This is a genomic window from Chryseobacterium proteolyticum, assembly GCF_046591535.1.
GTDB classification, from domain to species: Bacteria; Bacteroidota; Bacteroidia; order Flavobacteriales; family Weeksellaceae; genus Chryseobacterium; species Chryseobacterium proteolyticum.
In genome coordinates this window covers 1-57,671 of sequence record NZ_JBJLWK010000007.1, presented here as the reverse complement: position 1 = coordinate 57,671, position 57,671 = coordinate 1, and the positions used below count along the sequence as shown (strand labels likewise).

The window sequence follows — 57,671 nt, the reverse complement described above, 5'->3', positions numbered from 1 at the left end:
CAGAAGATAATCTGGTGGTTGAGCGTAGATTTTTATAAAATATTAATGGACTATAGAATAAGAAAGCAAAGTATATTTACAAGGCTTTTCTATAGACAAGCTGACAAAGAATATCATTTTGAGAAGCTACCTAATGTTTTCCAGTGGGCTCAATCTTACCGTTCATCGGCTTATATTAAAGAACATGGAATTCCCGATAATCAGATTGATTTTGTATGTGACTATATCAATCCCAGCTTCTTAAAAAACAAGAAGCCTATTATAAAAGATCTTAACAATAAAAAAATCCTATACAATCCACGTAAAGGAAAAAAAGAAATCGCACAATTAATTAAAAGTTCACCAGATCTGATTTGGGTTCCAGTTCAAAATATGAATGCAAGCCAGATTAAAGATCTTATGGAAAAATCTTTACTGTATGTTGATTTTGGGGAAAATCCGGGAAGAGACAAAATGTTAAGAGAATCTGTTTCGCAGGATTGCTGTATTATTTCAGGAAAGAATGGTTCATCTGCTTATTATGAAGATCTTATGATTCCGGATGAATATAAATTCACTTTCAATGAAAACAAAATTCCAGATATTATTGCAAAAATAAAAGATGTTCTGGAAAACTATCCTAAACATATTCCTCATTTCGAACCCTACAAAAAAATGGTTCTTAATGAAGAAATTTCATTTGAAGAGAAGCTAAAAGAAATATTTACGAAATGACTTCAAAGAAAAAAATTACTTTAATCTATCCCTTTGCATATGGTTATATTGATTTTGTTGTTGAAGAGCTTCAGTCGGATGCATCCATAATAGTTACAGATATTAAAACCGATACGATAAAGTATTCTTATCCTAATTTTTTTGTGAAAATATGGAATGGTATTACAAAATTGTTTGGGACTAATATCAAAAAAAAATACTTTAACCGACAAGTAATAAATCAAATCACCGAAGTTCAGGATATTATTTTTGTGATCCGACCTGACATGCTAGAAGATTCTCTATTAAAAGAATTAAAAAAGAAGACAAAAAGCTTCATTGCTTATTATTATGATAGTTGTAAAAAATACCCCCGACAATTACAAATATCACACTTTTTCGACGAGATTTATTCCTATGACAGAGAAGATATTGATCGACACCAATTTATAGAAACCTCAAATTTCATTTACGATGAAGTAATTGAAAATCAACTAACTAAATACGACATTTTTAATATATCGTCTTATGATTCAAGAATAGGGGAAATTGACAAAGTATCAAAAACATTATTTGATGCAGGGTTTTCTATTAATTTTGTTTTATTTTGGTATGAAAAATTAACGTATCCGCATTTAAACTCTATAACAGAATACTTGACACTTAGTGAAACTAAGAAACTTATCTCCCAATCCAAGGCAATGATAGATATACAAAGACATGACCAGAAGGGACTTTCTTTCAGAACCTTTGAAAGTTTAGGATACCGTAAAAAACTGATTACGACAAATTCAGAAGTAAAAAATTACGATTTTTATCATCCTAATAATATGTTAATAATCGATAGTAGTAATTTAGATACAGAAGTAATCAAGGATTTTCTAAAGCTTGATTATGTTGAAATTCCACAGGATATTCTCAATAAATATACCGTTAAGAGTTTTACACAAAAGATATTCAAATTATAAAGCAATGGGCATTAAAAGAAAAATAAAAAATTATATCTATCTCAAGAACCATTATCCTTTATCCGAAAAGAACATTATTCCTGATGAGAATAAAAAAAAATGTCCTTATTGTAGATAGTCAGATTCCTACTTTTGATAAAGATTCCGCTTCGAATCGAATCACCGAGATTGCCAAATTTTTAGCCAAACATTATAATGTCTATTTAATGGATTGGAGAAAAGCAATTCCAAAGGTAGAATCAAAAAAATACATTAAAAACCTGAATGATCATAATGTAATTGTCTATACTCCGTTTATAGGAAAATACGGAATCATGAAAGGAAAAAAGCATTTCATCAACAATCTTCTTCCTAAACTTGATTTTGTGTGGTGTCATAGACCTGAACTTTTTGAATATTATCTGGATTTTTTCAGAAAGGAAGCGCCAAAAGCCAAGATAATTTATGATATGGTAGACATTCATTATCTAAGAATGGAAAGAGGCCTTGAAATTAAATATGATAAAAACAGAGCTAAGGAACTTGTTCACTATAAATATATTGAAACTGAACTGTGTAAAAAAGCAGACAAGATTGCGGTAATAAGTGATAAGGAAAAGGAGTTTATGACTGCTTTTGTAGATGAATCCAAATTATTTACTGTCAGTAATGTTCATAATCTCAAAGTTAAACCGGAAGATATGCCACCTTTTGAAAAACGAAATGGTATATTCTTCATCGGTACATTTTTACACGATCCAAATGTAGATGCCGTAGAGATTCTCTATCACAAGATCATGCCATTGGTTTGGAAAGCTTTACCTGATCTGAAAATTACGATAATCGGATCTGAGGCGCCACAATCCATTATAGATATGAATTCTGATAAATTTGAAGTAGCCGGTTTTGTGGAAAATATCATCCCATACTATGAAAATTGTTTTGCATCGGTATCTCCTTTAAGATTCGGAGCCGGTGTAAAAGGAAAAATAGGACAGGCCCTCGAGTATACTTTACCTGTACTCACGACAGAAATAGGTGCTGAGGGAATGTTTTTGAAAGATGGAGTAACGGCAATGATTGCAGGAAATGAGGATTATCAGAAGTTTGCGGATAATATCATTAAGATATGCAGTGATAAAAATACCTGGGATACTTTACATAATAATTCAGAAAAAGCAATCTATCCATTTTCGATCGAGGCTCAGAAAGATGAAATTTTTGAGCTTCTTAAATAGACCACTTGACAAATGTTTCCTTTTTGAGGAAACATTTGTTTTGATTTCCTTTTCAGATTAAAGCTGGTATTCTATCATGAAGTCACAATCAAAGGTTAATGATCTGTTGATAAATAGCAACAAGTTCATCTGAACTTTTTTTCCATGAAAACAGTTTAGAACGCTCCAGTCCCTTTTTAGCATATTCTTCTCTTACATTTTCATTTACATATAAATCCAGCATAGTTTGATATAGTAATTCATCATCGTCTGGGCTCAGCATAACTCCAGCATCTCCCACAACCTCCGGTAAAGATGAAGTATTAGATGTCACCGTTGCCACACCACATTGCATAGCTTCTAAAGGAGGCAAACCAAAACCTTCATAAAAAGACATATAATAAAAAGAATGTGCATGGCTGTATAAGCTGGCCAGATCTTCATCAGGAACTCTTCCTGTGATTATAATTTTATCTTTTAGTTCCTTTGCATTATTGTACTCATCGAAAATTTTATCATAATCCCATCCTTTTGCACCTACCAGTACTAATCCTAAATCGTCAATATCATTTTCTTTAATAACCCTGATAAAATTACGGATTACAAAATCAACATTTTTACGAGGTTCCAAAGTTCCTACACTTAAAAAATATTTTTCAGGAAGATTATACTTTTCCTTTATTGAATTAAATTTATCAACATCTTTACACACATAAAAAAGAGATTCAGAGGCTGCTAATAAATTAACAAAGACATGGTCAGGATTGATATGAGGAGCATAGTTGAGTAAATCTTTTTTCGTATTTTCAGAGACACAAATAGCATATCCATCTTCTCCTATACTTTCTATAATTTTTTCTATAAGAGTTGCATTAAAGTGCAGTTCCGGAAATAAAATAGGTATTAAATCATGAACGGTAACAATCTTTTTTAAATTTCCATACTTCCTTATTTCATTATTGATCGGGTAATAGAAAGAGTGAAAAATTTCAGCTTTTCTAAAAATCTCTTCAAGATGCACATTCTTATAATTGTAAATACCTCTCCTATTATAAAAATGACGCAAAAGCTTTTCTTTCCTGAATGGTAAAAATACCCTCCTATATCTTTGATTGGCTTCTTTTATTGATATGGAATGGTCAGAAAAAAAAATCATTTATTTCTTTTGTACTTGTTTCATTGTTCAACACACTTAAATGAGAGTAAAATGTTTCTATTGTACTATTCTTACTTAATTCCCGAAAAAAAGCCAAAGTGACCCTAAAGATTCCGGTCCTGTTATCTTTATAAAAATCTGCTATAACATCAGCATCTAAAATTACTTTTATACTCATAAGAATATCTATACAATGGTATCGTAAAAAGAGTTTTGCTGTTCCTGTCGTTTAATCTCTTTAATATGCAGCAAACACATTGAATAATCAGAAGCTGGAAGACCTGCTATTTTTTTATAATTGCATAGTTTTTCGTGCACCTTATTTTCCCATTTGATTCCTCTGTTAAGTTTAAAAATACGATGCTGATAATCCGGAAAATTAATATACCCCTTGTCATTAACCAGCCAATTCCAGCGTTCTATGTGCTCATCGGTAATTCCATGAACAATATTTATTCTAGGAACCATGAAAACGTCTTTTTTCCTCTTTTTAAAAAGATATGGCTTTATTTTTATCATAAGAGAAGGTTCAGGAATCTCATCCGCATCTATTTGAAATAAATAGTCTTTCCTGGCAACTTTTATCAGATTATTTTTAAAGGTTGCAAAATCACCGTCAAGACGTGCTTCGATCCGGATAATTTTATTCCCATACGTATCAAGAATGTCACTAACTTTTTGATTTTTATTGGTTATATCCTGCAATACAATAACTTCATCATTTTTATTTATTGCTGGAAGTAAGGCATTTAAAAGTTTGACAATTTCATCAGCTTCATTGTTCACTGTTATCCCGTAAGAAATACTTACGATTTTTTGTAAAATTTGGTTAATAACTCTCATATCATTAATTATAAATTATCGGATAATTACCTGCAAAGTGAACAAAATAATTTTCAGCAATAACTTTTCTTACAAATTTTTTATATTTTTTTGTAGGGAAGATACAGTATCCATTTTTTTTACAAAAGTACTTTTTTATGAACTTTGGAACATTTTTTTTCAAACGCTTCAATTTGATTTCCTTCCTTAGTTCCTTTTATTTTGTATAAGACCTGAACATTAAATTCAGCTGGTAATGCTTCAAACCACCCATTGACCTGGGATATATATGCGAAGGGAGTTTCCTCAAAGCTATTTAATTCTCCCTGATTATGCTCTGAAAAGTAATAGTCTTTAAATATATCTGCCACTTTTTTTGGACGGAAAATAAATACTCCTCCGTTAATACTTCCCTTTAATAAAGGATGAGTATCAAAATGCCTATCTGTAAAATATATTTCAGTGGTTTCCTCCAATATTCTTGGAATATGTCCCCAGGTTTTATTAAACTCCTCTGTTCCCCGTGGATCAAGGACTGCTCCAAAATATTTATTCTCAGGAAGATATTCAAATACAGATGGAGCTTTTTCAGATATCGCAATATCAAGATCCAGAAACAAAACGATATCATATTGCATTATTTTGGAAGGTATAAGTAATTTTTGTGATAATAATGGGCGATAAAAGTCTTCATCCAGAGGTTTGTCAAGAATAATTAAATCTGCACCGCATTTTTGTGCGTACTTCTTAAACTGAGTTTTACTTTTATTAAATATTTTCTGATATTTTTCTCCTACTATAAAAAGACAGATCGCTTTTTTCATTTAATTTTATGTTTCTACAATACAAAAATACGCTTTAAAAACATAAAAATATCTGTCCAACAAATTGGCCAATATATTTTGTAAAAAATTAAATATATATTTCTGAACAAATTTCCTGCTGATTAAATTTAATCCAAAAACAAAACACTTCATCCTCCACATAATTTTAAGTAAATTTGCACAAAATTAAAATTGATAATGGAGAAAGTAAGAGTACGTTTTGCTCCAAGTCCTACAGGACCTTTGCATTTGGGAGGTGTAAGAACCGCATTATATGATTATCTTTTCGCTAAAAATCAAGGTGGCGAGTTTGTATTGAGAATTGAAGATACAGATACAGCAAGATATGTAGAAGGTGCTGAAGAATATATTGAAGAAGCTTTAGAATGGTGTGGAATCATTCCAGATGAAAGTCCTAAAAAAGGAGGAAAATACGCTCCTTATCGTCAATCTGAAAGAAGAGAAATTTACGACAGGTATACCGAGCAGATCTTAAAAACGGATTATGCATATATGGCTTTTGACACTCCTGAAGAACTGGATGCTATCCGTGCAGAATACGAAACTAAAGGAGATGTTTTTTCTTATGATAACAAAACAAGGAATCGCCTGAGAAACAGCCTTGCATTATCCGAAGAAGAAGTACAAAAACTTTTGGATGAAAAAACACCTTACGTGGTGAGATTCAAAATGCCTGTCGACAGAATTTTAAATCTTGAGGATATTATCCGTGGTAAATCATCTGTAAATACCAATACTTTAGATGATAAAGTTTTGGTTAAAAATGATGGAATGCCCACTTATCACTTTGCCAATGTAATCGACGACCATGAGATGAAAATAACTCATGTTATTCGTGGAGAAGAATGGTTACCTTCTTTGGGCTTACATACTTTATTATATGAAGCAATGCAATGGGAAGCTCCACAATTTGCTCATCTTTCACTTATTTTAAAACCAGAAGGAAAAGGCAAACTTAGCAAAAGAGATGGTGATAAATTCGGATTTCCTGTATTTCCGTTAGATTTCAAAGATCCCGAAACCGGAAATATCTCCAAAGGTTACAGAGAAAACGGATATCTTCCGGATGCATTTATTAATATGATCGCTCTCTTAGGATGGTCCCCTGCTGATGATAAGGAAATTCTTCCATTGAAAGAAATGATAAAAGAATTTGATCTTCATAAAGTTCATAAAGCAGGTGCGAGATTCAGTAAAGAGAAAGCGGAGTGGTTCAACCATCAATATATTCAGTTAAAGTCTGATAAAGAACTTCTTGACATTTTAAAAAGTACAGATCTTGATTTATCCCACATTTCTGATGATAAACTAATCAGAATTATCCATCTTATGAAGGAAAGGGCAACATTTCCAAAAGACATTTATGAAAATGGAAAATTCTTCTTTGAAGCTCCTACTTCCTATGATGAAAAAGCATCAAAGAAAGCGTGGAATGAAGACACTGCAACCATTTTAAGTGAACTCTCTGTTGTTTTAGAAAAAACAGAAACATTCAATGCAGAAACATTGAAGCAGGTGGTACATGATTTTGCAGATAACAAGGGCCTTGGCATGGGCAAAGTAATGATGCCTTTACGTCTCGCTCTTGTAGGAGAATTGAAAGGGCCAGATGTCCCGGACATCATGGAACTGCTTGGAAAAGAAGAAACTATAGTAAGAATAGACAATGCTATTAATAATTTTAAATAGAGTTTCATAATTTTTCATAAATTTGAACGATATAATTTACTTCAAGAATGGAATATTTAAGTTTCGAACTTCCTATAAAAGAATTAATGGACCAATACCAAACATGTTCTTTAGTAGGAGAAGAAAGTGGTGTTGATGTAAAATTAGCATGTAGTCAAATTGAGGATAAGATCATAGAGAAGAAAAAAGAGATCTATGGAAACCTTACTCCTTGGCAAAGAGTACAACTATCCCGTCACCCTGATCGTCCTTATGCATTGGATCATATCAATGGTATTGCAGACAAGGGTAGTTTTCTGGAACTTCACGGAGACAGAAATTTTGCAGATGATCCGGCATTGGTTGGAGGCTTAGCTACTCTGGATGGTCACAAAGTAATGATCATCGGAACCCAAAAAGGGAGAACAACCAAAGAAAGACAACACAGAAGATTTGGGATGCCAAATCCTGAAGGATATAGAAAAGCTCTTAGACTAATGAAATTAGCTGAAAAATTCCGCATCCCGGTTGTAACTTTAGTGGACACACCTGGAGCATATCCTGGATTAGAAGCAGAAGAACGTGGACAAGGTGAAGCTATTGCCCGAAACATTTTTGAAATGGTTCAGCTTAAAACTCCGATATTCACTTACATTATTGGTGAAGGAGCTAGCGGTGGAGCATTAGGAATAGGTGTTGGAAATAAAGTATATATGCTGGAAAACACATGGTATACTGTAATTGCACCTGAAAGCTGTTCTTCTATATTGTGGAGAAACTGGGATCACAAGGAAGATGCAGCGAATGCATTAAATCTTACCCCACAAGATGCCTTAAGAGAAAAATTCATTGATGGGATTATCGAAGAACCTCTGGGAGGAGCACACTACGATCCTGAAACAGCATATTTGAATTTGAAAAGTTCAATTTTGCAAAACATAAAAGCTTTCTCTAAGTTTACAGGACAGGAACTTGAAACTCAACGTCAAGAAAAATTCATTGCCATGGGGCAATTTAAAGGATAAAAATAAAAACGGTTAAGAAATTCTTAACCGTTTTTTTATTCTATATTGATCATTCAATTTTTTATTCAGAAACATTCAGCTCAATCTCAATATCTTTGCTGATCTTTTTTATGGAGGAATATTTTGCATCACAAACCATTGTTGTCAAAACATATTCTCCCTTATCTATTAAAATAAAATTCTGCCCTTTTGCAGGAACACTTAGATTGTAATATTTTTTCCCACTGATCTTTACAATCAAATTACAGTTCGATCTATTTTTAATATTGATGTATGCCTCTTTTAAATTAGTATCATTGCTAAAAAGATGAGTAAGCATAGCAGCTGTCCTTTTATTCTCTTCACTTGGTTCCGATTTTTTGCTTCCGCTAACGCTGGCATAATTTACTTTTGTTTCAGAAGGTGCAGATGCTGAATTTACGGCTAGTGTTTTGCCACTGTTCAATTCATTATTTTTAACAATTTTTTCTATTTTTTCTTTACTAATAGGCTTAATAGTTGGTTTTGCCTCCGGAGAATTATCAGCCATAATTATTTCTATCAGCTTCCTTTTAAAGTAATCTGTTTTTGCATGATTCGGGTTTTGTTTTAAAAATCCGGCTATTACTCTTGCCTCCTTTGAACTTTCAGCATCCTGTTCAGTATATATTATCAAAGTCTCTTTTTCCACAACAGCTTTAGATTTGGCCCTTTTCTTCTTCTGAGAAAAGCCAAGTGTAAAAATGCATAAAAATATAAGGAGAAATATTTTTTTCATTAACTAAGCATTTTAAAATTATTAACAAATAAATAACGTGAAAAGTCAATTTTTAGTTTGTCATTAAAATCATTATCTTTGCACTGCTCAAAAATAAACTAAAAAATCAAAACTAATTCTTAATAAAAAAAATAATAGATATTATGTCTTATACACCAGCTGCTGCAGACGTAGCAAAATTGAGAAACCAAACAGGTGCAGGTATGATGGACTGCAAAAAAGCTTTAGTTGAAGCTGAAGGAGATTTCGAAAAAGCAGTAGATATCCTTAGAAAAAAAGGACAAAAAGTTGCGGCTAACAGAGCTGACAGAGAATCTACTGAAGGAGTTGTTATTGCAAGAGTAAATGAAGATAACACTTTAGGTGCTGTTATTTCTTTAAATTGTGAGACTGACTTTGTTGCTAAAAACGAAGCGTTCATCGAGTTAGCTTATGAGTTAGCTGAAATGGCAATTTTTGCTGCAACTAAAGAAGAACTTCTAGCTACAGACTTCCACGGAATTACTGTTGCTGAAAAACTTATCGAGCAAACAGGAGTTATTGGTGAAAAAATTGAGATCGGTGCTTTTGAAAGGCTAGAAGGTCCTTTCTTAGGAGCTTATATCCACGCTGGAAACAAAATCGCTGCAATTACATCTCTTTCTTCTAAAGTAGAAGGAGCTGATGAAGCTGCTAAAGCTGTTTCTATGCAGGTTGCTGCAATGAACCCTATCGCTCTTGACGAAACAAGAGTTTCTCAAGAAACTATTGACAAGGAATTAGAAATTGAAAGAGAACTTCTTACTAAAGAAGGTAAGCCTGAAAACATTATCGACAATATCCTTAAAGGTAAAATGCAGAAATTCTACAAAGAAAACACTTTGGTTCACCAAGCATTTATTAAAGATGGAAGCCAATCTGTAGCAGACTATGTAAAATCTGTTAATGGAGATTTAAAAGTTACAGGATTTGTAAGAGTAAGTCTTAACTAATCTTGTCTTCTTAAGATAAATAAAATCCCGATGAAAATTCATCGGGATTTTTTTATGCTCTTACTATTATTTTTGAACTTAAAATCGCCATGATAAAAATTATTCTTTTTACGATTATAATTTTCATACACTCAAAAGATTTTGACATATAATTATGAATTATTTTTTATTTTAGCCCGTAATTTATTAATGATATATCAAATATTATTTTAAATTTGTAGAAATCCTAATTCCCAAGTTTATGAAAAGATTTCTACTCAGTTTATTACTGTTCTTTTTTACAATTAACCTATTTTTCGCACAAAGAGATACTGAGCACTGGATAGCCCCTTATTATGATACCGTTGGAGGATATACCAACGCATTATATTTATCTACAGATTCGATCACTCCCTTTGATGTACAAATTTATAATAATAATGCCGTGGTTACCACTGTTACAATCAGTAAAGGGAGCCCACAGGTCTATACCATCACGGACAATGCCCTTATAATGGCCAACACTACAGCAAATGCTTTTACTGCAACAAGTAAGGGACTATACCTTAAAGGGGACAAGCCTTTTTATTGTAGTTTAAGATTAGCACAAAGCGTACATGGTGAAATCATCACCAGTAAAGGAAAAGCGGGTATTGGTAAAGAATTTTTCGTAGCATCCAGCCCTAACACTTCAACAAGTTCACTATACAATTTTACCGCAGGAATTCTTGCTACAGAAGATAACACAACTGTAACTGTCTCATGGAATGGCACAGGCGTTACTTTTTATGGAGGAACACCTACAGGAAATTCACATACTTTCACATTAAACAAAGGACAATCATTTATATTTGCAGGTTCCGGGAATTCCAGCCCAAATCTTACCGGATTTATCGGTGCTAAAGTTGTCTCCGACAAACCCGTTACATTAACCAATGGTAGCTGCAATGGAAATTTCGGGATATTAGGATCCGGAGGTTCTGACCCTGTTCTCGACCAGTCTGTTCCTGTAGAAAGACTGGGTAATACTTTTGCCATGGTCAAAACTAGGTCCACAGCCCCATCTCAAAATATGGAAGGCGGAATCATCATAGCCACAGAAGATAATACTGATATATTTTTAAATGGCTCTCCTACTGCTGTAGCAACAATCAATGCAGGACAATGGTATAGAATCAACGAAACAAGTTATGTAACACAAACCGGAGCGGGAACACATTCCAATATGTTTATTTCCACATCCAAAAAAGTATATTTATATCAATTTGTAGCTGTAGGAGATAGTAATGCTACCTGTGGATTTAATTACATCCCACCTCTAAACTGTTTCCTGCCCAGAAAGATTGATGAAATTGGAAACATTAATCAGATGCCGGGTATTTCAAGTGGGATTACATTAAAGCTAAACATTTTAACAGAAACAGGAGCAGCTGTTTTAGTGAACGGAGTCGCTCCAACGGCCGCACAAGGACCTTACCCCTTGACGGGCAATACCCAATGGCAAACCTATGCCATTGAAGGGATTACAGGAAATGTATCCATCACATCTACAAAAGCGGTAACTGCAGGAATTAACGGCGGATATAGCTCCGCAGGATATGGAGGTTACTTTGCAGGATTTTCATCAGTACCAGTAATCAGTAAAAAGACAGGGGAGTGTGTCCCAGGTATTGTTTTGGAAGTTGACGATGGATATGAAACCTATCAATGGTACTTAAACGGAGTTGCCATTCCTGGCGCTACTACCAATACTTACACTCCTACCCAGGCAGGAAATTATACCGTGAAAGTTGGTATGGGAACATGCCCTCCTGTAACAACGCCTATTTATAAGGTTTTCAATTGTATGAAAAATACAACAACCAGTATAAATGCTTGTGCTACTAAAATTATAACCCCGACCTTTTCAAGCTCTACACAGACACCTGTACCGAGTACTGTATCAATTTTAACAGCACCTACTCACGGAACGGCAGTTCTAAACCCTTCGACAGGAATAATAACTTATAATCCTACACCGGGATATTTAGGACCAGATGTAATCGTTTATACTTTCTGTGGAAATGCTCCGGAATTCATCGACTGCGAAACAGTAACTGTAAATCTGACAGTTGTCCCTTTTATCGTAAAGGATGCTACCTTGGAAGCATGTCAATATGAAGACAAAGCCTATTTTGATTTAACAACAGCAAACGTTATTGATTTTAATTTAGTAACAAAAAAATACTATCCTACTTTAGCTGACCTGAACGCTAATACCAATCAGATCACAGAACCTCAACACTATGGTTCTGCGGGAGGAGTTGTTTATGTTAAAATTACAAGTAATGAAGGATGTACAGGAATTGCAAAAATTACACTAATTGCAAAACCTATTAAGAAATCTCCTACTCTGCTTGATAAATATATTTGTATTGATTCAAGAACCAATCTTGATGCAGGCCCTGGTTACGATTCATATCAATGGAGCACGGGTGCCACTACACAATCTATAGAGGGAGTAGGAGTTGGTGAATACACCGTTATTCTTGGAAAAGACGGATGCTTTGTTACACAGATTGTAAAGGTTATCAAAACTCAGGATCCTGTAATTACTCAGATTGAAATCTCTAACAATACGGCAACTGTTATTGTAAATGGTGGTACACCACCTTACAAATATTCCGTAGACGGAACATCAAACTGGCAGGATTCAAATGTATTTACCAACCTTTCCAGAGGTCAACATACATTCTACGTAAAAGATGCCAATAATTGCACACCTATTTCTGTTGAAATTACGGTTCCTAACTTAATCAACGCAATAACTCCAAACGGCGACAATATCAATGATTATATTGATTACAGTGAACTGGGTTATAAAGAGAATCTTAGCTTTGTTATCTATGACAGGTACGGAAATAAAATATTCACTGGCGACAAATTCAACAATTACAAATGGGATGGAAGACATTTCGATAAGAAGATAGTGACCGGAACTTATTGGTACCACATCAACTGGAATGAATCCAACAAAGAAAAAACACCTATAAAATACACGGGTTGGATTTTAGTAAAAAATAGAAATTAACATTAAATAATTATTAAATAATTAGACCACGATTAATTAATCGTGGTTTTTTATTGTTGTAATAGATTATTGTTAAAACATATCAAATAATCTACTATTTTGTATAAAATTATAATTCCCAATACCATGAAAAAATATTTCTTTAGTCTAGTTCTGGTTCTTTTTATAATTAATACACTCTTTGCCCAGAGGGACACAGACCACTGGATAGCTCCTTATTATGATTCTATAGGTGGTTACACCAATGCATTATATTTATCTACAGATTCAGTAACCCCATTCGAAGTAAAAATTTACAACAATAACACTGCTATTGGAGCAGTTATTATCAGTAAAGGAAACCCTCAGGTTTATACGGTTAATAATAATTTTATATCAGCTTCAGTTGCCAGTAATGGCTTCACAGTTACTAATAAAGGATTATATCTCAAAGCAGACAAACCTTTCTATTGCAGTTTGAGAATGGCAAGAGATGTTCACGCTGAAATTATTACAAGCAAAGGGAAAGCTGGTATTGGTAAAGAATTTTTTGTAGCATCCAGTCCTAATACGTTAACGAGTTCACTATACAATTTTACGGCAGGAATATTAGCAACCGAAGATAACACAACTGTTACTGTTTCGTGGAACGGAGCTGGTCTAATTTTTTATGGAGGAACACCTAGCGGAAACTCCCATACTTTCACTTTAAATAAAGGACAATCATTTATATTTGCTGGTTCAGGAAATCATACTGCAAATCTTACCGGATTTATAGGAGCTAAAGTTAGCTCTAATAAGCCTGTATCACTTACCAATGGTAGCTGTAATGGAAATTTTGGGATATTGACTATGGGAGGATCTGATCCAGTTCTTGACCAAGCCGTTCCAGTCGACAGGCTAGGTAATACTTTTGCCATTGTTAAAACTCGCTCTACTGCTCCAAATGAAAATATGGAGGGAGGAATCATCATAGGCACAGAAGACAACACAGATATATTTTTAAATGGCTCATCCACTGCTGTAGCAACAATAAATGCAGGACAGTGGTATAGAATTAATGAAAGCAGTTATGTCACACAAACTGGAGCAGCAACACACTCCAATATGTTTATTTCTACTTCTAAAAATGTTTATTTATATCAATTCGTAGCTGTAGGCCCTACAACTGCAACTTGTGGTTTTAACTACATCCCTCCTCTCAACTGTTTTTTACCCAGAAAAATTGATGAAATAGGAAATATTGATCAAATGCCTAATATAAATGCCAATATAACCCTGAAGCTAAATATTTTGACAGAAACAGGGGCATCAGTTTTAGTGAACGGAGTCGCTCCGACGGCCGCACAAGGACCTTACCCATTGACCGGAAATACCCAATGGCAAACCTATGCCATTGAAGGGATTACAGGAAATATATCAATAACCTCTACAAAAGCTGTAACTGCAGGTGTCAATGGAGGATATAATTCGGCAGGATATGGCGGATACTTTGCAGGATTCTCATCCATTCCAGTTATTACAAAAAAAGCAGGAGATTGTGTGCCTGGTATTATTTTAGAAGTTGATGATGGATATGAAACTTACCAATGGTATTTAAATGGAATAGCAATTCCTAATGCTACAAATAATACATATGCGCCAACTCAGGCCGGTAATTATACAGTAAGGGTTACTATGGGCACATGTTCACCTGTAACAACTCCCATTTATAAAGTATTCAATTGTATAAAAAACACAACAACAAGTATAAATGCTTGCGCCACTAAAATTATAACACCCACGTTTTCAAGCTCTACACAGACACCTGTTCCGAGTACTGTATTAATTTTAACAGCACCTACTCACGGAACGGCAGTCCTAAATAACTCTACAGGGATAATTACTTATACCCCTACTTCTGGATATTTAGGGCCAGATGTACTTGTTTATACATTTTGTGGAAATGCCCCAGAGTTTATTGATTGTGAAAAAGTAACTTTACATTTAGCCGTGGTGCCTTTCATTGTAAAGGATACCACCTTAGAAGCATGCCAGTACGACGGAAAGGCTTACTTTGATTTAAGCACAGCTAATGTCATCGACCTTCCTCAGGTCATAAAAAAATACTACCCTACATTAGCGGACTTAAATGCTCACACTAATGAAATTACAAATCCTCAAAGCTATGGTTCTACGGGAGGTGTTGTTTATGTTAAAATAACAAGCCCTGAGGGCTGTACCGGAGTTGCTAAAATTACATTAATTACAAAACCAACCATAAAATCCCCTTATTTAAAAGATAAATATATTTGTATTGATTCTAGAACCAATTTGGATGCAGGCCCAGGTTACTTATCATATCAATGGAGTACAGGCGCCACTACGCAATCCATAGAAGGGGTAGGAGTTGGGGAATACAGTGTTATTCTACAAAAAGACGGATGTTCTTTTACACAATTTGTGAAAGTATTAAAAGCGCCAGATCCTGTAATTACTCAAATTGAAATCTCTAACAATACGGCAACTGTTATTGTAACAGGTGGTACACCACCTTACAAATATTCCGTAGATGGAACATCAAACTGGCAGGATTCAAATGTATTCACCAACCTTCCCAGAGGTCAACATACATTCTACGTAAAAGATGCCAATAATTGTAAACCTATTTCTGTAGAGATTACAGTTGTCAATCTTATTAATGCCATAACTCCTAATGATGATGGACATAATGATTATATTGACTACAGTGCTTTGTCATACAAAGAGAATCTTATTTTAGTTATCTATGACAGGTACGGAAATAAAATATTCACCGGCGATAAATTCAATAATTACAAATGGGATGGAAAACATTTAGGCAAAAAGATTTCCACAGGAACTTACTGGTATCACATTAACTGGAATGAATCCAATAAAGAAAAAACACCTGTAAAATATACGGGTTGGATTTTAGTAAAAAACAGAAATTAAATTTGACAATATTTCCAAACCACAATCTTAGAATTGTGGTTTCTTTTTATTATTTTATTGCATTTTTTTTTAAATTACTTGATGATATATCAAATAATCTCCTATTTTTGCAACAATCCTAAATTCCCATATCTATGAAAAGATTTTTACTCAGTTTATTACTATTTTTATTATCCTATAATTGCCTTTTTGCACAAAGAGATACAGACCACTGGTTTGCTCCTTATTTTGATAGCTCATCTTCGTCAGCTACAAACTACGCACACGGGCTTTACTTTTCTACTGACTCTGTCACTCCTTTTGATGTCAAAATTTATAGTAATAATGCATTAATCGGAACCGTTACTATCAGTAAAAACAGCCCACAATCCTTTACTTTGGGTGCTCAATACATCAGAACAACAAGCTCTTCAAGTGCTGCCGTTCCCACGAATCTTGGAGTTTATACCAAAGGAGACAAGCCTTATTTCGCTTCTTTAAGAATATATAATATTTCTCACGGAGAAATTGTTACTTCTAAGGGGAAAGCTGGAATTGGAACTCAATTTTATGCCGCAGCGACTCCTATGACTGTTAGTTCCACATCTAATAACTTCACAACGGGAATAATGGCAACAGAAGATAATACTACCGTTACCATTTCCGGATATGATCCCAATATACAATTCATTAATAATACCACTCCTCCACTATCACTTACGACGACATTAAATAAGGGACAATCTTATATTCTTGCCGGACTTGGAAATACCGTTGCTAACCAGACGGGATTTATTGGAGCAAAAATTGTTGCTGATAAACCTATATCCGTTACCAATGGTAATTCAAATGGGTTTTATGCAACAACAACATCTGCTGATGGTTCGGATTTAATTATGGACCAGTCCGTACCAACGAACAGACTTGGGAATGAGTTTGCCATGGTAAAAAGTATTTCCACAAGCCAGAACAATATGGAAGGAGGAATTATAATTGCCACAGAAAACAATACTGAAATTTATCTTAATGCGGGAACAACTCCAGTTGCTACCATTAACGAGGGAGACTATTACAGAATTATGGCCAATGACTATGCTACTCAAGCGGGCGGTCACTCTAATATCTATATCCGTACTACAAAAAATGTTTATTTGTACCAATTAATTGGTGCCGGCTCTGCCAATAATACGGGAGGTTACAATTACATCCCCCCCTTTAAATTGTTTCCTTCCCCGAAAAATAGATGAAATCGGGAAAATTCAGGAAATGCCAACCTATACAGGAACTGTTAATTTGAAACTTAATATTTTAACTGAAGCCGGTGCAGCAGTTACTGTAAATGGTGCTACTCCAACCGCAGCACAGGGACCATTTCCTCTTACAGGAAATACACAATGGGTAACATATGGCATACAAGGAATTACAGGAAATGTTACCATTACATCAACAAAAGCCGTAACTGCCGGAATCAACGGTGGATATAGCACGGCGGGTTATGGCGGATACTTCGCAGGATTCTCATCAATCCCTGTAATCGCGAAGCAAACAGGAGACTGTATTCCAGGAATAGTTTTGGAAGTAGATGACAGTTTTGAAACCTACCAATGGTCACTAAATGGAAATCCAATTCCGGGTGCAACATCCAACTCTTACACTCCAACTCAGGCGGGAAATTATACTGTAAGAATTACCGTAGGAAGCTGTCCACCTGCAACAACACCTGTATACAAAGTATTCTCCTGCCTTGAACAATCTACAAAATCTCTAATCATGTGTGAGGGATACCAGGCGATTGTTCCTGAATTTACAAATTCAACCCAAACTTATGTTCCGGGAACGGTAACCATTGTAACTCCACCAGCGAATGGAACCGCAACAATTGATCCTGTAACCGGTGTTATTACTTATGTTCCGAATTTCGGATACTTTGGTCCGGATACTATTGTATATAAATTCTGCGGAAATGCTCCGGAATTTATTGATTGCGAACAGGTAACGTTAAACTTAACAGTTTCTTCAACGCCAACTGTTACCAATGCAGCATTGAGAGCTTGCTTCCTTGAGCAAAATCCGTCAACCGGGCTATTTAATCTTACTTTGGCTGCAGTAACAACACAGGCTGGAACCACAAAAAAATATTACCCATCACCTACTGATGCAGTAAATGGGACAAATGAAATTACAAATCCTACTACCTACATTGCACCAACCGGAGTTGTGTATATTAAAGTAAGCAATGCCAATGGATGTTACAGAGTTGCGGAAGTTACCCTGACTGTTCTGGCACCTGTAAAATCTACAGTACTGGTTGATAAAATCATCTGTATGGAAGATAAAACCACACTTGATGCAGGCCCCGGATTTGCTTCTTATCTATGGAGCACAGGAGCTACTACACAGTCTATTACTAACGTGGGAGTCGGTACTTATTCTGTCCAATTAAAAACGGGTGAATGTACAACAACACAAACGGTTAATGTATATCCCGCAGAGCAACCTGTTATTTCTAATGTTGACATAACGAGCAATGCCATAACAGTATATGCTATAGGAGGCACTCCTCCTTATAAATATTCTATTGATAACATAAACTGGCAGGACTCTAATGTATTTAATAATATTCCACGTGGAGATGCTGTTGTATATGTTAAAGACGCCTATGACTGTGATCCTATTTTTGTTTCCGTTACTATTCCAAACCTGGTTAATGTAATTACACCAAATGATGATGGTGTAAATGATGTAATTGATTATTCGTCATTATCATACAAACCAAATTTAACATTCAATATCTATGACAGGTATGGTGCTAAAATCCATCAGGGAGATAAAACCAATGGCTATAAATGGAATGGAACAACCAATGGAAGTAAAAGAGTATCTACAGGAAACTATTGGTTTGATATTAGCTGGAATGAGCCTAATAAAAAGCAAACACCAATAAAATATTCCGGCTGGATCCTTGTAAAAAACAGAGAATAAGATTTTCTTGAATAATAATAAAAACCACGATTTCGAATCGTGGTTTTTTTATTATTTTTTCAACATATTACTACTTATTATTATTAAATTTGCGTTAAAAGCTAGTACTAAATGAATAAAATTCTATCTTTTTTATTTATATTTTATATTTTCTCGTCTGTATCTGCCCAATTGGACAGAGAACATTGGTTTGCCCCGATGGTAGACAGAACCGGAAATCCGAATCCCTATCAGAAACTGTATCTTTCTACCAACCGGACAACATCATTCCCTGTAAGTATTTATAATAATAATGTATTAATCGGTACCGTAAACATCAGTAAGAATAATCCTCAAAAATTTGATGTATTAAGGGATTATATCATCACAACACAGCAAACGGACCTATTTACTCCCACATCTAAAGGACTTTATTTAAAAGCAGAATTTCCTTTTTACGCAAATTTGAGATTTTCCGTATTCAACCATGCTGAAATTATCACTTCAAAAGGTATTCCCTCGACTGGAAAAGTTTTTTACGCAGCCAATGCTCCGATCAGTGTTACTAATATTATTTTAAACTTTATGACCAGTATCCTGGCTACTGAAGATAATACAACGGTTACCATATCCGGATATAAGCCTACTGTACAGTTTTCCAATGGAACAACAGGAGCTACTAACCCTGTGATTACATTTACACTTAATAAGGGGAAATCTTACATTATAGATGGTATCGGAGATATTGCCGGAAACTTTGACGGATTTATTGGAGCGAAAATAACCGCCAATAAACCTGTAAATATCACCAATGGAAATTTTAATGGCCAGTATGCAGGGAATTACCCGACCAGTTCAGATATTCTAATGGATCAGGCTGTTCCCGTTGACAGGCTCGGAAATGAATTTGCTCTCGTCAAGGGAAACGGAAATATCGGCGCCAATATGGAGGAGGCATTAGTAATTGCAACAGAAGATAATACCCAAATCCGTGTAAATAACGAAGTCGTTCCTATTGCTACATTAAATACAGGACAATACTTTATTATTCCAGATACCAAGTACCAGCTGCAAGGAAACGGTCACTATAATTTATATATTAAAACGACAAAAAATACTTACGTATATCAGATGTTAGCCGGGGATGCAACCGCAGGAAATGAGGTGGCTACAGGGGGCTTTAATTTTATCCCTGCCCTCAACTGTTATCTTCCCAAGCAAATTAATGAACTGGGATTTATAGATGAAAATTTTGTCCACTCCAATAATAATCCAAATGGAATTCTCAGCATTCCAACAAAACTTAATCTTATCACCGAAAAAGGAGCCAATGTAACAGTGAACGGCATTACACCACCTGCCACAACGGGACCGTTTAATATGACAGGGACAAATAACTGGGTAACTTATGGAATTCCTAATGTTACGGGAACCATTACCGTTGTTTCCGATAAAGCAATTACGGCCGGAATCAATGCCGGAAGTGACGCTGTTGGTTATGGAGGATTTTTTGCAGGCTTCCCTACCCAACCTGTTATTTTAAAATCAGGTGGCGACTGTGTTCCGGGAATTGTTCTTACCGTAGACCCTGTTATTTATAACGCCTATCAATGGTATCGCAATGGAATTCTTATTCCGGGAGCAACGAATGTTTCATATACCCCAACCCAGTCCGGAAATTATACTTGTGCCGTTACAATGGGTAGCTGTGCTCCATTAATTACCGAGCCTTATAAAGTCTTAAACTGTACTAAACTCAGCACCGCCTCATATGATGTTTGTACAAGCCATACAATTAACCCTGTATTTAGTTCTTCTACCCAGACGCCTGTAATCTCAACAATAGCCATCTTAACACCCCCTACATTAGGAATAGCAACGATAAATCCTACTACAGGGGCCATCACATATAATGTAACTAATCCGGGAACTGCCGGAACAGATACCTTTACTTACACATTTTGTGGAAACGATCCGGATTTTCCTGATTGCGAAACTGTGACTGTTACGATGCACATTCAGGTTTTAACGGTAACTAACGCTACTTTATCTGCCTGTGATATCAACGGTCAGGGCACCTTCAATCTCACTTCAGCGAATGTTACTACCAGTACACCTGTAACCATTACCTATTACCCTACTTTGACTGATGCGCAAACAGAAAATGCTGCTGCTCTGATTACAAATACCAATAACTATACAGCTCCGAATGGAACTATCATTTATGCTGTGGTAAAAAACCCTTCCGGATGTAAAAGCATTGCCCAGATCACACTCAATCTGTACCCGGTAGCAATTGTTCTGCAAAATTACAATGGTACTTTCTGTGATGATAATTTTGATGGTATAGTAACGGTTATACTATCAAATATTACTCCCCTGGTGCTTACAAACAGTACTTATTTTACAAACGTAAGATATTATGCAAATCTGGCTGATGCTGATGCCGGAAATGCCAATAATTTACCCAACACCTGGAGCTACAGTGCTACCACAACCATTTACATAAGGGTAGATTCTCCTGACGGATGTGCAAAGATAATCCAGCCCCTTACATTTACATTAGGTGCAAGAATTCCCTTACTTAAAAATACAGTAACGGAGAGCTTTTGTGATGATGATCTGGACGGAATAAAACAAGTAAATTTAAGTCAGTATATCACACAATTTACAACAGACCCTTCAGTAAACGCTACTTTTTTTGCAACTCTTACAGATGCTCAGAATAACATCAATCCAATCAATAACCCCGTAATCCTTACGGGCACACAAACTACTTTCGTAAGATTTCAAAAGCAGGGAGTTTGTGCTGAAATAGGAAAGATAATCATAACCATAAAAACTCCTAAACGATCAGACTTACTTACTGATCAGATTATATGCCCTAATACCAAAACTACTTTAGATGCAGGTCCCGGCTTTGAAAGCTACCTTTGGAGCACAGGGGCAACAACATCTTCTATTTCCAATGTACCTGCAGGAAGTTATTGGGTAGACCTGCAATACAATGGTTGTATTTACAGACAGTTTGTAAATGTTACAGAATCTCAATCTCCAGCCATTGTTTCCATAGAGATTAATGGGAATACAGTAACTATAGGGGCAAGTGGAGGAACTCCTCCTTATGAATACTCACTCGATGGAACCACCTGGCAGATTTCAAACGTTTTTCAAAACCTGCCACGAGGGAGCTATATTATTTATGTAAGGGATTCCAAAAGATGTAATGAAGTTCAGAGGCCTTTTACCATCATCAATCTGATCAACACCATCACTCCAAATGATGATGGTCATAATGATGGAATAGATTATTCCGCATTGATGACAAAAGATAATATTGAGTTTAGAATTTATGACCGGTACGGCGCGGAAATCTTCAGAGGCACTGCTAGTAATCGCTATACCTGGGATGGGAAGCTGGGAGGAAGACCTGTGAATACAGCAACATACTGGTATACCATCAGCTGGACTGAGTACGGGGCAAGTACTGTCGTAAAATATTCTAGCTGGCTTTTGGTAAAAAACAGATAGCAAAACATCAACAGAAAGAAAAATGATCTAAAAAATCAACGTTATAACATTCATTAACACTTATGAACTAAAGTTTAATATAACTTTAACCTGTTTTCACTATCTATCTAGGTATAAATTGATGTAATTCTATGTAATTTTGCCACATTATATGAAGAAACTTATAACGCTCTTGCTATTGGTTTTTCTTGCAAAGATCAATGCTCAAATATATTCCGGGGAAGTATTCCTTAGAGACAATTCCATATTATATTTAAATCAGGTTTATGTAACAAACCTGAATACTCAGCGAACCGTTCTTACGGATTATAATGGTGATTTTAACATTCAGGCTAACCCGGGAGATGTTATACGTTTTACTTCAATCGTTACAGAAAGAAAAGATATCCGCCTTACCCCTCAGATGTTCGGCATTAAAAGCCTGATCGAACTGAAAATTGCCTATCATGATATCCAGGAGGTTGTCATCAGCAGATTTAAACCTACAGGAAATTTACGATATGATGTTAATGCCTTAGCTAAGAAAGATAAAGCCCTTGAGCTGAAAAAGGTAATTGGCCTTCCGGAGCCTAAGGGAGATGGCAATCCGCCACAGCTTCCGGTAGCGGGACTTCGTGACGGTGGCTTAACATTTAGTCTTGAAAGCATTTACGATATTTTATCTGGAGAAAGAAAAAAGAAACAACGTTATGTTGCCTACGAGAACATGAATAATTCGGTGACTCAAATAAAGAACTATTTGGGTAAAGATTATTTCCTGAAATTTAAAATTCCTGAAAATTTAATTGATAACTTTTTACAATTTGTTTATTCTTCAGAGAATATACAACCTTATGTACAGGCAGGTAACTTTGAAGCTGTAAAAATTCCAATTGAAAAATATTTACCCATCTATCAAAGAAGATTAAAGAACTCCCATCTGCAAGATATTGTAAAATAACATACAGTTATTGAGATATTTACAAAAAAATTGTATTTATATACAATATATTCTTAAATTTATCTCACGTACTAGTGTAAAATAAAAATTATATTGGTACGTTATCTTTTTAAAGACTAACTGACCTGAATACAAATTAAGGAGAGATGCCATTTAACCTAATATTTGTCAGATGAAAAAGTTACTTCTATTCTTTGGTACACTATTATTTATTAGCCTTTCTGCTCAGAAAAGAGGAAAGGACTACACGAATATTCTAAAAAGTAAAAACATTTATGAGATCAATGCCTTTCTTAGAGATGCCCATCCGGATGATCCCCGTAGATCAGTTTTAAAACCTAAAGTAATGGATATGATGAGGGAATACATCAAGAATGCTCACCCGGCAGATCAAAAAGTAAAAGAAATGCAGGAAATGCTTGCTTTGCTTAAAAGGAGGCCATCTACCAAGATCACTTTTGATGAAATGAATGCTATCATTAAACAAAAGCAGATCGCAAAATACAAAGCAGAATTAGCTGCCAAACAATCTTCAATCGTTTATACGCCCAGTAATGCACAAAATGCAATTGTAGTCAACACATCTTCAACAACGGTAGCAATTCCAGATGCTGAAGCAGAAGAATTCAATATGCTGATGGCAGTTTCTCCCACGGAACATAAGAACAGGACAGTACAGATCCTAAATTCATTGTTTGATAATGATCCTATGAGCAAAGAATGTATCGTGCTTATAGAAAACAAATCAGACTGTAACATGATCGTGAGAATGGAAGGTGTTGGTACTACAAAATACAGACTCGCTGTTCCGGCACATAATGAAAACTCCATAGTTGTACAAAAAGGAGATTATCTTTTTACAAGCATTGTTTGCGGAGCACAATATGCCTCTCAAAAAACGATTCAAAAACCGATTATGGTTGCACTGGGATCCTCAGAACCTAAAAATTAACCTTTTCTTTTTAAGAGCAAAACGAACCAGTTATGCATAAAAATCACTATTTTTGCCAGATTTTCATTTATAGTCATGGGTAAAAATAAAATAGCAAGATTCGAAGAAAACAAAATATTACCTAACGTCATTCAACCGACAAGGGAAGAAGTTTTAAGTGGTTTCGAACTTAAAGGAAATTGGAGAACTGATTTCTTTAAAAACAATAATCCTATTGTTCTTGAGTTAGGGTGTGGAAAGGGAGAATATTCTGTTGGTCTTGCAAAAGCATTCCCAGAAAAGAACTTTATAGGGATAGACATTAAAGGAGCAAGGTTCTGGTTCGGAGCTAAAGAGGCTGTTGAAAACAATATGCCTAATGTTGCTTTTTTAAGATCTCAGATTGAACTTGTAGATCACTTCTTTGCAGAAAATGAAGTGGATGAAATATGGATCACTTTCCCGGATCCTCAAATAAAATACAGACGTACAAAACACAGGTTGACTCATCCTGACTTTCTGGATCGGTATAAAAAATTCTTAAAACCAGGCGGAATCATTCATTTGAAAACAGATTCCGAATTCTTACATGGCTATACGTTAGGTTTTCTACAGGGAGCCGGCTATGAAATAATTACTGCCCATCACGACATTTACGGAGCTCCGGAGTATGATCCCGACACAAAATATTTAAGGGATATAAAAACATATTATGAAGCACTTTTTTCCGCAAAAGGAAAGACTATTACTTATATAAAGTTTAGAATAAGTTAAGTTTTATATGTACACACATTTGATGAAAACAACTATTCTGACTTTAATAGGATGCGAATAGATAGGGAAATAGAATTTTATAGATAAAAAGTAAAATCATACATTTACTGTTCAAAAATATATATGAAAAAGAAATTACTCTTACCTGGCATCATTCTCTCATTAATAATGATCAGCTGTAGTGTAAATTATAATAATTATCCAATCAGGAGAAATCCTTTTCCATCCACTTCTGCAACATCATCACGCGTAAGTACGGAACGTGAGTATAATGAATTAATGAAGACTTATAAGCCTGAAACAACTGAAGTATTAAATGACCTGTTAAATGACTCATCAGGGAGTACACAAACCTCTTTTTCCGTAGAGAATAAATCTCCTTGTAATATGGTCCTTACAATAAGCGGAAACAATTACTACAGAAAAATACCAATTGGAGCAAACAAGATAGGATACGTAATGCTTCCCAAAAATCAAAGTTATAAGCTTTCCGGGATGGTCTGCAACTCTGTATATCAATCGACAAAATTTATTACAAACTCCTACTCTATCACTTTATCCAACTAAAAATTTTTATATCATAAAAAAAGGCCACTAATTGTATTAGTGGCCTTTTTTTATAATAAAGAAAATCTTTAATTATTCTGCATCGAAATCAGCATCTGTATCAGCAGATACTTTTTCTCCTTCTTCTTTAGATTTTTCTTTGTCAGCTTTTCTCTGAGATTGACCTTCTCTGATAGAATCAGAAACAACATTTAAGATCATATCGATAGACTTAGAAGCATCATCATTTCCAGGAATAACGAAATCTACTTTTCTAGGATCAGAGTTGGTATCTACGATACCGAAAACTGGAATACCTAATTTTTTAGCTTCAGTTACAGCGATGTGCTCTCTTAAGATATCAACAACAAATATTGCAGAAGGAAGACGAACCATGTCAGAGATAGAACCTAAGTTCTTCTCAAGGTTAGCTCTTTGTCTGTCTACCTGAAGTCTCTCTTTTTTAGATAAAGTTTCGAACGTTCCATCTTTTTTCATTTTATCGATAGAGTTCATTTTCTTAACAGCCTTTCTGATTGTAACAAAGTTTGTTAACATTCCTCCTGGCCATCTTTCTGTAATATAAGGCATATTAAGTTCTGAAGCGTGCTTAGCAACAACTTCTTTTGCTTGCTTCTTAGTAGCTACAAAAAGAACTTTTTTACCTGCAGAAGTAAGTTTTTCTAAAGCGCTACAAGCTTCATCCAACTTTACTGCTGTTTTATGTAAGTCTACAATGTGAATACCATTTTTCTCCATAAAAATGTATGGAGCCATATTTGGATTCCACTTTCTAGTCATGTGACCGAAGTGTACACCAGCCTCTAAAAGGTCTTTTACATTTGCTTTTGCCATGTTTTCTGTTTTTGTTAGTTTACTTTCCGTCTTTTAAACAATCAACAACTTCTTTAGATGGGAGAAGCGTTTGGATGCTAAACGTAACGGGCAATTTAAAATTTAGATTAATAGATTTCAGATATAAGATACCAGACAAGAAAAAGTCTGAAATCTGATGTCTCCAATCTGATGTCTGAAAAAAATTAACGTTTTGAGAATTGGAATCTCTTTCTTGCTTTTTTCTGACCTGGCTTCTTTCTTTCCACCATTCTTGCGTCTCTTGTAAGTAAACCAGCTGGCTTTAATGCTAATCTGAACTCAGCGTTGATTTCGCATAAAGCTCTTGAAATACCTAATCTGATAGCTTCTGCTTGTCCTGTATTTCCACCACCGAAAACATTTACGGTAACGTCATACTGACCAACAGTTTCAGAAAGGATAAATGGTTGATTTAACTTGTAAACCATTACGTCTGTAGAGAAATAATCTTTAGCATCTTTACCGTTTACTGTAATGTTACCAGTACCTGGCTTTACGTAAACTCTTGCTACAGAAGTCTTTCTTCTACCAATTTTATGAACTGTAGACATATTAATTATTTAAATTCGTTAATATTAATTGTTTTAGGCTGTTGAGCTTCATGCTTGTGCTCAGTTCCTTCATATAAGTAAAGGTTTTTGAACAAAGCAGAACCTAATCTGTTTTTAGGTAACATACCTTTTACAGACTTTTCTAATACTTTCAAAGAATCTTTCTTTTGAAGTTCAGCCGCAGTCATAGATTTTTGACCTCCTGGATATCCTGTATGCCAGATGTAAGTCTTATCTTCCCACTTGTTTCCGGAAAGCGTAATTTTCCCAGCATTCAAAACAATAACGTTATCACCACAATCTACGTGAGGTGTAAAGTTTGTTTTGTGCTTACCTCTCAAAATCTTTGCAACCTGAGAAGCTAGTCTTCCCAACGGTTGTCCTTCAGCGTCTACCACAACCCATTCTTTATTAGCAGTAGCTTTGTTCGCTGAAACAGTTTTGTAACTTAATGTATTCACACGTTTTAGTTAAAGATTAAACATAATTTTCCCTCTAAGGGTGTGCAAAGATACAAATTAAATTTGTAATGGAAAAACATATTTGATTTAATATTCAGGTTATGGGTTTAGCTTAAACGATTCGACAGATTTCATCTATGGAAAATATTCTTGGCACAGATATTGCAAAATCATATTCGATGAAAAAAAAAGTTTTAGAAGATTCTAAAAACACAGGTGATAAAGTAAAGAGTTTAGTCACTAAACTCTTACTTTATTAACTTTTATTCAAAGATACCCCATTATTATTATCAATTACCTATCCGTGAAATTATATTTTACATTAATTTGATGTAAAAAATTATTTTTCATTCTCGAAATAATTATATTTGCCGCAAAGCCTTAATAGTCATGAGTCACGGAAAAATAAGAGAAGAAAAAAAACTGCCTCAACTGCGGACACCTTGTAGAAGAGAGATTCTGCCCACACTGTGGACAGGAAAATACAGAACCGAGACAACCCTTCTATTTTCTTTTCACCCATTTCATTGAAGATTTTACTCATTATGATGGACAATTCTGGAAAACGATAAAGTATCTGCTATTCCAGCCGGGAAAATTAACCAAAGAATATCTATCCGGAAAAAGACAAATTTACGTAGCCCCTGTAAAGCTTTACATATTTGTGAGTTTTATAACTTTTTTTCGTCCCTACCCTTTTCCCCCAGTCAGAAAATACAGATGATGAAGCAACTGAAAAACATTCCATACAAAAAGAAAAAGAGCAGAAAAAAGAACTGACTGCAAAAATAATTGATAGTGTAAAATCAGGAATGCTTGCAGAAGGGTATAATAAAAATGACAGCATTGTACATAAAAGCATATCCAAAATAAAAAAAAATTGAGGATCTTATTGACAAAAAAGAAGTGCTAAGTTCTGAAAAAGACCAATTTGCAATATTAGGAGCGACATCAATGAAACAATATGATTCGCTAAGCAAAAAAGGAGGTGGAAATTATAAATCTTTAAGACCTTTTGCTAAAAAAATATTCCATTTACAGGACAGAGGTTTGAAAAGAAAAGAAATAATAGGCCGTTTTGTAGATACATTCATCCACTCTTTCCCAAAAGCCCTTTTTATTTACTTACCCATATTCGCATTCTTTCTATGGGTATTTCACAATAAGAAAAAATGGTGGTATTTTGATCATGGAATATTTACCCTTCATTACTTTTCTTTTCTCTTATTAACTACCCTGATCTTCATTCTCACCAACCATCTTACAGCAATACTGCCCAACTATACCCCTATCAAAATTATTTTTGGATTATTCTATTGTGCTTTATTCTTTTATACCTCAGCCTATTTCTTTATTGCCCACCACAGGCTTTATGAAAAAAGCAAGAGGAAAAGCATATTAAAAGGTTCATTGCTATTTATCATCAACTGTATCGGATTACTCTTTATGCTAATGATATTAAGCTACATCAGTTTTATAACGATGCATTAATTACGTAAAGACTTACTGCCTCTAAAACTCGCAATTAAATAATAAGCTACAAATACAGTAGAAAATTTAAGAATAGAAGGAATCGCAAGTTTCAAATCAAAAAGAACAGATCCCACCAACACCAAAACAGCCATTGCCGCGAAAGACAATCCCAACTTTTGAGGCAGTGAAAAATTAGGCGTATCTAAATAATAAGCCAATCCCCACGCAAAACCAAAAGCAACAGCATAATATAGGTCTAGCCCGATATTCTGACTGCTTAAGAAGAAATAGTTAATAAGAAAACTGATCACAGTTCCTATCGCAAAATAAATCGAAGCTTTCTGCATATAATAATATATGATGCAAAAGTAATTAATTTACCTATTATTTCCGTGCAGAATGCAAAGGAAATGGAGAACCTCAATTTCGGCAAAAACACCTAAACACTTGAATTAAAGGAATATAAAGTTCAATATTATGTTCTGTATTATTGTTATATTTGGAAATTCAGAAATTTTCTAGATTTTTTATGGAAACCCAAAAATATACCCCTAAAAACAAAGTTAGAATTGTAACAGCAGCGTCATTATTTGACGGACATGATGCGGCAATTAATATTATGCGTCGTGTTATTCAGGGAACCGGCTGTGAAGTCATTCACCTTGGACATGACAAATCAGCTGAAGAAGTTGTAAATACTGCCATCCAGGAAGATGCAAATGCTATAGCTTTAACCTCTTATCAGGGAGGACACAATGAATATTTCAAATATATTTATGACCTTCTGAGAGAAAAAAATTCGCCACAAATCAAAATCTTCGGAGGAGGAGGAGGAGTAATCCTGCCGGAAGAAATCCAAGATCTTATGTCTTACGGAATCGACAGAATTTATTCCCCGGATGATGGAAGAGAGCTTGGCCTTCAGGGAATGATTGATGATCTGGTTAACAGATCAGATTTTGCCACAGGAAAAGATGTAACAGCACAGGATCTGGACTCTATCAATTTCGAAAATTCAACCAGCATTGCTAAAATTATCTCTGCTGTTGAAAACTTCTCTGATGAAAAACCGGAGCTTGTTAAAGCTATCGATGAAAAAGCAAAAGATCTGAATATTCCCATTATTGGTATTACAGGTACCGGTGGTGCCGGTAAGTCCTCATTGACTGACGAATTGGTAAGACGTTTTCTGCGTTCCAATACAGATAAGAAAATAGCGATTATATCTATTGACCCATCTAAAAAGAAAACAGGAGGAGCATTACTTGGAGACAGAATCCGTATGAATGCGATCAATGATCCAAGAGTTTATATGCGGTCCATGGCAACCAGAGAAAACAATGTATCCGTTTCTCCATTTATTCATTCCGCTTTGAATGTTTTAAAACTTGCCCACCCGGATGTTATTATCCTTGAAACTTCCGGTATCGGACAATCAGGCTCTGAAGTTTCAGACTTTGCAGATGTTTCCATGTATGTAATGACTCCTGAATACGGAGCATCTACACAGCTGGAAAAGATAGACATGCTTGATTATGCAGATCTTGTAGCTCTAAACAAATCGGATAAACGTGGCGCATTGGATGCTTTACAGGCCGTGAGAAAACAGTTCCAGAGAAACCATCTTTTATGGGAGAGCCCATTGGATGACATGCCGGTATATGCTACAAAGGCTTCACAGTTTAACGATCACGGTACTACAGAACTATACAACAGATTAATTTCTAAAGTTAACGACAAATTTTCGGGGCTAAACCTCAATACTTTCGTTGAGCAGGAAATCACAGATGAAGTGACCATAATTCCACCTAAAAGAGTTCGTTATTTATCAGAGATCGTTGAAAACAATAAGCAGTATGATGTAAACATTGAAAAGCAGGCTGAGCTTGCCAGAAAAATGTATCATATTGATGGTGTGAAAAAAATTATCTCTAACGAAACTTTAGATGCCGAATACCAAAAGGCAGAAAAGGACCTCCAGCAGGAGAATATTGATTTCCTTAAAAACTGGGATGACACCAAAAAGGCATTTCATCAGGAATTCTATTCATATTTTGTTCGTGGAAAAGAAATTAAGGTAGAAACCTCAACAGAATCCCTGTCTCATCTGAAGATCCCTAAAATTGCATTACCAAAATATAATGACTGGGGAGATCTTATTCTATGGAAAGGTAAAGAGAATCTTCCGGGAAGCTTCCCTTTCACTGCCGGAATTTATCCCTTCAAAAGAACCGGAGAGGATCCTACAAGGATGTTTGCGGGAGAAGGTGGACCGGAGAGAACGAACAGAAGATTCCATTATGTTTCTGCGGAAATGCCTGCTAAGCGTTTATCTACAGCTTTTGATTCAGTAACATTATATGGCCAAGATCCTGCCTTACCCCCAGATATCTATGGTAAAATCGGAAATGCAGGAGTTTCTATTGCGACACTGGATGATGCTAAAAAATTGTATTCTGGCTTCGACCTTATTAATGCAATGACTTCGGTTTCTATGACCATCAACGGACCTGCTCCTATGTTGCTTGCCTTTTTTATGAATGCAGCGATAGACCAGAATGTTGAAAAATATATTGTGGAGCATAAACTTGAAGATAAAGTAGAAGCTGTTCTTAAAGCCAAGTTCGATGACAAAGGATTGCAAAGGCCCCATTATAATGGAGAGCTTCCTCCTTCCAACAATGGATTAGGACTAAAATTACTGGGAATTACCGGAGATGAAATTATTCCTAAAGAAGAATATGAAAAAATTAAAGCTCATACGATTGCCACTGTAAGAGGTACTGTACAGGCCGATATATTAAAAGAAGATCAGGCACAAAATACCTGTATCTTCTCTACGGAATTTGCTTTGAGATTAATGGGCGACGTTCAGGAGTACTTTATAAAAGAAAAAGTAAGAAACTTCTACTCTGTCTCCATTTCCGGATATCATATTGCTGAAGCCGGGGCGAATCCAGTTTCCCAGTTAGCATTTACATTAGCTAATGGTTTCACATATGTGGAATATTATTTAAGCCGAGGAATGGACATCAATGATTTTGCTCCTAACCTTTCATTCTTCTTTTCAAATGGTATTGATCCCGAATATTCAGTGATCGGGCGTGTTGCAAGAAGAATCTGGGCAAAAGCCATGAAAATCAAATATGGAGCAGATGAAAGAAGTCAGATGCTGAAGTATCACATCCAGACTTCCGGACGTTCACTGCATGCGCAGGAAATTGATTTCAATGACATCAGAACAACTCTTCAGGCTTTATATGCCATTTATGACAACTGTAATTCACTTCATACGAATGCTTACGATGAGGCCATTACAACTCCTACAGAGCAATCCGTTAGAAGAGCAATGGCTATCCAGCTGATCATTAATAAAGAGCTTGGTCTGGCGAAAAATGAAAATCCGCTTCAGGGTTCATTCATCATTGAAGAATTAACGGATCTGGTTGAAGAAGCCGTGTATGCAGAATTCGACAGGATTACAGAAAGAGGAGGTGTACTTGGGGCGATGGAAACCATGTATCAACGTTCAAAAATCCAGGAAGAATCCATGCATTACGAATGGCTGAAGCATACCGGAGAATATCCTATAATCGGAGTAAATACATTCCTGGGTAAAGATGGCTCACCAACTGTTCGTCCGGGAGAAGTTATTCGATCTACTGAAGAAGAAAAACAGGTTCAGATTGAAACACTTCACAATTTCCAACAAGCCAATCTTGATAAATCTGAGGCAGCTTTAAAAGAATTACAATATGCAGCTATTAATCAGCAAAACCTCTTTGCTGTTATGATGGATGCTGTAAAATATTGCTCTCTTGGGCAAATTACCAATGCTTTATTTGAAGTAGGAGGTAAATACAGACGTAATATGTAATCAATATTTTATTATAAATAAAAAAACCGCAGGATTTCTGCGGTTTTTTATTTGAATTGTATCTGATAAGACTTCTATTTTTTATTGAAATCTCCGGCGAAAACAGAGATAATATTATTCTCAGAAAGATATTTTTTCAAAGCAGCATTCACTTCGGATAATTTCAGGTTCTGAATTTTTGTATTTTGTTCATCAAATTTATCCAATGAAACTCCAAAAAGAAGCTGAGTATTTACAAGGTTAACCAATGTTCCATCAGAGCCTAAACTGGTTTTCCTTTCATTAGCATAACTTTTTTTTATTGGAATCAAGTTCTTCCTGCGTAAAACCTGAAGCTAATGCTTTGTTAATTTCTTCTTTAATAGCAGCTTCTACAGCATTTCTTTTTGTAGGATTTAAAAAAGCATAATAATTCCATGAAGCAACATCATTTGAAACAGGAACATCCAGATATGAACCAACTCCATATGAAATCCCTTCTTTTTCACGCAACCTCATTGGTAATCTCGCAGAAAGGAATCCTCCACTTCCTAAAATTTCATTTGCCATCACTAAAGCCGGGTAATCAGGATGATCCTGCGACATCTTGAAGCTTGAAGTTCCAAGGGCAACTGCATTTTCTTTATCTGGAGTTATGATATTTTTATCTTGCTTTTTAGTTTCAAAGAATGTTGGTTTTACCTCTACAAATTTTGATTTAGCAGTAAATTTTCCAAATGTTTTCTCTAATTCAGAAGAAGCAATTTTTGGATCAATATTCCCGATTACAGTACCTACACCATTGGATGCTCCCATAATATTCTGATAGAAATCAACAATCTGGGCTTTAGTTACTTTTTTATTTTCATCAATTTGCTCCTGTAGGGAAGCTACATAGAAGATACTCGTTTTAGGGTATGGGGATGCCAGTCTCTGTAACTCATTACCCGCAATAGCTTGAGGATCCTTTAATTGTCCTTCCAACTGAGTATTTACTTCAGTAATAGTTTTAGCAATTTCGTTTTCCGGGAAAGTAGAATTTGTCAGTATATCCTGTACGATGGCCATTACTTTTGAATAATACTGTTTGTAAGTATTCACTCCAATGATTAAATTCTGGTCATATACGTAAGCATACACAGAAGATTTCATTTGATCTAATTCATCTTTTATTTGCTCTTTTGTTCTGGTTTTGGTTCCCGATTTCAATAAAGAAGCAGTAATATTTCCAATAGCTTCTTTGCCTTGCAGGTCTTTTTCATTTCCGATTCTTAAACGGAAATTCGCTTGAATTTTTTCTCCTTTAAGCTCTTTATTGATAAGCCCATACTTCATCCCATTAGACAACTTTCCTTCAGTAAGGTTTTTCTTAATATTTGCAATGGAAGCTTCGAAAGGGGCTGGTTCTTTCTCCAAAGCTCTTCCTTTGTAATCTTTTACCAGATCTGCAATCTGGTTATCCCTGAATTCTGTAGGGAATACCCTTTCTTCATTAGGAGAAGGTCGGAAAACACCCATCGTACGGTTGTTGCTTTTAAAATATTTTTGAGCAACCTTGCTGATATCTTTCAGTTTTAGATTTTCTACATGATCACGGTACAGAAAATTTAATTTATAGTTTCCTGCTCCGATAATTTCGGTAAGATTAATTGCAAAATTAATAGTATTATTTTTCTGGTTTTCTATGTCTTTAATCAGTTTTGCTTTCGCTCTTTTAAGATCATCCTGAGTAAATTGAATGGAAGAGATTTTATCAAGTTCTGCCCTTACGAGTTTGGTGGTTTCGTCTAAGTTCTTATCTTTTGGAACATCAAAATTAAAATACACCATCCCCGGATCTCTTAAAACAGGGCTGAATGTCCAGACTCCGGAAACCTTCTGAGTTTCCACCAGACTTTTATACAAATATCCGGAAGGATTTGAGGTAAGGATCTCATAAAGTGCAGATAAGGCAGCATAATCTTTATCTGCATAGGCAGAAGTATGATAACCTGCAGCTATAATCTGCTGATCATTATTTCTCTTGATTTCAAAATACTTTTCTCCGTTCTGAGCTGGCTCTACGGTATAAGTTCCTCCTAATTCACGTGAAGGTTTTTTAATTACTGAAAAATAATCAGAAATATATTTCAATGCGCTTTTCTCATCAAATTTTCCTGCAACAATAAGAGTTGCATTATCGGGTTGGTAATATTTCTCATAGAATTTTCTTAAGGTCGGAGCTTTTACCCGTTCAATATCTTCCTTACTGCCAATTGTACTGTTCCCGTAATTGTGCCAAACGTATCCATTAGAAAATACATTTTGCATCATCACTCTTGTAGGATTATTCTCTCCAATTTCAAATTCGTTTCTAACCACGGAAAACTCTTTATCCAGATCACTCTGTAAAATCGTAGCATTGATCATTCTGTCCGCTTCCATCTGTAAAGACCATTTCAGGTTTTCTTCATTGGATGGGAAAATTTCATAATAATTTGTTCTATCATACCAGGTTGTCCCATTAGCCTGCCCACCTTTATCAGAAAGCTGCTTTTTAATATCTCCAAGGTTTTTGGTACTCTTGAACAACATATGCTCAAGCAAATGTGCCATTCCTTTTTCACCATATCCTTCATCTTTTGATCCTACATTATACACAATATTCACAACCATATTGCTTTGGGAAGGATCAGGAATCAGAAGTACTTTCATCCCATTATTAAGAGTATACTCTTTAATACCTTCCGTATTGCCAATAAATTTAGGAGCCTCGGTACTCTGTGAAAAAACAGGATTAATAGTTCCTGTAAAAAATAGGACAGCTGTCCCAAGTAGTAAGTTTTTCATAGCATTTAATAAATTTCGTTATTAAATTTAATAAGTTTTTCTCATCATTGATTGAAATATTTATACGAATAAAAAATCTATTAAATCTCAGGCAGATTCTTTATTTTCGCAAATAAAACATCATCATTATATTCATTGTCATGAAAATATACATCAACAAAATCAGCATTCTTTCACTGCTATTGTTCTCTATCTTACTATTTTCTCAAAAACGCACAGAAGATTTCTCAATCAGCTTTCCTGATCAAAAACTGGAGAAAAGCTATTATAAAACCATTAAGCTTATTGACATAAGGACAGATACTACTTCACTGGGGATTGTACAGAAAGGAGCATTCAACGCAAAGGCTAAGGTTGTTCCCGGAGTAAGCCTTGCCAATCAGTTTCAAAATCTTTTGAACCATATTAATGGAAGCAATGTAGAAGATGGCACCATCGTTATGTATCTTAAACAATTATACTTTGCAGAAGTAACAGGAGCGTTCAGTGAACATGGATATTGCTATTTTCAGGCATTTTTATTTGCAAAAAATGATGATGGAACCTACTCCTATCTTGACAAAATCGACTCTGTTATTGATCATTCCTCAATGGACGTTACCAAAGCAACGATGAAAAAAGGGAGTGAGATGGTGAGTAATTTTATCAGCAAAAATATTTCAAAAAAAGCAACCGCAACAGATCATTATACTCTGGAAGATGTAAAGAATTTTGATGCGATTGAAAAGCAAAAACTGAGTCTGTACAGCTCTGATCAACTCAAGGAAGGTTTATATAAAGATTATAATTCGTTTAAAAATCAGGAACCTGAAAAACAAATTGCCAATGCCAAATTTTATGGCAAATCTCCAAAGATCATTAAGGTTTACGAAACTATTGATACAAAAGAAAAGGAGATCAAAAAAAAATGACTATTATGCATTGGTATATCAAGGATCTCCTTATATCTATGTCCCGATGGAAAATGCTTTCTCAAAAGCTGAAAAGAAGGATGGTGATTTCTATTTTACCGGTAAAGTAAAAGGAAGCGCAAAAATGGGAGATGTGGTCACAGCGTCTATATTTTTTGGGATTGTCGGAGGCTTAATTGCTTCCAGTTCATCTTCTGCTTACCCATTTGAACTAAAGATTGACTACCTTAATGGTGCATTTATTCCGATAAAAGAAATCCAAAAATAGGCATCTGAAATAGTAATACATGAAACCCAAAGCCTTATTCAACTGGAGTAGCGGAAAAGATTCTGCCCTTGCATTATATAAAACCTTTAAAGAGGAAAAATTAGATATAATTGGTCTTCTTACCAGTATCAATCAGGAATATCAGCGGATTTCCATGCATGGGGTTCATGTTTCTCTATTGGAAGAACAAGCTTCAAGCATAGGACTTCCTTTAATTAAAATGGAACTACCTAAAGAACCATCAATGGAACAATACCGCGACATCATGAACATAACGATGACCGGTATAAAGTCCCGTGGAGTCACCCATTCCATATTTGGAGATATTTTTCTCGAAGATCTGCGAAAATACAGGGAAGACCAATTGAAATCCATCGGGATGGAAGCTGTTTTTCCACTTTGGAAAAAAGATACGAAAAAACTTATTCATGAATTTCTTGATCTGGGTTTTAAAACGATCGTAACCTGCGTCAATGAAACCTATTTAGATAAAAGTTTTGCAGGGAGGATTATTGATGAAAATTTCATCTCGGACTTACCTGAAAATGTAGACCCTTGCGGAGAAAATGGCGAGTTCCATACTTTTACTTTTGATGGTCCCATTTTTAAAACATCAATTCAGTTTGAAATTGGTGATATTGTAAAAAAAAAACTATCCAAAACCAAATGCAGAGGATCATGAAAATGGTGATGAATATGTCTTTTGGTTTTGTGATCTGATCAAAAATAAAACGCTGTAGAACGATTGGTTCTACAGCGTTATTTTTTAGTTCAATGTCTTTGATATCTCCTTCATGAGATCAAAAACCATACTTATATCATTTTCATTGGTTCTCCAATTTACAAATGCAGCCCTGATCCCTTTATGCTGATTATAAAAAGTAGGCGTCATAAATACTTTTCCTGTACTATTTAATTTTTCTAAGAATTCATTAACCTTATCCTGATCAGCTTCATTTTTCAAAGTGAAACACACCGTATTCAGACGGACAGGTGCCAGAAGTTTAAAATCCGAACTGCTATCTATAAAATGACCAAGCTGTTTGGCCCATCTTATATTATTCTCAACTATTTCCTGATACCCTTGTTTTCCATAGGCCATTATTGAAAACCAGGCAGGTAAGGCTTTTAACCTTCTTGAGTTTTCAGGAAGGAAATTCAGATAACTGAAGTTTTCCAATGGATCCCCGAGATATGGAGCATTGGAATTCTGGAATGTCTCTACCTGTAATAACCTGTACTGATCTTTTACGAAAAACACTGCACTTTCGTAAGGAACGTTTAACCATTTATGGCAATCCACAGTAATACTGTCAGCCTGCTCCCAGCCTTCCAAAAGATGTTTGGTTTCATCTGAGCAAGCGGCAAATCCTCCAAATGCAGCATCAATATGCCACCAGAAGTTATGCTTTTTTTTTAAGTTCAGCTATTGCCTTAAAATCATCAAAATCTACCGTATTCACAGTTCCACCACTGGAGATCAGGATAAATGGCTCCTCTTTTAATTCAATGATACGATTTTCTAGATCATCTATATTCATCGCTTCCCTATTCCCTTCTATTGTTTTAATTTTCACAATATTTCCGCTTCCTATCCCTAAAAGTGATAGTGATTTAAGGCTTGAAGAATGGGGTGTCGCGGTAAGCACTTTTATGGGTATCGAAATGCCGTCTTTTGCAATATCTTTTCCTTTTTCTCTTCCTAACCATTGTCTTGCTACTGCAAGACAGGTAAAATTAGACATTGTTGCTCCGGTTACAAAGCCACCGAGAAAATTTTTCGGCAGCCCCAAAAGATCGAGCATTAATTGTATGGTTTCCAGCTCTATAATCGCAGAAATACCTCCCTGCCCTTTTGTTGATTGGGTATTCTGGTCATAAACAGAAGCCAGCCAGTCTCCGGCAATAGAAGCAGGAGTGGAACCTCCTGTAACAAAGCCCCAATATCTGGGACCTGATGATCCAACCATAACCGGTTCAAATCTTTCATTAAAAACTTCCAACACCTTTTTTGTTCCATATCCGGACTCCGGTACTTTGTCTTCGGAAGCATATTCCTTTGAATCAACGGATGTTTTTCTATCGGGTAAAGCATCCAGATAAGCCAGCCCCTGCTTTTTTATAGTTTCTAATAAGTTGCCGATTTCCGACAAATCATTTTCAAGATGTTTTTCCATTTTTGAATTAATAATCTATTCAAAAATATTACTTTCTGTAATAATTTAGTTTATATAATTTACAGGTCTTTCATAATTTGGCAGAGCTTTTCCCTTGATTACAATAATTTAAAAATCGGTCCCGGAGCTCTCACATCATTTTTTCTATTTATTTGGTATGGTTTGCATCCTTTTTGATGCTGTAGCTTTAAATTAAAAAACAAATGCTGAAATTTTCCCACTTATTGTTCCCATTAATCATTTTTACACTCTCATTAACCGCATGCAAGAATTCGATGGAATCTATAAAAACGGTTGACAGGAATGCAATTGTAGACTCCACCATTACTGCCTTCGAGAAAAAACTTTTGGAAAAACAGATCGACTCTGTATTTTCACGATTTAATTTTAACGGAAGTATTGCTGTTTTCAAGGATTCTACCCAATTATATAAAAAAGAAAGCGGGCTCTCTAACTTTGAAAATAAAACAAAAATCAACGACAGTACTATTTTTGCCATCGGCTCTGTAAGTAAGCAATTTACGGCAGTTCTTGTTTTACTTGAAATGGAACAAAACAAGCTGAATATCGAAGATAAAGTTTCCAGATACCTCAAGGAATTTCAAACAAAAGAATACGAAAATATTACAATCCGTCAGCTTCTGAACCATACCTCCGGATTAAATACGCTGGGAGGTAAGCTTTTATTCAAAAGTGGATCGGGTTTTTTCTATTCCAATGATGGCTTTAATGCATTGGGAAAAATCGTTGAAAAAGTATCAGGAAACTCTTATGACAAAAACGTCCAGGAATTGTTTAAAAAGGCAGGAATGAAAAATTCTTCAACAGGAGATGTTTTTGAGGGAAAGAATTTCGCAAGTGCTTATATTGGAAATAAGAAGAATGCGGAAAGGGTTCCTAATATGCCGCGCAGATTGGGAGGAAAAGAAATTGGGATCCCTGCAGGTGGAATTCTTTCTACCATAGATGATTTACGCCGCTGGAATAACGCTCTATATGGTGGTAAAGTTTTGAAACCGGAAACCCTTCAGAAATTCATCTCTAAAAGTTCCGAAAGACATCATGCTATTTTAGGAAAAATGGGTTACGGATATGGTATAATGCTCAATATAGGCGAACCGACAGCCTATTTCCACAGTGGCTATGTTATGGGTTCTCCTTCCCTAAACATTTATTACCCATATACTAAAACTTCAGTCATTATATTGTCTAATATTGCTGATGAGGCAAAGGGCAAAGCTTCAGTTTTCAGACCGCATATTGAGGTAAAGAAAATCACAGATGCTATTGAAAACACGGTTATCGACTTAAGACAACAAATGATAAGAACAAGTAATAATAAAAATGAATTGTAATGAAAAAATTATATTTCATTGCTATCTATCCTCCTCAACGGATCATTAATGAAATAAAACTCTTCAAAGAAGACTTTGCTTACCATTATCAAAATTCAAAAGCGGTTAAAAATGATGCTCATATCACCTTGTTACCTCCATTTTCAAGAGAGACAGAGCTTGAGAATGATATTATTGAAGCGTTTGAAAGAATAGATACTTCTCTGTCCCCATTCGAAATCGTTCTCAATGGCTTTGGAAGTTTTCCGAATCCAAAAAATCCGGTGATCTTTGTACATCCTGAATACAATCCGGGCCTTATAGATATTTACCATCGAGTAAAAAAACAATTTAGCTTTGGCAAAGGCTCCTTCAACCCTCATATGACCGTTGGATACAGAGATTTGAGTTTTGAAAATTACCTGAAAGCCTGGAAAGTTTATCAAAACAAACCTTACGAAAATAAATTTACCGTTGATAAAATTCTGCTTCTGAGATATGACGGAAAATGGGTACCCATCAGAGAAAAGAAACTACAATAAAAAATCGGCCACTGGGCCGATTCATAATGTTATGTATATTTTCGATTACTTTTATTCTTTTACAATTTTTTGTGAAATGATCAGACCTTCATCTTCACTTACAGCTAAAGTATAGATTCCAGAAGGAATAGTACTGATATTAACAAAGATCGTAGAAGTATTTTTCATTTCAAATTTGACAGGAATCAATTTACCCGATCCATCATACAATGCTACTTTTACATTCTTTGAAAAGTCCTGTTTACCTTTGATGTAGAATTCATTCTCTGCCGGATTCGGATAGATTCCGAATCTTCTTTCTTCTGCTTTAATTTCAGACATCCTTAACGTTGAGGTCTTATTCAGTTTCCAGGTTACCGTGGCAAAATGAACCGTATTGTGACTGTTAACTTTTATTAAAGGACTGTTGTCGGTAACAGAGAAAATAAGGGTATTAAGACCGCTATTCAGTTGTGATGGAGAAACTGTTAAGGTATTACTCGTTGAAGAAAGAGTCGTTCCATTGAGAGTCCAGGAATTGACCAATGTATTAGGGATTGGCAAAACTTCATTTACAGTAAATGTTACGGCGGCATTACCATTCACATTGCTGCTGTTGGCTGGTGTATAAGAATCAATCGGTGATACTAATGAATGTATTCTCTCAATAATGGCCTCTTTACAAACGGAACAAAACTGTCTGTCCAGATATCTCATTTCACAATTTTGATGTGGGCGGTACCATGAAGGGCTTTCGGTATAAGGATACACTCCAACACTGTTTAATCCTAACCAGTTTTTCCATTTGATGGTTGCTGTATTGGAGTTTTGTGTCTTGTTAGGTGATTCCCCTGTTCCTGCAAACCAATATTCATCTGCAAGCTTTCCAAAGGAATGCCCAAGTTCATGTACTACAATCTCATTTGAAGAACCATTTAGCGACGCAAATGCATAAGCTCCTCCGCATCCGCCATACTCTGTAGAGTTACCCAGAACGTACGTAATATCATAATCAGGAACATTAGCTGCGAGAACCTGCGCTACTTTATTTGTACTATTGCTGTAAATACAGCGGTGTACACCAAAGTCAAATGAAGAGCCCAGGTAATTATTGGGATTGGAAACAGGAATAACCGGCTCTGTAACATCCGTTGCTGTTCCAGGATGTTTTACACCTGTTTCTGTTGACACTACTTTTACAGCATACGCATTAAAATAATTTTTATATTCTGTATATGGGCTTTTTGTAAAGAGATAGTTAATCGTAGACTGTGCAGAATTCACAAAATTAGTTTGCTGAGCAGAAGTAAATCCATCACCCAATACTGCGATATTGATCCGGTTAGAGTTTGAACCGTTATTAAGCAGAGAAACTGTCTGAAAGGTTTGTGAAAAGCACAATGAACTTACTAATAGGAGAAATAAAGTTTTTTTCATGGCTATAGTTTTTGGTTAAATAATAATTGATTTCCTGCATGGGTAACTTTTTCCACTTTCACGATCTGGATTTCTCCGGAATGAGGATAGCGCACACTGAACTCAGCATTATCCAAGGAAACTTTGTGTCTTCCGATTCCGTCTTTATCAAAACTTTCCAGATTCTGATTCAGAGGATCTTCCACCAGCTGTTTCACAATCTCTTTTCCGCTGGCATCAGTAAGTGATATAATAAAATCACCAAGACCTGCTGAATTTCTGTCAAAAGAAGGGATGGATTTCAACTTTCCTTCAGTAATCTTCTTTGATTCGAGGGTAATTTTTTCAGGACCGGATTTCGTTTTTTCTACCTTAAAAAACAGGTACACAATTTGATTTTTGTCTTGTTGACAATTAACATTCTCAGATGATCTTCCATAACTTAAGTCTTTCACTGTCAGAAAGCTATACAGCACAAAAGTCGGAAGTATTAAAAAGGTTAGTAAATTTTTCATAATCATTTTTTGATGAAGTTAAGAAGATTTCACCAAAATAAGATTTATTTTTACTATTTTTTTTCTAAGGTAAAAAATTCAGAAAGTCATATCTTTGACGAAATGATTGCAGAAAAGATAATTTTAGGTATTGACCCAGGAACTGCCATAATGGGCTTTGGGATTATTTCCATTAAAAAAGGTCAGATGGAAATGGTTTCCATCCACGAGCTTATTTTGAAAAAATATCCCAACCATGAAACAAAGCTAAAATACATCTTTGATAAAACCCTAGCCTTAATTGATGAGTATCACCCGGACGAGGTTGCCCTGGAAGCTCCATTTTATGGAAAAAATGTTCAGAGTATGCTAAAACTGGGACGTGCACAAGGGGTAGCAATGGCAGCGAGCCTTCATCGAAATATTCCGATTACCGAATACTCACCTAAGAAAATAAAAATGGCTATTACAGGAAATGGGAATGCCAGCAAAGAACAGGTAGCAGGGATGCTTCAAAACCTTCTGAAGCTAAAAGAATTTCCAACAAAATATCTGGATGCATCTGATGGTCTTGCCGTAGCTGTTTGTCATCATTTTAATTCAGGAACAATTGCTGATACAAAATCTTATTCCGGATGGGAAAGTTTTTTAAAGCAGAATCCTGACCGTTTAAAATAAGCGTTACTGTCTTTCATAAATATCTTCTATAGCAGTAACCTTTCCATAGATGATATCATTATAAAGAATGGAAAATCTGTTTTTCGAAATGATTCTAAATTTTTTATTTTCTTTTAGATCTGCATCCATATATGAGAATGAATTTTTATTAATCGTCACTAAATTTCTTGCTGACGAACTTATTATCTCACAGTTTTTTCCATTTGCATACTTTTTAATAAAAAAAATATTTCCATTTTCTTTTTCGAATAATAAAGTGGTCTTCTTTGTACATTCGTGAAGTGGATACATTTTACTTATCTCTCCGTCTTTATAGGTTTCTTCAACTAATTTCCATTTTCCGATAAAGTAATATTGACCACTCTCCAGACTCTTTCTTTTTACTGCGGGAGATTGTGATTGACAACTTAGCATAAAACTACAGCATAATAAGAAAATTAATCTTTTCATTGTTTAGCATCTTTTAGTAAAAAAGGCCCTTTGAAAAAAGGGCCTTTTACTCTATTAGTTATTTATAAATTTCTTTGATTCTTTTTTATCACCGTAAGTGATAATGTATACTCCTTTTGGTAATGTTTGGTTGATTTGAACCTCATTCGTTTTAGAAGTACCTTTCTGCAATACTTTTCCACTCATGTCATAGATCTGGTAATCTCCAAAACTTACATTTTTACTTCCTATCAGTTGAAGTTTATTTTCTGATTTTGTATAAACAATTTTACTTTCCGAACTTCCTTTAACTTCAGATGTTCCTAATGCTTCTAAAATCTTAACTGCATAGTCCTCCATTTGCCCATATTGTAACTGAGAGCAAGGGGTAAGATCAGGAAGATTTACTGAATTATACGTCGCAGCATCCACTGCAATTCTCATCCTCAAATAAGTATTTTTCACAGCATTGGCAGGAGGAGTAATCGTGTTGGTAACGGTCATCCCTGTTCCGGTCAAATTGCCTGATAAATGATTTACGACCAATTCACTATCTTCAAAAGACCCATTGTTATTATAATCGATCCAGACTTTTGTTCTAAACTTTTCTGCCTGACTAAAAGTATATGCATAAGTCACTTTCAGCTCCGTTCCTGTAGTTGACGGTATTTCGGTATAGTATGCAGGTCTGATACAATTTGCAGAAGCAAAATCATCATAATACGAAGGAGTTGCTTCATCTGAATCGTAGCCATTCGTAGTACTGTTTATGGTTCCAAATTTAACGTTGGTAGCACCGATCGCGAAATTATTATTGGTAGGGTGCGCTGTACTTGGCGGATTACATTGGGCTGCAACTACAGAAACTGGCGAAGGAATAACAATCGACGGATCTTTACCCGCTGTAGAGTTAAGCAGATCTTTTCTATACTCCATCATTAACAAAATAGCCCGGTCTCTTTGTCCTTCCGTAAATTTACGGTTAGAATTAGTGTAATTCATAACATTATATTGAGTTCCGTCGTAGTTTTGTCCGGTACATGGATCAATAGCAGTATTGTTAGGAACAGCAACACCATACATGCTTCTAGATGGTGAAGTATCACATACTCTATCTCCTGTCGTTGCACAATCATTACTAGGAGGGCAACTTGATTGATCAGTATATGAAACTCCCTGAAATGTATGATAAAGTCCAAAAGCATGTCCAAGTTCATGAGTTAATGTCGTATCATTTTGATTTTTAATGGTTGCCACCTTCATAAAGCTTTCATAATCATAAGCATAAGAATCCGGGAATTTTGCGTATCCCATTAATCCATAAGATAATTGCTGCTGGCCATCAAAACCGATCACTACATAAATATTAAAGTATGAATTTTCCGGCCAATGGTGCGCTAACTCATTTTTAATCTGGCTATCACTAGCTCCACTTGAACTTTGCATCTTAACTCCCCTTGTATCATAACCTGGAATAGTACTTCCATTATATCTTACAATACCGGTAGTAGGAGTACAGCTAGGTGATCTTTTAGCTAATACGAGCTTAAAAGGAATTACTGCTCCTCCAGTTGGTCCGGAACCTTCAGGGTAAAATCCATTGCCAAAAGTTGTAGCATACATACTATTAGCTCTGTCGATCCAGTCAATAATCTCCTGATCAGTAACATGTAAATTTGCATTAGCAGTTGCCTGAGATTCAATAACATGTACTACAACAGGGATTTCATAAACTTGTCCGGTATAAAGCCCGTTCCACGAAGTGCTGGCACCAACTTTATTAAGATAAGACTGCTTATTCATGGAAGCTAATCTGGCTTCTACAATCTCCCTGTTTTTCTTTAGTTCAGGGTGTTTAGCATCCATTTGCGACATGATTTGATCAAAACCGCAAATATTTTGCACATTTTGAGAAAATGCATTAACCCAAAGGATCAACGCAAAACATAGAACTATTCTCTTCATATTCAACTATTTTTTTAATTTATTCGATGCAAAACTATTATTTATTTTAACAAATTGACAAATTATATTAAAAAAAACGTAAAGAATTTTATTATGTTAATATGTAAAAATCATAACTAATTGTCTAACAGTGATATAAATAAAACAAGTAAACATACTTGGTAAAACATAATACTATCTTTAGCATTGGTATGATTTTTAGTATTACTTTTGTATAAATTTTCAATAATGAAAAATCAACAACAAACTATAAATCAGGTGAATCATAAAATAAATTGGTTCCAGAAGTTTCTGATGGTATGCTCCGGAGGGAACATCCATATTTTAAGGAAAACACCAAGTGAATGGAATAAATTTTCGGGTATCGGAGGTATCGTTTTATTTACTGCAGTTTTCGCTGCACTTTCCGCAGGTTATGCCATGTATACTGTATTTGATAATATATGGACATCTGTTGGTTTTGGAATTTTATGGGGATTAATGATATTTAACCTGGACCGTTACATTGTTTCCTCCATCAAAAAAACGGGAACATGGTGGAATCAGATACTCATGGCTATTCCACGTCTGGTTTTGGCTACTTTTTTAGGAGTTATCATTTCAAAACCTTTAGAGCTTAAAATTTTTGAAAAGGAAGTCAATAAACAGCTGAACACGATCATCCAGCGAAATAAAAAGCAGCTTCAGGGTGAAATGACCGGCAGAATTCTTCAGCAAAGCGGTCCTTTTGAAACTGAGAAAAAACAAATATCAGAAAAGATTGCACAATACCAAAAGTCTTATGATTCGGCAGCTGTAGAGCTAGAAAAAGAAATCCTCGGAAAACAATCAGGCTTAACGAGTGGAAAAGTAGGTTTCGGATCTAATGCCAAAAGAAAACAGGAGCTTAAGGAGCAAAGACGTCAGGATCTTGAGAATTATCAAAAGCAAGTAGCTCCAAGGTTGGAATATCTGGATAAAGAAATTTCAAAAGTATACACTAATTTGGAAACCGAAAGAAAATCTACTGAAACCTTTGAGGATAAGTTCAATGGATTTGCCGCCCGTTTGCAGGCGCTTGATGAGTTAGGAAAAAATTCCGCAATCATAGGTTTAGCTGCAGCCTTTATTATGGGGCTTTTCATTTGTCTGGAAATTTCTCCGGTATTGGTTAAGTTAATTTCCCATGTTGGTCCCTATGATCATCTTTTGGAAAAAACAGAAAATGATTTTCGATTGTACTCCAAGGAAAAAATTGAAAAAGGCAATGCCCTTACCGACTATAGAATCGATGATTTTAAAGAGAATCTGAATAAATAATTTTAAATTATATCAAAAAAGACCTTTCATATTTATGAAAGGTCTTTTTTATTTTAAAACGTCATATTCTGTCGTTACTCAAATGTATTTTTGCCTTGACGTTAAAGAACATGATGTAATTCATATTAATTCTTTTTAAAGTGAAATCAATCACTCTTAAAAAGAGTTAAATTTGCAAAATTTAAAAATACAAAAGGATGAAAAAACTCTACTTCAGTGTACTTTCTATGTGCATTATTTCCGGGCTATCAGCCCAGGAAGTGGTTTGGCAAAAAGATATCAAATCCTCAACCCAGGATTTCCTAAGCCAGGTAACCACTACAATCGATCAGCAGTATTTGATAACAGGAAGTGTCATACAGGCTGGAAACCAGAAGAAGGATGCTGGAAGCACCCAACAAAATAGTGGCTATGATTTTCATTTGGTGAAGCTGAACCAACAGGGAGACCAGGTTTGGGAAAAATATTTCTCAGGAAACAATCATGATTATTTGTCTTCTACCGTAGCTACCCAGGAAGGAGGCTTTCTAATTTCAGGAACCTCATATTCCGGAAAGGGATCAGATAAAAAAGATGACTCGAAAGGAGGATCAGATATCTGGCTCATTAGAATTAATGAATTTGGAGATGAATTGTGGCAGAAGACTTTAGGAACAAGTGCTGATGAAGAAGCCAGGGCAGTTATCCAAACCACAGATTTAGGATTTGTTGTAGCCGGAAATGTTCAGAATGCATCCAAAGGCTATGGTTCAAAAGATATTCTGATTATCAGACTCGATAAAAACGGAAAAGAACTCTCACAGCTTATTTTAGGGGGAAGAGGATTAGACGAAGTGGAGAAGATGATCCCCACAAGAGACGGAGGAGCACTGCTGGGAATCTATTCAAGAAGCTCCGAGTTTCGTGTTTCCGATTCCGGGAATCAAAACTCAGCTACAGGAATCTCAGATTCCGTATCCCGCTATACAAAGACAACTGAAAACTTTGGCGAAGGAGATTACTGGATCGTAAAACTAAACAAGGAGGGAAAAGTAGAATGGGAAAAGAACCTGGGAGGAAAAGGAGATGACCATCTAAGAACACTGGCTTTAACCTCAAACGGTTATATCATCGGAGGAGAATCCAGAAGTGAGAGATCCGGAAACAAGACGGTAGGAATAGAAGAAGGAACAGATTTGTGGTTAGTTTCTTTAAATGAAAGAGGAGATGAGCAGTGGCAGAAATCCTACAACTTCAAAAACAGGGATGTTTTGATGGGAATGAGTGTGATACAGAGCCAGGAATCAAGAGCCGGGAATCAAGATGTTACCAAAGGAATATTGTTGGGTGGATATACTCAGGCAGAAGGAAGAGTAGAAACAGATGATGAAACATTCTGGATGCTGTATCTGGACAGTAATGGAAATGAACAGTGGAGAAAGCATGTGAAGGGAGAATCCAGAAAGAGAGAGGAGAGATTATCAGATATTAAGCTGAACAGGGATGGCTCTATCATTTTAGCAGGAACCAGTGCAGAGGAACTCGGGAAGGAGAACTGGAAAATTGTGAAACTGGGAGACAAGCAACTGGATCAGTTAATTGAAAAACAAGATATCAAGATCTACCCGAATCCGGTATCAGATTATGCTTATGTAGAAATAGGCTTTGATTTCAGGGAAGCTGATATTACTTTGTATGATATGGGTGGAAGACAGCTTCAGAATCTAAAAACCAAGAATAAAGTGACGAAGATTAATACACAGCCGTTGATACAAGGTGCTTACCTGGTAGTAATCAAGACGGATACGAATAAAACAGCTAATGCTAAATTAATTAAGAAATAAAGATTACAATGAGAAAGTATATATTAAGTTCATTACTGACTTTAATAATAATATCGGGATCTGCTCAATTATCAACATCCAATATAAATAAATTTGAAATTACTCAAAAAACACCTGATGCAAGCCAACTATCCAAATTTACAGATATTCCAAATGCAACTTTCACAGGTACAGCAGGAGTAGATATCCCAATTTATACAATAAATACTGGTGAATATCAGCTTCCAATTGATTTAAAATATCACATGTCAGGAATAAGGGTAAAAGAAATTTCTACAAAGGTAGGTTTAGGCTGGTCATTAAGTACGGGTGGGATTTCCCTTTCTAAACAGATATTTGGACAAGATGACCGAGGATGGATTCCATATATAAATCCATCTTCATTCGATCCTAACGGGAATGAAGCGGATAATAATATTGCCGCAAATATTACTGGCTTTGATCCTCTAAAACCAGATAATACAGCAAAAAAGAAATATGACTCTCAACCGGATATATATACTTATTCCATTGGTAAGTTTTCTGGTGAATTTTATTTAAGTAGTACCGGTCAGGTAATTCAGGTACCTTACAATAATATTAAAATTACATTACAAGGAGGCTTATTTGAAATTACAGATGATCAAGGTATAAAGTACTTATTTTCTCCTGCTAATCAAACCCGTAGTCTTGGCGGGTCAATTCCTGAAACAGAAGATTACAGACTAATAACCACAGATTATAAAGTTGATAAAATTCTGCTTCCATCGGGAAAAGAGATCAAATTTAATTATTCAAAAACTCAATATGATTATTTAAGCAACAATAATAAAAGGTTTGAAATTTCTGAGAATTGCCAAAACATAATTGAGAGTACTGTATACAGAGAATATGTAACCACTACTTATGTTTTTCGCGAAGATGTTTTAGACAATATCGAATTCGGAAATGAACGGGTAGAATTTATTTATTCTAATGATAGACAGGATATTGTTAATGGACTATCCTTAAATGAAATATCTGTCAAAAATGGAACTAATCTTGTTTCAAAATTCAATTTAATAAAGGAATACTTTACGGATAATGGAAACGGGGGATCCAATCCGCAGGATGCTTCCCTATCAAAAAGGCTAAAATTAAAAGAAGTCATAAACGCTAATGACGGATCAAAATATAAGCTATTCTATTATGAGCAATATAATCTACCTAACAGATTTTCAGATGCAACAGATGATCTTGGATTTTATAATGGCAGCGAATCTAATAGAGGTGTCCCAAATACATATTATAAAGGATCTGTATATGGTTATCCGGATAATAAAGAACCTAATATTCAATATGCTATTTCAGGAAGCTTACAAAAGATCCAGTACCCTACTGGTGGAAGTATGGAAATTGAATATGAAAACGACGACTATTATGCTGAAAAACAAATTGTTAAATTTGATAAAAAAAATGGTGGAACATGGAGCGATGTGCCTGGATACGCTGAATTTCAGGTTGATTTAAGTAAAGTTGTAAGCCCTTTCGATAATAAAATCCTATTCGAAACTAATTTTGAAAGTGAGGTGAATCCACCCAATACTTCGGATATGCTCCCTCAAGGGTCTCACTTTGTGGCTGATCTTCTTGATGAAAATAATGTAGTTCTGACAAGTTTTACATTTACAGGTACAGGTACTGCTTTGGTAGACAAAAAACCATTGTATAGAGTAAGAATTCGAAAAGTCAAAAGACCAAGTGAGTTTCCAATTAATTTAGATAATTACATTGCTACTATTGTACTATCATGGTCTGAAAAAAGTACGGAAATAAAAAAAGGAAATGTTAGTGTAGGAGGCCTAAGAATAAAAAAAAATCACAAAAAGAGATGAAAAAGGACTTGTAGCAAGTAGTGTTCAATATAAATATAAAGATGAAAACGGAAAGTCAACAGGTCTATATGTAGGGGATAATATTGATTACACCTATTCTTCACCAGTAAAAAGGAATGCAAATGATTTAAGCAGTACAGTTTGTTCTGTATCAATTATAAGCAACACGGGGAAATTTAACACAAGTACTATAAACGGTAAACCTGTAGTGTATAATAAAGTTGAAACTGAATATGTAGGAAAAGATGAAAGTTACAAAATTGTTGATACTTATTCAAACATCAATGGCCAAAATCCAATTAGTAACTCCGCTTCCATGTTTACCTACTTTGATAACAAATTTAAGTTGGGATTATTAAGCAAAAAAGAATATTATAATTCTTCCAACGTTCTTCTCAAAAGCATCGATACGGAATATGATTATGATACTTATTTTAATCAATTTTCTAATGATTATAGCCCCAATTATCCTGAAGTAGTTATCATGCCTTACATGATTTTAATTCAAAATTATATATTAACAATGGCCGTAACAGGTTATCCATCTACCTATAAAGCCAATTTTTTTACAGACCGTTATCAGATTACTTCAGCTTGGGTAAAACAAAAGAGTACATTATCAAAAACTTATTTTAATAATAAGATGCTTTCAGAACGTACCGATTTTTTTTTATGATCCTACTTACAAACATTTAAGTCCAATAAAACAAAAAGTTACTTTTTCAGATGCAATAAATAATGAAACAAATTATCAATATGCTTACGAAAAAGGTAATCAGTTAATGATAGATAAAAATATGATAGGTATTCCGCTGGAAACAACTACGAGTAAAACAATTGGAAATAATACTAAAATTATATCCAAAGTGGAAACGATTTATCCAAAAACACAGACTGAAGCGAATACTAAAACATCAGGATTAGCCTTACCCATGTCTGTACTTTCTTATGATATTTCCAATCTTTCGTCTCCAGGGCTTACAGAAGTCACTTACGATAGATACGATTCTAAAGGAAATATCCAGCAGTACACCACCAAAGACGGAATTCCTACAGCTATCGTTTGGGGATATAATAATACCAAGCCTATTGCCAAAGTACAAGGTGCCACTTATGCTCAATTGGTAAGTTTAGGACTGATTACAGCGATAGTAGATGCTTCAGATCAGGATGCGGCTAATCCAGTTAATGAACCTGCCTTAATGACAGCCTTGGATAATTTCAGAAAGAACTCCGGTTTGTCTGCATATCAGGTTTCTACGTATACTTATGATCCTTTAATCGGCGTTACCAGCATTACTCCTCCATCAGGGATCAGAGAAGTTTATATCTATGATACGGCCAATAGATTAAAGGAAATAAGACAGGATTCTAAAACAGGAAACCTGATTAAAGAATTCAAATATAATTATAAACAATAAATCATATAATGAAAAAATATTTCATATTACTATTTGTCACTCTTTTTTCTTTCGGGTATGGGCAATCAGGAATTGGAGCTGATAATAATTTTCAAAATAAAAATATTTTTCCAGGTCCTGCCACAGCGGAAGCCTATAGCTTTTCCAAGATAGGTAAACTTCCTGTTGATCTTTTTCGTGGAAAAGTTAATATTTCCATCCCATTTTACTCTATCAATATTGATAATCTTAATTTGCCAATATCACTATCATATAATACAGGAGGTATTAAACTTAACGAAGTCGCCAGCAGTGTTGGGTTGGGATGGTCGTTAAATATTCCAGGAACTATCAATAGAAACATTATCGGAAAGGATGATAACATTGTTCCATTTTTTAATAGAGATATTAATACGTATGCATCTTATAATGGATATATATCCCACCAAACCTACGACGAGCCAAGAAGAAATAATTTGCAGAATATTTATGACGGAAACTATGATCTGAAACCCGATTTATACAGTTATAGCTTGCCTGGAATATCAGGAAATTTTATTATCGATAATACAAATCGGGGATTAACAATCCCGTTTGAAAATGTTAAAATTGAACAAATCCCTAGCCAATATCTTCTACAAAGAAAATTTAAAGTAACTGATACTTCAGGAAATCTGTTTTGGCTGTCTCCTAAAAATATTTCATCATCTAATGATCCTACAAATCCCTTAGGAGATAATATCACTTCTTCATTATTCAGGCTTGATAGTATTAAAACTGTTTCTAATAAAACCGTAAGATTTTATTACGATAAAAAGATCAGTTATACTGAAAGAAACATTGTGGAAAGAATATATACAAAAACAGGAATGGACTACGACCCGGGGAAGAACTATTTCAGTCTTTTACCCCCTCCGTATGAAAGATGGAGTACAGAAACAGGAAATACGGAAAACCTCATTACTAAAATTGAGTTTCCTGAAGGAGTAGTTGAATTCAAATATTCTAATGATGATAATGGAATACTGGCAATAGAAAATGGAGCATTGAACAGAAAAGATATTAATAGCAATACTGGAGTAGCATTAAGGAAAATAATCATTAAAGACAAGTCTAATAAAATTATTTCGGATCAAAGACTTAATTATAGCTATTTCACCAGCAATAGCCCCAATAAAACCTACGAGGATTATAGGCTTAAGCTAGTTAATATTTATGATGCCCTTTCTCAATCTTATCATAAATTTACTTACAACGAAGATTCCCCTATGCCTGCCAGAAACTCTCATAATGACGATTATTGGGGATACATTAATAATCTTGGAAATACATCATCAAACTCAAATCTTCCTATCAGGATTTATACGAATGTTCAGATTACAGAAGACAAAATGCCTTCTGTTACCCGACGTGACAGATCTCCGAACCCTGCTTTTTCTCAGATTGGAATTTTAAAGTCAATAGAATATCCTACAAAGGGTAAGAAAAATTTGTATTATGAAAATCCTTTGACAGAACAGATAACTACCAGCTCTTATTTGATTTCGGAGGGTATCAATAAAGATATTTCAAGTCATGGTATTTTTAATGATCTTTCTACCTACATTGGTAATGAAAGTAAAACTTTTATTTTAAATGAAAGTGATATTCCTGGTTATGCAATACAACCAATGTTCACTTATGGTTTTGATAGTGGATGCATGACAGCCGAAACAGAGGATCCGGGATCAGTTCATCCAAATCCTGAAGATGGAAATGCAACAGAATGTTTTGGGGATATAAAAATTACGTCCGTTAATTCCCCTGATAAAACACGGCATTTCGGTTCAAATGGGCGACCGTTCTCAGGAGACATCCTTATTGACATTCCATTCCCAATAAAGGTAGAGATGTTATTGAGTAGAATGGGGTATTGTAATTGTGGTTTAAATGCAGGTATAAGCTGGAAAAAAGAAATTACCGAAACAAGCACAGCACCAACTTATTTGTCTGGATTGAGAATAAAAAAAAATTGAAGATGTAGATCAGAATAACATTTCAAATGTCTTTGAATATAGATATGGAAAATTGGATCCAGTTAAAAATAAATTCGAAGAAATTTCTGTCTTAAAACAACCTTTTAATTTTACAAGAATTGATAAAAAGCCATATCGCAAATTTGATGATTCAGGAGTAGAGCTTCAACCAATTAGCGTTCAAGAATTTTTTAGTTTTTTAAATTCCGATCAATCTTCAAACAGTTATGGATCATCAGATATAGTTACTTATCCTTATGTTATTGAAGAAAGCGGATTGGGAAAAATATACCATGAATTTTCAGATAGTAACTACAAAGTTCAAAACATATTATCATCTGATATTGGAAATTATAATGATTGGAAATATGGTTTACCTGTACACCGAAAATACGTAAATAAGGCAGGACAGATTATAAAAACCATTGATTATAGATATGCTTTTAATACATTAAAAAATGGACTTTCAGGTTTTAATACTAATGATGTATCAAAAATTGCATTTGCTGTGGATATGCAGATTATGCCCTCTAAAATACAGTTGTCACCAAGTCAGGGAATAGAAGGTGATATATTTATTGTAGAAAATAAGATAAACCTTATCGAATCTGCAAAAATTGAAAATACTAAAATAATTGAGAGGGATTTTTTATCAGGGCAGATAATTGAAAAAAATATCAGTAACACATTTTATGATTCGGATATTAATAAGCCAATCAATTTGAAGACAGCTTCAGTACAATCTGCTGACGGAACAGTTAATGAAACAAGTTATATGTACGCTCATGAGAAAAACAATTCAAAACTGATTTCAGCCAATATGATTGGGATTCCTTTAGAGACTATAGTTGTTCAAAAGCAAAATGACTCTGATGCAGGAAAAACTATTTCAAGATCAGAAACGAAATATGATGATCCAGCCAATTTGTTTCCGACTTCAGTAGTGTCATATGATATACAAAACAATGCTCTGTTTACTGAGGTTACCTATAATAAATATGATGCTAAAGGAAATATCCAGCAGTACACCACCAAAGATGGAATTCCGACAGCTATCGTTTGGGGATATAATAATACACAACCTATTGCCAAAGTACAAGGTGCCACTTATGCTCAATTGGTAAGTTTAGGTTTGATTACAGCGATAGTAGATGCTTCAGATCAGGATGCGGCTAATCCAGCTAATGAACCTGCTTTAATCACAGCATTGGATAATTTCAGAAAGAACTCCGGTTTGTCTGCATATCAGGTTTCTACGTATACTTATGATCCTTTGATCGGAGTTACCAGCATTACTCCTCCATCAGGGATCAGAGAAGTTTATATCTATGATACTGCTAACAGATTAAAGGAAATAAGACAGGATTCTAAAACAGGTAATTTGGTAAAAGAATTCAAGTACAATTACAAAAACTAACACAGAATGAAGAAAATAAAACAAACTATATATATTAGCTCTTTGATTATAAGCGGCCTTCTGCATGCACAACTTTCTCCAACGGAAAACTATGTATATTCAAAAACCATTCTTGATTATAATACCAGCAATGTAGCCACCAAAACCTCAGAAACGGTTCAGTATTTTGATGGTCTTGGAAGACCCAAGCAGGTTATAAATATAAAAGCATCTCCAACAGGAAAAGATGTGGTTACTCCTATTGAATATGATGGATTTGGAAGACAGGTAAAAGATTATTTACCTATTCCCCAGGGACAGACCTTAAACGGAGGTATTGTTTCAAACCCTTTAGCCAATGTCATAAATACCCCTTATGGACAAGAGAAGATCTATGCTGAAAAGACATTAGAAAATTCTCCTTTGGATAGACTTCTTGAACAAAAACAAGTAGGGACAGCCTGGAGTGATAAACCCTTAAAATTTGAGTATAATACCAATACTGCAACAGATGTAAGAAAATATACTACAACAACGAGCTTTGCAAATAACACGACCAATTCTATTCCAAGGGTTTCTCCAAATGATACCAATACGGCAAACGGATACTATAAAGCCAATCAGTTGTACAAAAATTCGGTGAAAGACGAAGACGGTAATGAAACGCTAGAATTTAAAAATGGACAGGGACAAACTGTTTTAGTAAGGAAAATTATTAGCGCTACAGATAATGCAGATACCTATTATGTTTTTAATGAATATGATCAATTAGCTTTTATTATTCCACCTAATGCCGCTTATATCATTAAAACCTTGGCTGTCGGAGGGCAAATTCCGGGTACTGTTTTAAATGATCTTTGCTATCAGTATCGTTATGATGGCAAAAACAGGCTTGTAGAAAAGAAACTTCCAGGTAAAGGATGGGAATTCATGGTATATAACAAAGCGGATCAGCTTGTCATGTCAAGAGATCCGAATCTTATCACTAAAGAACAATGGTTATTTACCAAATACGATCAGTTTGGAAGAGTGGTTTATACCGGACTAATTAATAACAAAGGAAGTCGTCTGACCTTACAGGCTGCTGTAGATGGCAATGCTAATTTATATGAAACAAGAAGCACAACTGCATTTACTCTTAATAGTATGCCTGTTTATTACTCTAATATAGCCTCTCCATTAAGCAATATAGATAAAATCCTTACTGTTAATTATTATGATACTTATCCACCAAATACTCCTGCTATAACTAATTCTTTTTCGCTTGATCTCCTTACAGATACTGTAAGTAGTGATCGTTCAACCAGGGGACTCTCTACAGCTTCTTATGTGAAAAATATAGAAGATGACAACTGGACGAAAAGTTTTATCTGGTATGATATAAAAGGAAGGCCTGTTATTACCAGAAATAATAATCATTTGGGAGGATATACTGTTATCAATCACAAGTTAGATTTTTCTGGAGCAATACTACAGACTAATACCTATCATAAAAGGTTGGCTACAGATATTCAAAAAAATATTGAAGAAAAATTCACCTATGACAGTCAAAACAGATTATTAATTCATACCCATAAGATAGATAATGGTACAGTTGAATATCTTTCACAAAACAAGTACAACGAACTTTCCCAGCTAGAATGGAAAAAGGTTGGAGGAGTAGGCACTACAACTCCATTGCAGCAGGTGGATTACAAATACAACATTAGAGGTTGGATGACTAAAATCAACGATCCTTCAAATCTCAATGGAAAACTTTTTGGGTACGAGGTTAGATATAATAATCCAGTTAATACGTTATTTGCTATTTCAAGATACAATGGAAATATTGCAGAAGTAGACTGGAAAACTTCTGTAGATAGCGTATTAAGACGATATTCTTATTCCTATGATACTTTAAACA

At 35.0% G+C, this 57,671-nt stretch carries 47 protein-coding genes and 1 pseudogene (1 of these 48 running past the window's edge); 32 read left to right on the top strand and 16 right to left on the bottom strand.

Translation table 11 applies throughout. The annotated features are described in order from the left end of the window. The 3 genes from ACJ5H0_RS21410 to ACJ5H0_RS21400 all read left to right on the top strand — a co-directional run. Positions 1 to 714 carry the 3' portion of a hypothetical protein gene (locus ACJ5H0_RS21410; protein WP_411251969.1) on the top strand. It extends 276 nt beyond the left edge of the window, so the window shows 714 of its 990 coding nt (coding positions 277-990); the start codon falls outside the window, past its left edge; its stop codon occupies positions 712 to 714. Then, on the top strand, positions 711 to 1,661 hold the full coding sequence (locus ACJ5H0_RS21405; RefSeq protein WP_411251968.1) for a hypothetical protein: 951 nt from the start codon (positions 711 to 713) through the stop codon (positions 1,659 to 1,661). Before ACJ5H0_RS21410 ends, ACJ5H0_RS21405 begins: the two co-directional genes overlap by 4 nt. Before the next feature lie 83 nt (positions 1,662 to 1,744). After that, positions 1,745 to 2,878 (top strand): glycosyltransferase, encoded by a 1,134-nt coding sequence (locus tag ACJ5H0_RS21400; RefSeq protein ID WP_411251967.1) that lies wholly within the window; start codon positions 1,745 to 1,747, stop codon positions 2,876 to 2,878. Positions 2,879 to 2,966: 88 nt separating this feature from the next. Here the strand turns inward: ACJ5H0_RS21400 and ACJ5H0_RS21395 are convergent, their stop codons facing one another. From ACJ5H0_RS21395 to ACJ5H0_RS21385, 3 genes are all read right to left on the bottom strand, one after another. Further along, positions 2,967 to 4,013, bottom strand: coding sequence for a glycosyltransferase family 4 protein (locus ACJ5H0_RS21395; RefSeq protein ID WP_411251966.1), 1,047 nt, complete (start codon positions 4,011 to 4,013; stop codon positions 2,967 to 2,969). Between the two features lie 186 nt (positions 4,014 to 4,199). Beyond that, on the bottom strand, positions 4,200 to 4,856 hold the full coding sequence (locus ACJ5H0_RS21390; protein ID WP_411251965.1) for a glycosyltransferase: 657 nt from the start codon (positions 4,854 to 4,856) through the stop codon (positions 4,200 to 4,202). Positions 4,857 to 4,975: 119 nt separating this feature from the next. Continuing rightward, entirely contained in the window at positions 4,976 to 5,659 is a 684-nt protein-coding gene (locus ACJ5H0_RS21385; protein ID WP_411251964.1) for a glycosyltransferase, read from the bottom strand. A gap of 198 nt (positions 5,660 to 5,857) precedes the next feature. On the opposite strand from ACJ5H0_RS21385, the gene gltX reads away from it, so the two are divergent. Continuing rightward, positions 5,858 to 7,369, top strand: coding sequence for a glutamate--tRNA ligase (gene gltX, locus ACJ5H0_RS21380; protein ID WP_411251963.1), 1,512 nt, complete (start codon positions 5,858 to 5,860; stop codon positions 7,367 to 7,369). 47 nt (positions 7,370 to 7,416) lie between these two features. Beyond that, entirely contained in the window at positions 7,417 to 8,373 is a 957-nt protein-coding gene (locus ACJ5H0_RS21375; protein WP_172280876.1) for an acetyl-CoA carboxylase carboxyltransferase subunit alpha, read from the top strand. Between the two features lie 61 nt (positions 8,374 to 8,434). On the opposite strand, the gene ACJ5H0_RS21370 is transcribed toward ACJ5H0_RS21375, so the two are convergent. Continuing rightward, positions 8,435 to 9,130 (bottom strand): DUF6759 domain-containing protein, encoded by a 696-nt coding sequence (locus tag ACJ5H0_RS21370; protein WP_172280878.1) that lies wholly within the window; start codon positions 9,128 to 9,130, stop codon positions 8,435 to 8,437. Between the two features lie 143 nt (positions 9,131 to 9,273). On the opposite strand from ACJ5H0_RS21370, the gene tsf reads away from it, so the two are divergent. The 10 genes from tsf (at position 9,274) to ACJ5H0_RS21320 (ending at position 25,764) form a co-directional block, all read left to right on the top strand. Next, positions 9,274 to 10,101 (top strand): translation elongation factor Ts, encoded by an 828-nt coding sequence (gene tsf, locus ACJ5H0_RS21365; protein ID WP_172280880.1) that lies wholly within the window; start codon positions 9,274 to 9,276, stop codon positions 10,099 to 10,101. 241 nt (positions 10,102 to 10,342) lie between these two features. After that, positions 10,343 to 13,150 (top strand): T9SS type B sorting domain-containing protein, encoded by a 2,808-nt coding sequence (locus ACJ5H0_RS21360; protein ID WP_411251962.1) that lies wholly within the window; start codon positions 10,343 to 10,345, stop codon positions 13,148 to 13,150. 126 nt (positions 13,151 to 13,276) lie between these two features. Then, positions 13,277 to 16,081 carry a T9SS type B sorting domain-containing protein gene (locus ACJ5H0_RS21355; RefSeq protein ID WP_411251961.1) on the top strand — a complete coding sequence of 935 codons (2,805 nt, stop codon included), beginning with the start codon at positions 13,277 to 13,279 and terminating at the stop codon, positions 16,079 to 16,081. Between the two features lie 134 nt (positions 16,082 to 16,215). After that, positions 16,216 to 17,307, top strand: coding sequence for an IgGFc-binding protein (locus ACJ5H0_RS21350; RefSeq protein ID WP_411251960.1), 1,092 nt, complete (start codon positions 16,216 to 16,218; stop codon positions 17,305 to 17,307). A gap of 19 nt (positions 17,308 to 17,326) precedes the next feature. Then, positions 17,327 to 19,042, top strand: coding sequence for a T9SS type B sorting domain-containing protein (locus ACJ5H0_RS21345; RefSeq protein WP_411251959.1), 1,716 nt, complete (start codon positions 17,327 to 17,329; stop codon positions 19,040 to 19,042). 111 nt (positions 19,043 to 19,153) lie between these two features. Beyond that, positions 19,154 to 22,552 carry a T9SS type B sorting domain-containing protein gene (locus ACJ5H0_RS21340; protein WP_411251958.1) on the top strand — a complete coding sequence of 1,133 codons (3,399 nt, stop codon included), beginning with the start codon at positions 19,154 to 19,156 and terminating at the stop codon, positions 22,550 to 22,552. Between the two features lie 151 nt (positions 22,553 to 22,703). Further along, positions 22,704 to 23,492 carry a hypothetical protein gene (locus ACJ5H0_RS21335; protein WP_273649767.1) on the top strand — a complete coding sequence of 263 codons (789 nt, stop codon included), beginning with the start codon at positions 22,704 to 22,706 and terminating at the stop codon, positions 23,490 to 23,492. Positions 23,493 to 23,664: 172 nt separating this feature from the next. Beyond that, entirely contained in the window at positions 23,665 to 24,444 is a 780-nt protein-coding gene (locus ACJ5H0_RS21330; protein WP_172280892.1) for a DUF6759 domain-containing protein, read from the top strand. Between the two features lie 75 nt (positions 24,445 to 24,519). After that, positions 24,520 to 25,197 (top strand): tRNA (guanosine(46)-N7)-methyltransferase TrmB, encoded by a 678-nt coding sequence (gene trmB / locus ACJ5H0_RS21325; RefSeq protein WP_172280894.1) that lies wholly within the window; start codon positions 24,520 to 24,522, stop codon positions 25,195 to 25,197. Positions 25,198 to 25,320: 123 nt separating this feature from the next. Continuing rightward, positions 25,321 to 25,764 (top strand): DUF6759 domain-containing protein, encoded by a 444-nt coding sequence (locus ACJ5H0_RS21320; RefSeq protein ID WP_172280896.1) that lies wholly within the window; start codon positions 25,321 to 25,323, stop codon positions 25,762 to 25,764. 72 nt (positions 25,765 to 25,836) lie between these two features. On the opposite strand, the gene rpsB is transcribed toward ACJ5H0_RS21320, so the two are convergent. From rpsB to rplM, 3 genes are all read right to left on the bottom strand, one after another. Next, positions 25,837 to 26,598 (bottom strand): 30S ribosomal protein S2, encoded by a 762-nt coding sequence (rpsB, locus tag ACJ5H0_RS21315; protein ID WP_172280898.1) that lies wholly within the window; start codon positions 26,596 to 26,598, stop codon positions 25,837 to 25,839. A 185-nt stretch (positions 26,599 to 26,783) separates the two neighbouring features. After that, complete coding sequence (gene rpsI, locus ACJ5H0_RS21310; RefSeq protein ID WP_172280899.1) at positions 26,784 to 27,170, bottom strand: 30S ribosomal protein S9; 387 nt, start codon at positions 27,168 to 27,170, stop codon at positions 26,784 to 26,786. A 5-nt stretch (positions 27,171 to 27,175) separates the two neighbouring features. Further along, positions 27,176 to 27,631, bottom strand: coding sequence for a 50S ribosomal protein L13 (gene rplM, locus ACJ5H0_RS21305; protein WP_089027987.1), 456 nt, complete (start codon positions 27,629 to 27,631; stop codon positions 27,176 to 27,178). Between the two features lie 526 nt (positions 27,632 to 28,157). Here rplM and ACJ5H0_RS21300 point away from each other — a divergent pair. Together ACJ5H0_RS21300 and ACJ5H0_RS21295 are read left to right on the top strand one after the other, a co-directional pair. Next, positions 28,158 to 28,355 carry a DUF3667 domain-containing protein gene (locus tag ACJ5H0_RS21300; protein WP_411252072.1) on the top strand — a complete coding sequence of 66 codons (198 nt, stop codon included), beginning with the start codon at positions 28,158 to 28,160 and terminating at the stop codon, positions 28,353 to 28,355. Between the two features lie 182 nt (positions 28,356 to 28,537). After that, the gene (locus ACJ5H0_RS21295; RefSeq protein ID WP_411251957.1) at positions 28,538 to 29,122 is read left to right on the top strand and encodes a hypothetical protein; all 585 of its coding nucleotides are present in this window, start codon (positions 28,538 to 28,540) and stop codon (positions 29,120 to 29,122) included. On the opposite strand, the gene ACJ5H0_RS21290 is transcribed toward ACJ5H0_RS21295, so the two are convergent. Then, positions 29,119 to 29,451, bottom strand: a complete 333-nt coding sequence (locus tag ACJ5H0_RS21290) for a hypothetical protein (protein WP_172280903.1) — start codon at positions 29,449 to 29,451, stop codon at positions 29,119 to 29,121. The genes ACJ5H0_RS21295 and ACJ5H0_RS21290 overlap by 4 nt on opposite strands. A gap of 182 nt (positions 29,452 to 29,633) precedes the next feature. On the opposite strand from ACJ5H0_RS21290, the gene ACJ5H0_RS21285 reads away from it, so the two are divergent. Further along, positions 29,634 to 32,981 (top strand): methylmalonyl-CoA mutase family protein, encoded by a 3,348-nt coding sequence (locus ACJ5H0_RS21285; protein WP_172280905.1) that lies wholly within the window; start codon positions 29,634 to 29,636, stop codon positions 32,979 to 32,981. Positions 32,982 to 33,055: 74 nt separating this feature from the next. Here the strand turns inward: ACJ5H0_RS21285 and ACJ5H0_RS21280 are convergent, their stop codons facing one another. Then, positions 33,056 to 33,292: a hypothetical protein gene (locus ACJ5H0_RS21280; RefSeq protein ID WP_411251956.1), complete on the bottom strand. Its 237-nt coding sequence runs from the start codon at positions 33,290 to 33,292 to the stop codon at positions 33,056 to 33,058. Further along, positions 33,264 to 35,789, bottom strand: coding sequence for a M16 family metallopeptidase (locus ACJ5H0_RS21275; protein ID WP_411251955.1), 2,526 nt, complete (start codon positions 35,787 to 35,789; stop codon positions 33,264 to 33,266). The genes ACJ5H0_RS21280 and ACJ5H0_RS21275 overlap by 29 nt, the downstream gene beginning before the upstream one ends. Positions 35,790 to 35,929: 140 nt before the next feature. On the opposite strand from ACJ5H0_RS21275, the gene ACJ5H0_RS21270 reads away from it, so the two are divergent. From ACJ5H0_RS21270 to ACJ5H0_RS21260, 3 genes and pseudogenes are all read left to right on the top strand, one after another. Next, positions 35,930 to 36,700 carry a hypothetical protein gene (locus tag ACJ5H0_RS21270; RefSeq protein WP_411251954.1) on the top strand — a complete coding sequence of 257 codons (771 nt, stop codon included), beginning with the start codon at positions 35,930 to 35,932 and terminating at the stop codon, positions 36,698 to 36,700. A 10-nt stretch (positions 36,701 to 36,710) separates the two neighbouring features. Continuing rightward, positions 36,711 to 36,968 (top strand): hypothetical protein, encoded by a 258-nt coding sequence (locus ACJ5H0_RS21265; protein WP_411251953.1) that lies wholly within the window; start codon positions 36,711 to 36,713, stop codon positions 36,966 to 36,968. A gap of 19 nt (positions 36,969 to 36,987) precedes the next feature. Then, a pseudogene (locus ACJ5H0_RS21260) lies at positions 36,988 to 37,708 on the top strand (Dph6-related ATP pyrophosphatase). 26 nt (positions 37,709 to 37,734) lie between these two features. On the opposite strand, the gene ACJ5H0_RS21255 reads toward ACJ5H0_RS21260, so the two are convergent. Continuing rightward, positions 37,735 to 38,358 carry a pyridoxal phosphate-dependent decarboxylase family protein gene (locus tag ACJ5H0_RS21255; protein ID WP_411252071.1) on the bottom strand — a complete coding sequence of 208 codons (624 nt, stop codon included), beginning with the start codon at positions 38,356 to 38,358 and terminating at the stop codon, positions 37,735 to 37,737. A gap of 13 nt (positions 38,359 to 38,371) precedes the next feature. Continuing rightward, complete coding sequence (locus ACJ5H0_RS21250; RefSeq protein WP_411251952.1) at positions 38,372 to 39,145, bottom strand: pyridoxal phosphate-dependent decarboxylase family protein; 774 nt, start codon at positions 39,143 to 39,145, stop codon at positions 38,372 to 38,374. A 275-nt stretch (positions 39,146 to 39,420) separates the two neighbouring features. On the opposite strand from ACJ5H0_RS21250, the gene ACJ5H0_RS21245 reads away from it, so the two are divergent. Then, a complete protein-coding gene (locus ACJ5H0_RS21245; RefSeq protein WP_228456999.1) occupies positions 39,421 to 40,500 on the top strand; it encodes a serine hydrolase domain-containing protein in 1,080 nt (359 codons plus the stop codon). After that, entirely contained in the window at positions 40,500 to 41,021 is a 522-nt protein-coding gene (locus ACJ5H0_RS21240; protein ID WP_411251951.1) for a 2'-5' RNA ligase family protein, read from the top strand. Before ACJ5H0_RS21245 ends, ACJ5H0_RS21240 begins: the two co-directional genes overlap by 1 nt. 51 nt (positions 41,022 to 41,072) lie before the next feature. Here ACJ5H0_RS21240 and ACJ5H0_RS21235 read toward each other — a convergent pair whose 3' ends face one another. Next, a complete protein-coding gene (locus ACJ5H0_RS21235) occupies positions 41,073 to 42,437 on the bottom strand; it encodes a M64 family metallopeptidase (protein WP_411251950.1) in 1,365 nt (454 codons plus the stop codon). Positions 42,438 to 42,439: 2 nt separating this feature from the next. Continuing rightward, positions 42,440 to 42,931: a hypothetical protein gene (locus ACJ5H0_RS21230; protein WP_411251949.1), complete on the bottom strand. Its 492-nt coding sequence runs from the start codon at positions 42,929 to 42,931 to the stop codon at positions 42,440 to 42,442. Positions 42,932 to 43,033: 102 nt separating this feature from the next. Between ACJ5H0_RS21230 and ruvC the strand changes: the two genes are divergently transcribed. Next, a complete protein-coding gene (gene ruvC, locus ACJ5H0_RS21225) occupies positions 43,034 to 43,588 on the top strand; it encodes a crossover junction endodeoxyribonuclease RuvC (RefSeq protein WP_172280920.1) in 555 nt (184 codons plus the stop codon). 3 nt (positions 43,589 to 43,591) lie between these two features. On the opposite strand, the gene ACJ5H0_RS21220 is transcribed toward ruvC, so the two are convergent. Further along, positions 43,592 to 44,038, bottom strand: a complete 447-nt coding sequence (locus ACJ5H0_RS21220; protein ID WP_411251948.1) for a lipocalin family protein — start codon at positions 44,036 to 44,038, stop codon at positions 43,592 to 43,594. A 54-nt stretch (positions 44,039 to 44,092) separates the two neighbouring features. Beyond that, positions 44,093 to 45,982, bottom strand: coding sequence for a zinc-dependent metalloprotease (locus tag ACJ5H0_RS21215; protein ID WP_411251947.1), 1,890 nt, complete (start codon positions 45,980 to 45,982; stop codon positions 44,093 to 44,095). Positions 45,983 to 46,210: 228 nt separating this feature from the next. On the opposite strand from ACJ5H0_RS21215, the gene ACJ5H0_RS21210 reads away from it, so the two are divergent. The 8 genes from ACJ5H0_RS21210 to ACJ5H0_RS21175 all read left to right on the top strand — a co-directional run. After that, positions 46,211 to 47,281 (top strand): DUF4407 domain-containing protein, encoded by a 1,071-nt coding sequence (locus tag ACJ5H0_RS21210; protein ID WP_411251946.1) that lies wholly within the window; start codon positions 46,211 to 46,213, stop codon positions 47,279 to 47,281. A gap of 197 nt (positions 47,282 to 47,478) precedes the next feature. Then, positions 47,479 to 49,104 carry a T9SS type A sorting domain-containing protein gene (locus ACJ5H0_RS21205; RefSeq protein WP_411251945.1) on the top strand — a complete coding sequence of 542 codons (1,626 nt, stop codon included), beginning with the start codon at positions 47,479 to 47,481 and terminating at the stop codon, positions 49,102 to 49,104. An 8-nt stretch (positions 49,105 to 49,112) separates the two neighbouring features. Further along, positions 49,113 to 50,957, top strand: a complete 1,845-nt coding sequence (locus ACJ5H0_RS21200) for a hypothetical protein (RefSeq protein ID WP_411251944.1) — start codon at positions 49,113 to 49,115, stop codon at positions 50,955 to 50,957. 208 nt (positions 50,958 to 51,165) lie between these two features. Beyond that, the gene (locus tag ACJ5H0_RS21195) at positions 51,166 to 51,633 is read left to right on the top strand and encodes a hypothetical protein (protein ID WP_411251943.1); all 468 of its coding nucleotides are present in this window, start codon (positions 51,166 to 51,168) and stop codon (positions 51,631 to 51,633) included. A 106-nt stretch (positions 51,634 to 51,739) separates the two neighbouring features. Continuing rightward, positions 51,740 to 52,378, top strand: a complete 639-nt coding sequence (locus ACJ5H0_RS21190; protein WP_411251942.1) for a hypothetical protein — start codon at positions 51,740 to 51,742, stop codon at positions 52,376 to 52,378. An 8-nt stretch (positions 52,379 to 52,386) separates the two neighbouring features. Beyond that, entirely contained in the window at positions 52,387 to 54,372 is a 1,986-nt protein-coding gene (locus ACJ5H0_RS21185) for a hypothetical protein (RefSeq protein ID WP_411251941.1), read from the top strand. A 52-nt stretch (positions 54,373 to 54,424) separates the two neighbouring features. Then, a complete protein-coding gene (locus ACJ5H0_RS21180; RefSeq protein ID WP_411251940.1) occupies positions 54,425 to 55,789 on the top strand; it encodes a hypothetical protein in 1,365 nt (454 codons plus the stop codon). Between the two features lie 6 nt (positions 55,790 to 55,795). Beyond that, a partial coding sequence (locus ACJ5H0_RS21175) for a DUF6443 domain-containing protein (protein ID WP_411251939.1) occupies positions 55,796 to 57,671 on the top strand: 1,876 nt, incomplete at its 3' end.

Excerpts from the sequence above, each read along its gene's own strand:
- ACJ5H0_RS21345 (WP_411251959.1), top strand. The coding sequence starts at position 17,327 with ATGCCAACCTATACAGGAACTGTTAATTTGAAACTTAATATTTTAACT.
- ACJ5H0_RS21200 (WP_411251944.1), top strand. The coding sequence starts at position 49,113 with ATGAGAAAGTATATATTAAGTTCATTACTGACTTTAATAATAATATCG.
- rpsI (WP_172280899.1), bottom strand. The coding sequence starts at position 27,170 with ATGTCTACAGTTCATAAAATTGGTAGAAGAAAGACTTCTGTAGCAAGA.
- ACJ5H0_RS21355 (WP_411251961.1), top strand. The coding sequence starts at position 13,277 with ATGAAAAAATATTTCTTTAGTCTAGTTCTGGTTCTTTTTATAATTAAT.
- ACJ5H0_RS21190 (WP_411251942.1), top strand. The coding sequence starts at position 51,740 with ATGATAGATAAAAATATGATAGGTATTCCGCTGGAAACAACTACGAGT.
- ACJ5H0_RS21250 (WP_411251952.1), bottom strand. The coding sequence starts at position 39,145 with ATGGAAAAACATCTTGAAAATGATTTGTCGGAAATCGGCAACTTATTA.
- ACJ5H0_RS21230 (WP_411251949.1), bottom strand. The coding sequence starts at position 42,931 with ATGAAAAATTTACTAACCTTTTTAATACTTCCGACTTTTGTGCTGTAT.
- ACJ5H0_RS21215 (WP_411251947.1), bottom strand. The coding sequence starts at position 45,982 with ATGAAGAGAATAGTTCTATGTTTTGCGTTGATCCTTTGGGTTAATGCA.
- ACJ5H0_RS21285 (WP_172280905.1), top strand. The coding sequence starts at position 29,634 with ATGGAAACCCAAAAATATACCCCTAAAAACAAAGTTAGAATTGTAACA.
- ACJ5H0_RS21205 (WP_411251945.1), top strand. The coding sequence starts at position 47,479 with ATGAAAAAACTCTACTTCAGTGTACTTTCTATGTGCATTATTTCCGGG.
- ACJ5H0_RS21395 (WP_411251966.1), bottom strand. The coding sequence starts at position 4,013 with ATGATTTTTTTTTCTGACCATTCCATATCAATAAAAGAAGCCAATCAA.
- ACJ5H0_RS21220 (WP_411251948.1), bottom strand. The coding sequence starts at position 44,038 with ATGAAAAGATTAATTTTCTTATTATGCTGTAGTTTTATGCTAAGTTGT.
- ACJ5H0_RS21390 (WP_411251965.1), bottom strand. The coding sequence starts at position 4,856 with ATGAGAGTTATTAACCAAATTTTACAAAAAATCGTAAGTATTTCTTAC.
- ACJ5H0_RS21335 (WP_273649767.1), top strand. The coding sequence starts at position 22,704 with ATGAAGAAACTTATAACGCTCTTGCTATTGGTTTTTCTTGCAAAGATC.
- ACJ5H0_RS21400 (WP_411251967.1), top strand. The coding sequence starts at position 1,745 with ATGAGAATAAAAAAAAATGTCCTTATTGTAGATAGTCAGATTCCTACT.
- ACJ5H0_RS21370 (WP_172280878.1), bottom strand. The coding sequence starts at position 9,130 with ATGAAAAAAATATTTCTCCTTATATTTTTATGCATTTTTACACTTGGC.
- trmB (WP_172280894.1), top strand. The coding sequence starts at position 24,520 with ATGGGTAAAAATAAAATAGCAAGATTCGAAGAAAACAAAATATTACCT.
- ACJ5H0_RS21320 (WP_172280896.1), top strand. The coding sequence starts at position 25,321 with ATGAAAAAGAAATTACTCTTACCTGGCATCATTCTCTCATTAATAATG.
- ACJ5H0_RS21235 (WP_411251950.1), bottom strand. The coding sequence starts at position 42,437 with ATGAAAAAAACTTTATTTCTCCTATTAGTAAGTTCATTGTGCTTTTCA.
- ACJ5H0_RS21330 (WP_172280892.1), top strand. The coding sequence starts at position 23,665 with ATGAAAAAGTTACTTCTATTCTTTGGTACACTATTATTTATTAGCCTT.
- ACJ5H0_RS21185 (WP_411251941.1), top strand. The coding sequence starts at position 52,387 with ATGAAAAAATATTTCATATTACTATTTGTCACTCTTTTTTCTTTCGGG.
- ACJ5H0_RS21340 (WP_411251958.1), top strand. The coding sequence starts at position 19,154 with ATGAATAAAATTCTATCTTTTTTATTTATATTTTATATTTTCTCGTCT.
- ACJ5H0_RS21405 (WP_411251968.1), top strand. The coding sequence starts at position 711 with ATGACTTCAAAGAAAAAAATTACTTTAATCTATCCCTTTGCATATGGT.
- ruvC (WP_172280920.1), top strand. The coding sequence starts at position 43,034 with ATGATTGCAGAAAAGATAATTTTAGGTATTGACCCAGGAACTGCCATA.
- ACJ5H0_RS21290 (WP_172280903.1), bottom strand. The coding sequence starts at position 29,451 with ATGCAGAAAGCTTCGATTTATTTTGCGATAGGAACTGTGATCAGTTTT.
- ACJ5H0_RS21350 (WP_411251960.1), top strand. The coding sequence starts at position 16,216 with ATGAAAAGATTTTTACTCAGTTTATTACTATTTTTATTATCCTATAAT.
- ACJ5H0_RS21275 (WP_411251955.1), bottom strand. The coding sequence starts at position 35,789 with ATGAAAAACTTACTACTTGGGACAGCTGTCCTATTTTTTACAGGAACT.
- rpsB (WP_172280898.1), bottom strand. The coding sequence starts at position 26,598 with ATGGCAAAAGCAAATGTAAAAGACCTTTTAGAGGCTGGTGTACACTTC.
- ACJ5H0_RS21270 (WP_411251954.1), top strand. The coding sequence starts at position 35,930 with ATGAAAATATACATCAACAAAATCAGCATTCTTTCACTGCTATTGTTC.
- ACJ5H0_RS21240 (WP_411251951.1), top strand. The coding sequence starts at position 40,500 with ATGAAAAAATTATATTTCATTGCTATCTATCCTCCTCAACGGATCATT.
- ACJ5H0_RS21210 (WP_411251946.1), top strand. The coding sequence starts at position 46,211 with ATGAAAAATCAACAACAAACTATAAATCAGGTGAATCATAAAATAAAT.
- gltX (WP_411251963.1), top strand. The coding sequence starts at position 5,858 with ATGGAGAAAGTAAGAGTACGTTTTGCTCCAAGTCCTACAGGACCTTTG.
- ACJ5H0_RS21245 (WP_228456999.1), top strand. The coding sequence starts at position 39,421 with ATGGAATCTATAAAAACGGTTGACAGGAATGCAATTGTAGACTCCACC.
- ACJ5H0_RS21375 (WP_172280876.1), top strand. The coding sequence starts at position 7,417 with ATGGAATATTTAAGTTTCGAACTTCCTATAAAAGAATTAATGGACCAA.
- ACJ5H0_RS21360 (WP_411251962.1), top strand. The coding sequence starts at position 10,343 with ATGAAAAGATTTCTACTCAGTTTATTACTGTTCTTTTTTACAATTAAC.
- tsf (WP_172280880.1), top strand. The coding sequence starts at position 9,274 with ATGTCTTATACACCAGCTGCTGCAGACGTAGCAAAATTGAGAAACCAA.
- ACJ5H0_RS21385 (WP_411251964.1), bottom strand. The coding sequence starts at position 5,659 with ATGAAAAAAGCGATCTGTCTTTTTATAGTAGGAGAAAAATATCAGAAA.